Origin of the sequence: Lysobacter claricitrinus, assembly GCF_045866565.1 — a bacterium.
GTDB lineage: Bacteria > Pseudomonadota > Gammaproteobacteria > Xanthomonadales > Xanthomonadaceae > Cognatilysobacter > Cognatilysobacter claricitrinus.
The window spans coordinates 172,466-230,136 of record NZ_BAAFZV010000001.1; the positions used below are offsets into that span (position 1 = coordinate 172,466).

Annotated in this window: 47 protein-coding genes, 1 pseudogene and 1 riboswitch (2 of these 49 running past the window's edge); of the genes and pseudogenes, 19 read left to right on the forward strand and 29 right to left on the reverse strand. The window is 66.9% G+C overall.

The features are described from left to right. The 3 genes from aspS to ACKTTN_RS00730 form a co-directional block, all read right to left on the reverse strand. Positions 1-1,295 carry the 5' portion of an aspartate--tRNA ligase gene (gene aspS, locus ACKTTN_RS00720; protein WP_407907962.1) on the reverse strand. Its footprint begins 478 nt before the window's first position, so only the first 1,295 of its 1,773 coding nucleotides appear in the window; its start codon is at positions 1,293-1,295; its stop codon lies off the left edge, out of view. Between the two features lie 106 nt (positions 1,296-1,401). Next, positions 1,402-1,746, reverse strand: coding sequence for an FmdB family zinc ribbon protein (locus ACKTTN_RS00725; RefSeq protein ID WP_407907963.1), 345 nt, complete (start codon positions 1,744-1,746; stop codon positions 1,402-1,404). 74 nt (positions 1,747-1,820) lie between these two features. After that, a complete protein-coding gene (locus tag ACKTTN_RS00730) occupies positions 1,821-3,656 on the reverse strand; it encodes an ABC-F family ATP-binding cassette domain-containing protein (RefSeq protein WP_407907964.1) in 1,836 nt (611 codons plus the stop codon). Between the two features lie 112 nt (positions 3,657-3,768). Here ACKTTN_RS00730 and ybaL point away from each other — a divergent pair, with 112 nt between their 5' ends. Continuing rightward, on the forward strand, positions 3,769-5,433 hold the full coding sequence (ybaL, locus tag ACKTTN_RS00735) for a YbaL family putative K(+) efflux transporter (RefSeq protein WP_407907965.1): 1,665 nt from the start codon (positions 3,769-3,771) through the stop codon (positions 5,431-5,433). 19 nt (positions 5,434-5,452) lie between these two features. Beyond that, positions 5,453-6,178, forward strand: coding sequence for an SIR2 family NAD-dependent protein deacylase (locus ACKTTN_RS00740; protein ID WP_407907966.1), 726 nt, complete (start codon positions 5,453-5,455; stop codon positions 6,176-6,178). Between the two features lie 60 nt (positions 6,179-6,238). Here the strand turns inward: ACKTTN_RS00740 and clpB are convergent, their stop codons facing one another. Beyond that, positions 6,239-8,824 carry an ATP-dependent chaperone ClpB gene (gene clpB, locus ACKTTN_RS00745; RefSeq protein ID WP_407907967.1) on the reverse strand — a complete coding sequence of 862 codons (2,586 nt, stop codon included), beginning with the start codon at positions 8,822-8,824 and terminating at the stop codon, positions 6,239-6,241. A gap of 163 nt (positions 8,825-8,987) precedes the next feature. On the opposite strand from clpB, the gene otsB reads away from it, so the two are divergent. From otsB to ACKTTN_RS00765, 4 genes and pseudogenes are all read left to right on the forward strand, one after another. Further along, entirely contained in the window at positions 8,988-9,755 is a 768-nt protein-coding gene (gene otsB, locus ACKTTN_RS00750; protein ID WP_407907968.1) for a trehalose-phosphatase, read from the forward strand. Then, positions 9,752-11,524, forward strand: coding sequence for a glycoside hydrolase family 15 protein (locus ACKTTN_RS00755; protein WP_407907969.1), 1,773 nt, complete (start codon positions 9,752-9,754; stop codon positions 11,522-11,524). Before otsB ends, ACKTTN_RS00755 begins: the two co-directional genes overlap by 4 nt. A gap of 101 nt (positions 11,525-11,625) precedes the next feature. After that, positions 11,626-12,981: pseudogene (gene otsA, locus ACKTTN_RS00760) on the forward strand (alpha,alpha-trehalose-phosphate synthase (UDP-forming)); the annotation flags it as partial. Positions 12,982-13,104: 123 nt separating this feature from the next. Further along, on the forward strand, positions 13,105-14,226 hold the full coding sequence (locus tag ACKTTN_RS00765; protein ID WP_407907970.1) for a saccharopine dehydrogenase family protein: 1,122 nt from the start codon (positions 13,105-13,107) through the stop codon (positions 14,224-14,226). Here ACKTTN_RS00765 and ACKTTN_RS00770 read toward each other — a convergent pair. From ACKTTN_RS00770 to rluD, 4 genes are read right to left on the reverse strand one after another with little or no spacing between them, the layout of a single operon-like run. Next, entirely contained in the window at positions 14,216-14,623 is a 408-nt protein-coding gene (locus tag ACKTTN_RS00770) for a thiol-disulfide oxidoreductase DCC family protein (RefSeq protein ID WP_407907971.1), read from the reverse strand. The genes ACKTTN_RS00765 and ACKTTN_RS00770 overlap by 11 nt on opposite strands. Then, the gene (locus tag ACKTTN_RS00775; protein ID WP_407907972.1) at positions 14,613-15,152 is read right to left on the reverse strand and encodes a DUF4166 domain-containing protein; all 540 of its coding nucleotides are present in this window, start codon (positions 15,150-15,152) and stop codon (positions 14,613-14,615) included. The genes ACKTTN_RS00770 and ACKTTN_RS00775 overlap by 11 nt, the downstream gene beginning before the upstream one ends. After that, entirely contained in the window at positions 15,137-15,898 is a 762-nt protein-coding gene (gene pgeF, locus ACKTTN_RS00780) for a peptidoglycan editing factor PgeF (RefSeq protein WP_407907973.1), read from the reverse strand. Before pgeF ends, ACKTTN_RS00775 begins: the two co-directional genes overlap by 16 nt. Next, the gene (gene rluD, locus ACKTTN_RS00785) at positions 15,895-16,866 is read right to left on the reverse strand and encodes a 23S rRNA pseudouridine(1911/1915/1917) synthase RluD (protein WP_407907974.1); all 972 of its coding nucleotides are present in this window, start codon (positions 16,864-16,866) and stop codon (positions 15,895-15,897) included. Before rluD ends, pgeF begins: the two co-directional genes overlap by 4 nt. A gap of 99 nt (positions 16,867-16,965) precedes the next feature. Between rluD and ACKTTN_RS00790 the strand changes: the two genes are divergently transcribed. Then, positions 16,966-17,838 (forward strand): outer membrane protein assembly factor BamD, encoded by an 873-nt coding sequence (locus tag ACKTTN_RS00790; RefSeq protein ID WP_407907975.1) that lies wholly within the window; start codon positions 16,966-16,968, stop codon positions 17,836-17,838. Positions 17,839-17,920: 82 nt separating this feature from the next. Here ACKTTN_RS00790 and ACKTTN_RS00795 read toward each other — a convergent pair whose 3' ends face one another. From ACKTTN_RS00795 to sucC, 6 genes are all read right to left on the reverse strand, one after another. After that, entirely contained in the window at positions 17,921-19,543 is a 1,623-nt protein-coding gene (locus ACKTTN_RS00795; RefSeq protein ID WP_407907976.1) for an NAD+ synthase, read from the reverse strand. A 27-nt stretch (positions 19,544-19,570) separates the two neighbouring features. Next, positions 19,571-19,981, reverse strand: coding sequence for an acyl-CoA thioesterase (locus ACKTTN_RS00800; protein ID WP_407907977.1), 411 nt, complete (start codon positions 19,979-19,981; stop codon positions 19,571-19,573). Continuing rightward, positions 19,968-20,978: a ribonucleotide-diphosphate reductase subunit beta gene (locus ACKTTN_RS00805; protein WP_407907978.1), complete on the reverse strand. Its 1,011-nt coding sequence runs from the start codon at positions 20,976-20,978 to the stop codon at positions 19,968-19,970. Before ACKTTN_RS00805 ends, ACKTTN_RS00800 begins: the two co-directional genes overlap by 14 nt. 197 nt (positions 20,979-21,175) lie before the next feature. Then, positions 21,176-23,572: a ribonucleoside-diphosphate reductase subunit alpha gene (locus tag ACKTTN_RS00810; RefSeq protein ID WP_407907979.1), complete on the reverse strand. Its 2,397-nt coding sequence runs from the start codon at positions 23,570-23,572 to the stop codon at positions 21,176-21,178. Between the two features lie 170 nt (positions 23,573-23,742). Continuing rightward, a riboswitch (cobalamin riboswitch) is annotated at positions 23,743-23,949 on the reverse strand. 380 nt (positions 23,950-24,329) lie between these two features. Then, on the reverse strand, positions 24,330-25,205 hold the full coding sequence (sucD, locus tag ACKTTN_RS00815) for a succinate--CoA ligase subunit alpha (RefSeq protein WP_407907980.1): 876 nt from the start codon (positions 25,203-25,205) through the stop codon (positions 24,330-24,332). A 54-nt stretch (positions 25,206-25,259) separates the two neighbouring features. Then, positions 25,260-26,429, reverse strand: a complete 1,170-nt coding sequence (gene sucC / locus ACKTTN_RS00820) for an ADP-forming succinate--CoA ligase subunit beta (RefSeq protein WP_407907981.1) — start codon at positions 26,427-26,429, stop codon at positions 25,260-25,262. A 172-nt stretch (positions 26,430-26,601) separates the two neighbouring features. Here sucC and ACKTTN_RS00825 point away from each other — a divergent pair, with 172 nt between their 5' ends. The 8 genes from ACKTTN_RS00825 to ACKTTN_RS00860 all read left to right on the forward strand — a co-directional run bounded on the left by ACKTTN_RS00825 (position 26,602) and on the right by ACKTTN_RS00860 (position 36,227). After that, positions 26,602-28,197, forward strand: coding sequence for a sensor histidine kinase (locus tag ACKTTN_RS00825; RefSeq protein WP_407907982.1), 1,596 nt, complete (start codon positions 26,602-26,604; stop codon positions 28,195-28,197). A 57-nt stretch (positions 28,198-28,254) separates the two neighbouring features. Next, positions 28,255-29,706 carry a sigma-54-dependent transcriptional regulator gene (locus tag ACKTTN_RS00830; protein WP_407907983.1) on the forward strand — a complete coding sequence of 484 codons (1,452 nt, stop codon included), beginning with the start codon at positions 28,255-28,257 and terminating at the stop codon, positions 29,704-29,706. 241 nt (positions 29,707-29,947) lie between these two features. After that, positions 29,948-30,310: a prepilin-type N-terminal cleavage/methylation domain-containing protein gene (locus ACKTTN_RS00835; protein WP_407907984.1), complete on the forward strand. Its 363-nt coding sequence runs from the start codon at positions 29,948-29,950 to the stop codon at positions 30,308-30,310. Positions 30,311-30,424: 114 nt separating this feature from the next. Then, positions 30,425-32,266, forward strand: a complete 1,842-nt coding sequence (locus ACKTTN_RS00840; RefSeq protein WP_407907985.1) for a hypothetical protein — start codon at positions 30,425-30,427, stop codon at positions 32,264-32,266. Between the two features lie 66 nt (positions 32,267-32,332). Next, a complete protein-coding gene (locus tag ACKTTN_RS00845; protein ID WP_407907986.1) occupies positions 32,333-32,665 on the forward strand; it encodes a prepilin-type N-terminal cleavage/methylation domain-containing protein in 333 nt (110 codons plus the stop codon). 407 nt (positions 32,666-33,072) lie between these two features. Beyond that, positions 33,073-34,323 carry a lipopolysaccharide biosynthesis protein gene (locus tag ACKTTN_RS00850; RefSeq protein WP_407907987.1) on the forward strand — a complete coding sequence of 417 codons (1,251 nt, stop codon included), beginning with the start codon at positions 33,073-33,075 and terminating at the stop codon, positions 34,321-34,323. A 36-nt stretch (positions 34,324-34,359) separates the two neighbouring features. Continuing rightward, positions 34,360-35,241 (forward strand): FkbM family methyltransferase, encoded by an 882-nt coding sequence (locus tag ACKTTN_RS00855; protein ID WP_407907988.1) that lies wholly within the window; start codon positions 34,360-34,362, stop codon positions 35,239-35,241. Beyond that, on the forward strand, positions 35,241-36,227 hold the full coding sequence (locus ACKTTN_RS00860; protein WP_407907989.1) for a glycosyltransferase family 2 protein: 987 nt from the start codon (positions 35,241-35,243) through the stop codon (positions 36,225-36,227). The genes ACKTTN_RS00855 and ACKTTN_RS00860 overlap by 1 nt, the downstream gene beginning before the upstream one ends. On the opposite strand, the gene ACKTTN_RS00865 is transcribed toward ACKTTN_RS00860, so the two are convergent. The 5 genes from ACKTTN_RS00865 to ACKTTN_RS00885 are packed head-to-tail and all read right to left on the reverse strand — an operon-like array spanning position 36,217 to position 40,934. Next, positions 36,217-37,125 carry a glycosyltransferase family 2 protein gene (locus ACKTTN_RS00865; protein WP_407907990.1) on the reverse strand — a complete coding sequence of 303 codons (909 nt, stop codon included), beginning with the start codon at positions 37,123-37,125 and terminating at the stop codon, positions 36,217-36,219. The two genes, ACKTTN_RS00860 and ACKTTN_RS00865, sit on opposite strands and share 11 nt — an antisense overlap. Next, complete coding sequence (locus tag ACKTTN_RS00870; RefSeq protein WP_407907991.1) at positions 37,112-38,128, reverse strand: glycosyltransferase family 4 protein; 1,017 nt, start codon at positions 38,126-38,128, stop codon at positions 37,112-37,114. Before ACKTTN_RS00870 ends, ACKTTN_RS00865 begins: the two co-directional genes overlap by 14 nt. Beyond that, complete coding sequence (locus tag ACKTTN_RS00875; RefSeq protein ID WP_407907992.1) at positions 38,121-39,230, reverse strand: glycosyltransferase family 4 protein; 1,110 nt, start codon at positions 39,228-39,230, stop codon at positions 38,121-38,123. Before ACKTTN_RS00875 ends, ACKTTN_RS00870 begins: the two co-directional genes overlap by 8 nt. Before the next feature lie 52 nt (positions 39,231-39,282). Continuing rightward, positions 39,283-40,143, reverse strand: coding sequence for a glycosyltransferase family 2 protein (locus ACKTTN_RS00880; RefSeq protein WP_407908683.1), 861 nt, complete (start codon positions 40,141-40,143; stop codon positions 39,283-39,285). 47 nt (positions 40,144-40,190) lie between these two features. Continuing rightward, positions 40,191-40,934, reverse strand: coding sequence for a class I SAM-dependent methyltransferase (locus ACKTTN_RS00885; RefSeq protein ID WP_407907993.1), 744 nt, complete (start codon positions 40,932-40,934; stop codon positions 40,191-40,193). 120 nt (positions 40,935-41,054) lie between these two features. Here ACKTTN_RS00885 and pilB point away from each other — a divergent pair, with 120 nt between their 5' ends. Genes pilB through ACKTTN_RS00900 form a run of 3 tightly spaced genes read left to right on the forward strand, consistent with a single transcriptional unit; the run spans position 41,055 to position 44,909 of the window. Then, a complete protein-coding gene (pilB, locus tag ACKTTN_RS00890) occupies positions 41,055-42,782 on the forward strand; it encodes a type IV-A pilus assembly ATPase PilB (protein ID WP_456237280.1) in 1,728 nt (575 codons plus the stop codon). Positions 42,783-42,785: 3 nt separating this feature from the next. Beyond that, positions 42,786-44,042, forward strand: coding sequence for a type II secretion system F family protein (locus ACKTTN_RS00895; RefSeq protein WP_407907994.1), 1,257 nt, complete (start codon positions 42,786-42,788; stop codon positions 44,040-44,042). 3 nt (positions 44,043-44,045) lie between these two features. Then, positions 44,046-44,909, forward strand: a complete 864-nt coding sequence (locus ACKTTN_RS00900; protein WP_407907995.1) for a prepilin peptidase — start codon at positions 44,046-44,048, stop codon at positions 44,907-44,909. Positions 44,910-44,922: 13 nt separating this feature from the next. On the opposite strand, the gene coaE is transcribed toward ACKTTN_RS00900, so the two are convergent. From coaE to ACKTTN_RS00920, 4 genes are all read right to left on the reverse strand, one after another. After that, positions 44,923-45,537, reverse strand: a complete 615-nt coding sequence (gene coaE, locus ACKTTN_RS00905; RefSeq protein ID WP_407907996.1) for a dephospho-CoA kinase — start codon at positions 45,535-45,537, stop codon at positions 44,923-44,925. 19 nt (positions 45,538-45,556) lie between these two features. After that, positions 45,557-46,528, reverse strand: a complete 972-nt coding sequence (locus tag ACKTTN_RS00910; protein ID WP_407907997.1) for a Nudix family hydrolase — start codon at positions 46,526-46,528, stop codon at positions 45,557-45,559. A 69-nt stretch (positions 46,529-46,597) separates the two neighbouring features. Continuing rightward, positions 46,598-49,321 carry a preprotein translocase subunit SecA gene (gene secA / locus ACKTTN_RS00915; RefSeq protein WP_407907998.1) on the reverse strand — a complete coding sequence of 908 codons (2,724 nt, stop codon included), beginning with the start codon at positions 49,319-49,321 and terminating at the stop codon, positions 46,598-46,600. Between the two features lie 138 nt (positions 49,322-49,459). Further along, entirely contained in the window at positions 49,460-50,260 is an 801-nt protein-coding gene (locus tag ACKTTN_RS00920) for a M23 family metallopeptidase (protein WP_407908685.1), read from the reverse strand. Positions 50,261-50,366: 106 nt separating this feature from the next. Between ACKTTN_RS00920 and ACKTTN_RS00925 the strand changes: the two genes are divergently transcribed. Next, on the forward strand, positions 50,367-50,792 hold the full coding sequence (locus tag ACKTTN_RS00925; RefSeq protein ID WP_407907999.1) for a DciA family protein: 426 nt from the start codon (positions 50,367-50,369) through the stop codon (positions 50,790-50,792). Between the two features lie 259 nt (positions 50,793-51,051). On the opposite strand, the gene lpxC is transcribed toward ACKTTN_RS00925, so the two are convergent. From lpxC to murC, 6 genes are all read right to left on the reverse strand, one after another. After that, positions 51,052-51,975 carry a UDP-3-O-acyl-N-acetylglucosamine deacetylase gene (lpxC, locus tag ACKTTN_RS00930; RefSeq protein WP_407908000.1) on the reverse strand — a complete coding sequence of 308 codons (924 nt, stop codon included), beginning with the start codon at positions 51,973-51,975 and terminating at the stop codon, positions 51,052-51,054. 373 nt (positions 51,976-52,348) lie between these two features. Further along, positions 52,349-53,584: a cell division protein FtsZ gene (gene ftsZ / locus ACKTTN_RS00935; RefSeq protein WP_407908001.1), complete on the reverse strand. Its 1,236-nt coding sequence runs from the start codon at positions 53,582-53,584 to the stop codon at positions 52,349-52,351. 161 nt (positions 53,585-53,745) lie between these two features. Continuing rightward, positions 53,746-54,981, reverse strand: a complete 1,236-nt coding sequence (ftsA, locus tag ACKTTN_RS00940; RefSeq protein WP_407908002.1) for a cell division protein FtsA — start codon at positions 54,979-54,981, stop codon at positions 53,746-53,748. Next, positions 54,978-55,790, reverse strand: a complete 813-nt coding sequence (locus ACKTTN_RS00945; RefSeq protein ID WP_407908003.1) for a cell division protein FtsQ/DivIB — start codon at positions 55,788-55,790, stop codon at positions 54,978-54,980. Before ACKTTN_RS00945 ends, ftsA begins: the two co-directional genes overlap by 4 nt. Beyond that, positions 55,787-56,767, reverse strand: coding sequence for a D-alanine--D-alanine ligase (locus ACKTTN_RS00950; RefSeq protein ID WP_407908004.1), 981 nt, complete (start codon positions 56,765-56,767; stop codon positions 55,787-55,789). Before ACKTTN_RS00950 ends, ACKTTN_RS00945 begins: the two co-directional genes overlap by 4 nt. After that, positions 56,764-57,671, reverse strand: the 3' portion of a protein-coding gene (gene murC / locus ACKTTN_RS00955) for a UDP-N-acetylmuramate--L-alanine ligase (protein WP_407908005.1). Its footprint extends 529 nt past the window's final position; the window shows 908 of its 1,437 coding nt (coding positions 530-1,437); its start codon lies beyond the right edge, outside the window; its stop codon occupies positions 56,764-56,766. Before murC ends, ACKTTN_RS00950 begins: the two co-directional genes overlap by 4 nt.

Genomic DNA, 57,671 nt, shown 5'->3' on the forward strand with positions numbered 1-57,671 from the left:
GGGAAATCCGTGACCCACAGCGGCGCCCAGCCATCAGCGACGAGGCCGAGGTCCTTGCCCAGCTTGATGCGCAGTGCTCCCATGAAGTCGGACGCGGACTTGTACGTCGCCGCGCCGAAGAAGATGGCGTCCCCGGTGTTCGCCTGCGTGGCGCGCAGGATCGCGTCGAGCGTTGCGTCGTCGAGGAACTTCGCGATCGGCGAGTTGATGCCGTCGCGGCCCTTCGTCGCGTCGTCGATCTTCATCCACGCGACGCCCTTCGCGCCGTACTTCGCCGCATGCGCGCCGAGTTCGTCGATCTGCTTGCGCGAGAACTGCGCACCGCCCGGCGCGCGCAGCGCGATTACGCGACCGTCCGCGTGGTTCGCCCAATCGGTGAACACCTTGAACTCGCAGTTCTTGACGAGGTCCGCGATGTCGGTGAATTCCAGCGGGATGCGCAGGTCCGGCTTGTCGGAACCGAAGCGTCGCATCGCTTCGGCGTAGGTCATGCGCGGGAACTGCGCATCGAGTTCGACGCCGATGACGTCGCGGAACACGCTGCGGATCATGTCCTCGACCGTGTCCTGCACGTCGCGCTCGGACACCCACGCGAACTCCATGTCGAGCTGCGTGAATTCGAGCTGGCGGTCGGCGCGCAGCGCTTCGTCGCGGAAGCAGCGCGCGATCTGGTAGTAGCGGTCGAAGCCCGCCATCATCAGGATCTGCTTGAACAGCTGCGGCGACTGCGGCAGCGCGTAGAACTCGCCCGGATGCATGCGCGCCGGCACGAGGAAGTCGCGCGCGCCTTCGGGCGTGGCCTTGGTCAGGATCGGCGTCTCGATGTCCTGGAAGCCGCGCTCATCCAGGTACCGGCGCAGTGCCGCGACCAGCTTGATGCGCGTGCGCATCATCTTCTGCATCTCGGGGCGGCGCATGTCGAGGTAGCGGTACTTGAGGCGGATGTCCTCGCCCGCGTTCTCGTGCGCGTGGAACGGCAGAGGATCGGCCTTGTTCAACACCTCGATCGAGGTCGGCACGATCTCGACTCGACCGGTCGGGATCTTGTCGTTGGCGGCGTAGCGCGCGCGCACCGTGCCGGTCACGCGGACGGCGTCCTCGTTGCCGAGCTCGGCGGCCGCCTTGAACAGTTCGGGCTGGTCGCTTTCGACGAGCACCTGGACCACGCCTTCGTGGTCGCGAAGGTCGATGAAGGTCTGGTGGCTCTGGACGCGCGCGCTGTTGACCCAGCCGCAAAGGGTGACGGTCTGGCCGATCAGGCGCTCGTCGACGAGGCCGCAGAACTGGGTACGCATGGACACTCCGGCGGCGCCCCGGAAGCGGGCGCGGATAAGCCGGCTAGTTTAGCGTCCGCGACGGCCGTGGACCCGGCCCACGCGTGGCGGGCCGATGTCGACGTATTCAGGTCGCGCTGGACGAACCCGAGCTGCCCGAGCCGGACGACGATGAGCCGGACGACGGCGCGGGCGTGGACGGCGCCGCAGGTGCGGGAGCCGCAGCCGCCGGCTTCGCGTCACCGCCCGACGCGCCGCCGGACTCCGTGAGGTTGCGCTTCTTCTCGCCGTCCTTCTTGAAGTCGGTCTCGTACCAGCCGCCGCCGGAGAGGCGGAACTGCGGGGCGGTCAGCCGACGCCGCACCTGCGGCGCACCGCATTCGGGGCAGTCGGTCGGATCGGCGTCGCTCAGCTTCTGCAGGCGGTCGAAGCCGTGGCCGCAGGCGGCGCATTCGAAAGCGTAGATGGGCATGAGCGGGTTTCGATTCGTGGAACGCGGACCGGGACGATGGGGCTGCCCGGCGGGTTTTCAAGCAGACAGCGGCGTCAGGCGGCGTCGTACAGCGCCAGGAACGCGGCTTCCGCCTCGGCCAATGCCTTCGCGGCGGTGGCACGCTCGCTCGCCAGGCGTGCGGCGTCGGCGAACTTCGACGGATCCGCAAGCTGCGTGTCGATCGCCTGCAGCTTCGCTTCCAGTTCGGCAACCCGCGCCTCGGCCTGGGCCAGCTTGACCGGGTTCGCCTTCTTGCCCGACTTGGGCGCGGGCGGCGGCGGTGCGGCGACCGCAACCGGCGCCGCTGGCTTGGGATCGTTCTCGCGCGTGCGCAGCCACACCGCGTATTCGTCGAGGTCGCCGTCGAACGGCTGGGCGACGCCGCCCGCCACGCGCCAGAACGTTTCGCAGACCAGGCCGATGAGATGGCGGTCATGCGAGACCAGCACGATCGCGCCGTCAAAATCGCTCAGCGCTTCGGCCAGCGCCTCGCGCATGTCGAGGTCGAGGTGGTTGGTCGGCTCGTCGAGCAGCAGCACGTTCGGCTTGCGCCACGCAATCATGGCCAGTGCGAGACGCGCGCGTTCGCCACCGGAAAATCCGTCGACCGATTCGAACGCGCGATCGCCCGGGAACTGCCACTTGCCGAGGAAATCGCGCAGCTGCTGCGTGGCGACACCCGGCGCGAGCTTCTGCAGGTGTTCGATCGGCGTCTCGCCCTTGCGCAGCGATTCCACCGTGTGCTGCGCGAAGTAGCCGATGCGCAGGTCGGGGTGCGTGCCGCGTTCGCCGGCGAGCAGGTTGATCTCGCCGACCAGCGACTTCACCAGCGTCGACTTGCCGGCGCCGTTGGGCCCGAGCAGCGCGATCCGATCGCCCGCTTCGAGGCGGAAGATGATGTCGCGCAGGATGGTGATGTTGCCGTAGCCGCAATCGGCATGTGTGAGCCCGAGCAGCGAATGCGGCAGTTTGTCGGGCACCGGGAAATCGATGTGCAGCGAGCGCTCGGCGCGCACGGCTTCGGTGCCGGCAAGCTTGGCGAGGCGCTTCATGCGGCTCTGCGCCTGCTTGGCCTTGCTCGCCTTGGCCTTGAAGCGGTCGATGAACTTCTGCAGGTGCGCGCGCTCGACCTGTTCCTTCTCGTGCGCGATCTGCTGCTGGCGCAATTGCTCGGCGCGCTGGCGTTCGAAGTCCGTGTAGTTGCCCGAGTAGAGCTTGGCGGTGCCCGAATGCAGGTGCAGCACGTGGCTGCACAGGCCGTCGAGGAATTCGCGGTCGTGCGAGATGACGAACAGCGTGCCGGGATATTTCAGCAGCCACTGTTCGAGCCACAGCACGGCGTCGAGATCGAGGTGGTTGGTGGGCTCGTCGAGCAACAGCAGGTCGCTCGGCGTCATCAGTGCACGCGCGAGGTTGAGGCGCACGCGCCAGCCGCCGGAGAACGACTTCACCGGTCGATCGTGCGTCTCCGGCGAGAAACCCAGGCCGTGTAGCAGCTTGGCCGCGCGTGCCTCGCCGTCGTAGCCGCCGATTTCCTCGAGCACGTGGTGCGCTTCGGCAACGGCTTCCCAGTCCTCGCGCGCGGTCGCTTCGCGCTCGGCGAGCAACGCCGCGTGCACCTTCGCATCGCCTGAAAGCACGAAGTCGAGCGCGCTGTCGTCGAGCGCAGGCGTTTCCTGCGCGACGCTGGCGATGCGCGCGCGGCCGGGGATGTCGATGTCGCCCTTGTCGGGTTCGACCTCGCCCTGCAGCGCCGCGAACAGCGACGATTTGCCCGTGCCGTTGCGGCCGACCACGCCCACGCGCCATCCGGCGTGCAGCGAGAGGTCGACACCGGAGAGCAGCAGCCGTTCGCCACGGCGCAGCGCGAAATCACGAAAACCAATCATCCGGACATTGTACCGGCCGGCCGCATCGGGCCCGGCGCCCACGTGGCGGAGACGCGTCACGGTTAAGGTGATGAACGGCCTCGCGCCGCCGTTTTCGCCACCGACGGATCCGATGCCCCACACCTCGCTCATCGCCATGCTCGTCGCGGGCTTCGCGCTCGCCTTCGTTTTCGGCGGGCTCGCGCACCGCCTGCGCCTATCGCCGCTGGTGGGCTACCTGCTGGCCGGCGTGTTGATCGGCCCGTTCACGCCGGGCTTCATCGCCGACGTCTCGCTGGCGCCGCAGCTGGCCGAGATCGGCGTGATCCTGCTGATGTTCGGCGTTGGCCTGCATTTCTCGTTGCGCGACCTGCTCGAGGTCAAAGGCATCGCGCTGCCCGGCGCGCTGGCGCAGATCGTGGTCGTCACCACGCTCGGTTGGGGCCTGGCGCGGCTGATCGGCTGGCCGAACATCACCGGCGTCGTATTCGGGCTGGCGCTGTCGGTGGCGAGCACGGTCGTGGTGCTGCGCGGGCTCGAGGAACGACGCCTGCTCGACACCTCGCGCGGCCGCATCGCGGTCGGTTGGTTGATCGTCGAGGACCTCGCGATGGTCCTGGCACTGGTGCTGTTGCCGGCGCTGGGCGGACGCGAGGGCGGCAATATCGGCCTGGCGCTGCTGACGACGGTCGCGAAGGTCGGCGGCTTCGTCGTGTTCATGCTCGTGGTCGGTCGACGCGTGATCCCGTGGGTGCTCGAACGCGTCGCCGGCACCGGATCGCGCGAGCTGTTCACCCTGTGCGTGCTCGCGATCGCACTGGGCGTCGCGTTCGGTTCGGCGCAACTGTTCGGCGTGTCGTTCGCACTCGGCGCGTTCTTCGCCGGGCTGATCCTCAGCGAATCGGAATTCAGTCATCAGGCCGCGAACGAGACGCTGCCGCTGCGTGACGCGTTCGCGGTGTTGTTCTTCGTATCGGTCGGCATGCTGTTCGATCCGAAGATCATCATCGACGAGCCGGTCAACGTGCTCGCGACGTTCCTGGTCGTGGTGGTCGGCAACGCCGTCGTGGCGTGGGCGGTGGCGCGGCTGTTGGGCAAGTCGCCCGCCACGGCGCGACTGCTCGGCGTGAGCCTGTCGCAGATCGGCGAGTTCTCTTTCATTCTCGCGGGCCTCGGCGTGTCGCTCGGCATGCTGTCCAAGGACGGGCAGAGCCTGATCCTCGCGGCGGCGATCCTGTCGATCGTCGTCAATCCATTGCTGTTCGCGCTGCACGACCGCATCGAGGCGCGACGCGAGCGCGAACCACCCGCGCCGCTCGACATCATGTCGCCGCCGCTGCCGGACGGCGAACGGCCGCACGTGATCCTAATCGGCTATGGCCGCGTCGGCAGCGAACTGGGCCCGCTGCTGCGCGCCCAGGGGATTCCGCTGGTGGTGGTCGACGACGACGAACCGCAGGTGGAGCGCGCGCGCGCGGCGGGAATTCCCGCAGTGCGCGGCCACGCGGCCAATCCGGCCGTGCTGTCGGAAGCGCGGCCGGACCGCGCGCAGATGGCACTGGTCGCGATTCCGAATGCGTTCGAAGCCGGCGAGATCGTCGAACGGCTGCGCGAACTCAACCCGACCATCAGCGTGATCGCACGTGCGCACTCCGACGCGGGCGTTCGCTACCTGCTGGAGCGCGGCGCGGACGGCGCGGTGATGGCCGAGCGCGAACTCGCGCACAGCCTGGCGGAGATGGTCGGCGCGTTGCCGGCGTTCCGCGGCGATCGCTCGCTGCCGCCGGCATCCTCCTGATCGACGCGACGTGCATCGCATGAAGGTCGCCTTCCTCACAGGCGCAGGCATGTCCGCCGAAAGCGGCGTGCCGACGTTTCGCGACGCGCTGACCGGCCTGTGGGCGCGCTTCGATCCCGAACGCCTCGCGACACCGGAGGCGTTCCGTAGCGACCCCGACCTCGTCTGGGGCTGGTACCGCTGGCGCGCCGCGCAGGTGCAACGCGTGCAACCGCATGCCGGTCATTCCGCGATCGCCGCGCTGGAAAGCGACGGCTTCGACATCGCCGTGGTCACCCAGAACGTCGACGACCTGCACGAACGCGCCGGCAGCTCGCGCGTGCATCACCTGCACGGGCACCTGCTGCGTTCGCGGTGCATCGATTGCGGCGCGATGTCCGAACCGGACCCGATCGTCGCGCCCTACGAAGGCGACGCCGATGGACATCGCGAAGCGCCGCCACGTTGCGCGGCCTGTGGCGGCCGGCAGCGTCCCGGCGTCGTATGGTTCGGCGAAGCGTTGCCCGACGAGGCGTGGTCCGCCGGCGTCGATGCCATTCGCGGCGCCGACCGCGTCGTCGTGGTCGGCACGTCGGGCCTGGTGCAGCCGGCGGCGTCGCTGCCGGGCCTCGCGCGACGTCTGGGCATCCATGTTCTCGAAATCAATCCGCAGCCGAGCGCGTTGACGGCTGACGTCGACGAGTACTGGCCCATGACCGCCAGCGCCGGCCTCTTGCGCCTGGCAGGCGAGCTTCGCGGTACCTGAAACGAAAACGCCACCGGCAAGCCAATCGCCGGTGGCGCCGTGTGCCGTGCGCGCCTTCGATCAGTTGCGGTCGAACGCCAGGTGTCCGCCTTCGGTGCGAACGCGCACGGTATCGCCGTTCGCGAACTCGCCGGCGAGGATGCGCTGAGCGAGCGGATTTTCCAGCTGCTGCTGGATCGCACGCTTCAGCGGACGCGCGCCATACACCGGATCGAAACCGACGTTGCCCAGCAATGCGAGCGCTTCGTCGCTGAGTTCGAGTTTCAACCCGCGCTCGGCCAACCGCTTCTCCAGGCCGCGCAACTGGATCTTCGCGATCTCCCGGATCTGCGCCTTGTCGAGCGGATGGAAGACGACGATGTCGTCGAGCCGATTGATGAACTCCGGTCGGAAATGCGCCTGCACCACGGCCATCACCGCTGCCTTCATCTGCATGTAGGCCTGCGGCGAGTCGTCGCCCTGCAGTTCCTGGATCTGGTGCGAACCGAGGTTCGACGTCATCACGATCACGGTGTTGCGGAAGTCGACGGTGCGACCCTGACCATCGGTAAGACGGCCATCGTCCAGCACCTGCAGCAGGATGTTGAACACGTCCGGATGTGCCTTCTCGACCTCGTCGAGCAGGATCACGCTGTACGGCCGACGACGCACCGCTTCGGTGAGGTAGCCGCCTTCCTCGTAGCCGACATAACCCGGAGGCGCGCCGACCAGACGGCTCACCGCGTGCTTCTCCATGAACTCGCTCATGTCGATGCGCACCATCGCGTCCGTCGAGTCGAACAGGAATTCGGCGAGCGCCTTGCACAGCTCGGTCTTGCCGACGCCCGTGGGGCCAAGGAACAGGAATGAACCACTGGGACGGTTCGGGTCGCTCAAACCCGCGCGCGAGCGACGCACCGCATCGGACACGACCTTGATCGCTTCGTCCTGTCCCACCACGCGTGCGTGCAACTGCTCTTCCATCTTCAGCAGCTTCTCGCGCTCGCCCTCGAGCATCCTGTTGACGGGGATGCCGGTCCAGCGCGACACGACTTCGGCGATCTCCTCGGCGGTCACCTTGTCCTGCAGCAGCGTGAAGCCCTTGGTTTCGGCTTCCTGCGCGCTCGCGAGCTGCTTCTCCAGTTCCGGGATGCGGCCGTACTGGATCTCGCTCATCTTCGCGAAGTCCTGCTTGCGTTGCGCGGCCTCGAGTTCGAGCTTGGCCTGCTCGATCTGCTCCTTGATCTTCGTCGCGCCCTGCACGCTGGCCTTTTCGGCCTTCCACACTTCCTCGAGGTCATTGAACTCGCGCTCGAGCGTGGCGATGTCGGCTTCGAGGTCAGCCAACCGCTGCTTGGATGCCTCGTCCTTCTCCTTCTTCAGCGCCTCGCGCTGGATCTTGAGCTGGATCAGGCGGCGCTCCTTGCGATCGAGTTCCTCCGGCTTCGAATCGATCTCCATGCGGATGCGCGACGCCGCTTCGTCCATCAGGTCGATGGCCTTGTCCGGCAGCTGGCGGTCGGCGATGTAACGGTGGCTGAGCGTTGCCGCGGCGACGATCGCCGGGTCGGTGATCTCCACGCCGTGGTGCACGGCGTAGCGCTCCTTGAGGCCACGCAGGATCGCGATGGTGTCCTCTACGCTGGGCTCGCCGACGAAGACCTTCTGGAAGCGCCGCTCCAGCGCGGCGTCCTTCTCGACGTACTTGCGGTATTCGTCGAGCGTGGTCGCGCCGATGCAGTGCAGCTCGCCACGCGCGAGCGCGGGCTTGAGCATGTTGCCCGCATCCATCGCGCCATCGGCCTTGCCCGCACCGACCATCGTGTGCAGCTCGTCGATGAAGAGAATGATCTGGCCTTCATTCTTGGCGAGGTCGTTGAGCACGGCCTTCAGGCGCTCCTCGAACTCGCCGCGATACTTCGCACCCGCGATCAACGCGCCCATGTCGAGCGACAGCACGCGCTTGCCGCGCAGGCCTTCCGGCACCTCGCCGTTGACGATGCGTTGCGCCAGGCCTTCGACGATCGCGGTCTTGCCCACGCCCGGCTCGCCGATCAGCACCGGATTGTTCTTGGTGCGACGCTGCAGCACCTGGATCGTGCGACGGATTTCCTCATCGCGGCCGACCACCGGATCGAGCTTGCCGCCCTCGGCGCGCGCGGTGAGGTCGACCGTGTATTTCTCCAGCGCCTGACGCGCCTCCTCGGCGTTCTCGTCCTGCACCTTCTCGCCGCCGCGCAGCTTGTCGACGGCCGCTTCGAGCTTCTCCTTCGTCGCGCCGGTGGCTTTCAGCGCACGGCCGAGGTCGCCGCCATCCTCCAGCGCCGCCAGCACGAACAGCTCGCTCGCGATGAAGCTGTCGCCACGCTGCGTCGCCAGTTTGTCGGTGACGTTGAGCAGGCGCGAGAGGTCGTTGCCGATGGAAATGTTGCCGGCCTGTCCCGACACCTTCGGCAGTTTGTCGAGCGCTTCGCCGAGACGCTCGCGCAGCGCGGCGACGTTCACGCCGGCCTGCGCCAGCAACGGACGCGTGCTGCCGCCCTGCTGGTCGAGCAGCGCGGCCATCAGGTGCGCAGGCTCCAGCACGCTGTGGTCGCGCGCGACGGCAAGCGACTGGGCATCGCCCAGCGCCTGCTGAAAGCGGGATGTGAGCTTGTCCATCCGCATGGTGAGGTCCTCTGGAATCGGGGCGGCTGCGAACCGCGATGGCCGATAGATGCGGACTATGCCGGTCGATTCAAGCGCAGCGCGTGACCGTCCGGCAGCACGTCGAACGTGCAGGGGCGGCTGTCCACCCGGTGCTTACGTCGCTGCTACCAGACTCGGCCCGATGAGTGCTACCGCCCCCTTCACCCTGCCCGCCCCGCCGCCCGTGCAAGCGCACTGGGCGCTCTTCCTCGACGTCGACGGCTGCCTGCTCGACTTCGCCGACGATCCCGACGACGTGCACGTGCCCGATGGCCTCGGCGACGCGTTGTCACGGCTGTCGCGCGCGCTCGACGGCGCGCTCGCCCTGGTGAGCGGTCGCCGCATCGCGCAACTCGATGCCCTGTTCCCGGATCTGCGCATGCCCGCTGCAGGCCTGCATGGGCTGGAGCTGCGCGAACGCATCGACCATTCGCCGCCGATCGACGCGCCGCCGGAACTGCAGCGCGTTCGCGAGGCCGCCGAGCAGATCGCGGCCGCGCATCCGGGCGCACGCATTGAGGACAAGGGCATCGCGCTGGCCCTGCACTGGCGCGCCGCACCGAATGCGCGCTCGCCACTGCAGGCGATCGCCGCGTCCGCGCTGTCGCACCTGCCCGGGTATCGGTTGCAGCACGGCAACTGCGTGGTCGAACTACGGCCTGCGCATGCCGACAAGGGCGACGCGATGCGGCGATTGATGGCGGCCGCGCCCTTCGCCGGCCGCACGCCCGTGTTCGCAGGCGACGACCTCACCGACGAGGACGGCTTCGCCGCGGCAAACCGCATGGACGGGCTGTCCGTGCGAGTCGGTGACCGTCAACCCAGCCTCGCAACGCACACGCTCGCCGACACCGACGCATTGCGACGCTGGATCGCCGATGGCGCCGATCGGCTCGGAGCCGCGGCATGAGTTCGCTGGCGCTGGGCCTGGTCGGCAACTGCAGCATCGGCGCGCTCATCGACCCGCAGGCACGCATCGTCTGGGGCTGCGTGCCCGCATTCGACGGCGATCCGACCTTCTGCGCGCTGCTGTCGCCGCGCATCGACGGCGGTGATTTCGCCATCGAGCTCGACGGCGGCGTCTCCAGCGAGCAGCACTACATCGAGAACACCGCGGTGTTGCGCACGGTATTGCGCGACGACCGCGGCGGCGCCATCGAGATCATCGATTTCGCACCGCGATGGAAGCAGTACGACCGCTTCTATCGCCCGGTGATGCTGATCCGCACGGTGCGACCGCTCGCCGGCGAGCCGCGCATTCGCGTCCGTCTGCGACCGTTGGCGGACTACGGCTCGCGCGTGCCGGATCGCACCTGGGGCAGCAACCACATCCGCTTCGCGCTCGGCGATTTCACGCTGCGGCTCAACACCGACGCGCCGGTGCGGATGGTGCGCGAGGAGATTCCGTTCCTGCTCGATCGCGAACTGCATTTCATCCTCGGGCCCGACGAGACATTCACCCGCGCCATCGATGACTACGCGCACGAAGCGCTCGACAAGACCATCGACTACTGGCGCGAATGGGTGCGTGCGCTGTCGATCCCGCTGGAGTGGCAGGACGCGGTGATCCGCAGCGCGATCACGCTCAAGCTCTGCCAGTACGACGAGACCGGGGCGATCATCGCCGCGATGACGACGTCGATTCCGGAAGCGGCCGATACGCAGCGCAACTGGGACTACCGCTACTGCTGGCTGCGCGATGCGGCCTTCGTCGTGCGCGCGCTCAACCGCCTCGGCGCAACACGCACGATGGAGGAATACCTGCGCTACGTGTCGAACCTGATTCCCGAGGACGGGCATCTACAGCCGCTGTACGGAATCGGCCTGGACCGCGAGCTGCACGAAGAGGAGATGGACGCGCTCGCCGGTTATCGCGGCATGGGTCCGGTGCGACGCGGCAACCTCGCATGGGTGCAGCCGCAGCACGATGTCTACGGCAGCGTGGTGCTGGCGTCGACGCAGATGTTTTTCGACCGCCGCCTGAACCTGCCCAGCGGCAGCACGCACTTCCGTCGACTCGAACGCCTGGGCGAGCGGGCGTATGCCCTGTTCGACCAGCCCGACGCCGGCCTCTGGGAGTTCCGCGGCCGCGTCGAGGTGCACACGTATTCGGCGGTGATGTGCTGGGCCGCCTGCGACCGCCTTGCCCGAATCGCGGGCGCCCTGCAGATCGCCGACCGCGAGGCGTTCTGGCGCGAGCGCGCCGACCGCATGCATGCGCGCATCGACGAGCTGGCATTCGATCGCGGTCGCGGCGTGTTCGTCGAAGGCACGCACAGCGGGCGCATGGATGCGGTGTTGCTTCTGCTCGCCGACCTCGGCTTCGTCCGTGCGGGCGACACGCGCTTCGCTGCGACCGTCGATGCCGTCGGCCGGGAGTTGCGCCGTGGCGACGGCATGCTCCGCTACGTCGCGCCCGACGACTTCGGCGTGCCCGAGACGAGTTTCACCATCTGCACGTTCTGGTACATCGACGCGCTGGCGTCGGTCGGTCGCGCCGACGAAGCACGCGAGCTGTTCGAGCGCGTGCTGGCGCGACGCAACGCACTCGGCCTGCTGTCGGAGGACATGTCGCTGGAAGGCAACGAGTTGTGGGGCAACTTCCCGCAGACGTATTCGCACGTCGGCCTGATCAACGCGGCGATGCGGCTCAGCCGCCCATGGGAGCACGCCACGTAGCGCTGCCGGCGCGTCGTGAAGCCATCACGCCTCCGCGAACCGGCGCCCGGCATGCTGAATGCACCGGCGCACGCCGGCAGGAGCACCAACGCGGGTAGCGCATGAGTCGTCTCGTCGTCGTCAGCAATCGTGTCGCACTGCCGGAGGAATCACGTGCCGGCGGTCTCGCGATCGCACTGCTCGATGCGCTGCGCGAGGACGGCGGTGTCTGGTTCGGCTGGAGCGGCACGGTCGATCCGCACGCGTCCGGCCGGATCCATGAGCAGCAGGACGGCAACATCCGCTACGTCACCATGGACCTGTCGACGCAGGATCATGCGGACTACTACAACGGCTTCGCGAATCGCACGTTGTGGCCGCTGCTGCACTTCCGCATGGACCTGGTGGACTACGACCGCGGCACGTTTGCCGGCTACAAGCGGGTCAACGCGTTGTTCGCCGACAAGCTCGCACCGCTGCTGCGTGACGACGACCTCGTCTGGATCCATGACTACCACCTGATCCCGCTCGCGCGCCAGCTGCGCGAGCGCGGCGTCAGGTGCCGCATCGGCTTCTTCCTGCACGTGCCGATGCCGTCGTCCGACCTGCTCGCCGCGTTGCCGGGCCATCAGTTGCTGTTCGAAGGCCTGTCGTCCTGCGACCTCGTCGGCTTCCAGACCGAGCGCGATCTCGAACGCTTCCAGGATTACGTGCGCCTGTTCGGCGGCGGTCGCGTGCTCGAACGTGGCCTGCTGGAGGCACCGGATGGCCGGCGATTCCACGCCGGCGCATTCCCGATCAGCATCGATACCGCCCGCATCGCCGAGCTCGCACGCGAGGCGGCGGCGAAGTCGGGCGTGAAGCGACTGGTGGCGAGCATGTCGGGCCGGCAGCTCGCGATCGGCGTCGACCGCCTCGATTACTCGAAAGGCCTGCCGGAGCGTTTCAAGGGTTTCGCGAACTATCTCCGGCGCTATCCGCAGCAGCGCGGGCAACTCACGTTCCTGCAGATCGCGCCGGTGTCGCGCGGCGGCGTCGCCGAATACCGCAAGCTGCGCAGCGAACTCGAACAGCTGTCCGGCAACATCAACGGGCGTTTCGCCGAGCCGGACTGGACGCCGATCCGCTACGTCAATCGCAACTTCCCGCACGCGGCGCTCACCGGCTTCTATCGCCTCGCGAAGCTGGGACTGGTGACGCCGCTGCGCGATGGCATGAACCTGGTCGCGAAGGAATTCGTCGCGGCGCAGGACCCGGACGACCCCGGCGTACTGCTGCTCTCGCCGTTCGCGGGCGCGGCGCGTGAACTCGGTGGCGCGCTCGTCGCCAATCCGTACGATCTCGACGGCACCGGCGACGCGATCGCGCAGGCGATGACCATGCCGCGCGAGGAGCGTCGTGAACGTTGGCAGGGCATGTTCCAGCACCTGCTCACGCACGACATCACCTACTGGCGCCGTAGCTACCTGGCCGCGCTGCGCACGGCGCGCGACGTGATCGAGGATCGCGGCTACGTGGTCGAGCGCCGCGCGCAGCAGCGTCGCCGCGACGATGCATCACACGACGCGCGTCCGCACTGACCGGTTCGCTATGCTGCGCGCATGCCGCGCTTCCGCGTTCTCCTGATCGGCGCCTACGGGCAGTTCGGTTCCCGCGTCGCACGGGAACTGTCGCGCGATGACATCGACCTGGTACTGGCGGGTCGACATATCGACCGCGCACGGCATCTGGCATCGACGCTCGAAACGGGCGCGGCCGCACGCCTGGAAGTAAGAGCGCTCGATGTCGAATCGGCGTACATCGCGAGCACCATCGCCGCGCTGGCGCCGGATGTCGTGATCCATACCGCCGGCCCGTTCCAGGCGCGCGACTATCGCGTCGCCGAAGCGGCGATCGCCGTCGGCTCGCACTACATCGACCTCGCGGACGCGCGCGCGTTCGTCACCGGGATCGCATCGCTGGATTCGGCCGCGCGCGAACGTGGTGTCCGCGTGGTGGGCGGCGCGAGCAGCGTGCCGGGCCTGTCCGCGGCGGTCGTCGCCGCGCACCTGCCGCGATTCGCACGGCTCGACAGCGTGGACAGTGCGATCAGCCCGGGCAACCGGACGCCGCGCGGCCTGGCGACGACGCAGGCGATCCTCGGCTACGTCGGCCGCCCGTTTCCGGTGCGCGGCGGCGGACGATGGATTCGCACGCATGGCTGGCAGTCGTTGCGTCGCATCCGCCATGCCGCCCTCGGCACGCGGTGGGTCGCACGCTGCGACGTGCCGGATCTCGAAGTACTTCCCGCGCGCTATCCGCAACTGCAGCAGTGCGAGTTCCGCGCCGGGCTGGAGCTGCGTCGCATGCATTTCGGTTTGTGGCTTGCGGCGGTTGCGGTGCGCGTCGGGCTCGTGCGCGACCTGCCGCGCTGGGCCCCGACGTTGCTGCGCCTGAGCGATCGTTGGATCCACGCGGGCAGCGACACCGGCCTGATGACGATGGACCTAGCCGGCATCGGCCACAACGGCCGCCCGCTTCGCTTGCGATGGAGCATCGTCGCGCGCGATGGCAGCGGGCCGCAGATTCCGGCCACCGCCGCCGTGCTGCTGGCGCGGGCATGGCGCGCCGGGCGGCCGAGGCCCAGCGCGGGGCCCTGCCTCGATCTGTTCACGCTCGACGACTTCATGGCCGCGCTCGCGCATTATCCGATCGACGCGTCGACCGAAACCCTCAGCGGATGAATCGCGCGGCCTGATCGGGCGGCGGCAATGCGCACGCCGCATGGCGGCCGAAGATGCGGTAACGGTGGCGGCCGACGAATCGGTAGGCGCGGTCGCGCAGTGCGCGCGGCATCGACGTCAGCATCGTCGCCAGTACCGACCACGGTAGCCCGAGCGCTGCCAGCACGCGTGCGATCGCATCGGTGTCGGTCGATGCGCCAGCATCGTCCATCAGCAGGAACGATGCGGGATCGTCCGGATCGAGCCCGTGACGCTGCAGCAGCGCGCGGCCCGCGTCCGACTGCATCGCGGCGAAACGGAAGCGTGCGTCGCGGTCGTGGCGCAACAGGAAGCGCACCCACCCGTTGCACAGCACGCAGACGCCGTCGAACACGATGACCGCGCCGTCAGCCGACATCGAGTTCGCCGCAGTAATGCACGAGCAGGCCGGCGAGCGGCAATGCAGCGCGCACGTCGAACGTGTATCGGCCGTCGCGTTCGGACTCGCGCGCGACCACGCCCTTGAACGCGTCGCGCGGCAGCGGGATGCCGAAGGCGCGCACGCGCACGACCTGCCAGCGCAGGCCCGCGTCCTCGACGAGCAGCCGGAAGTCGAACGTCACCAGGCCGAGTCGCTCGCGAAGCAGGCCATCGTGCGCGCGCAGGCGCGAACGCATCGCGTGGCCGGCGACGTGGCGCGTCCACGTTTCGCCGTCCGCGTCGGCGTCGATGTCGACGTCGATCGGTCCCTGCCCCGCCGGAGGAAGGCGCGTCGCCCACGCGCACAGGCGGGACAGCAACGTGCTGCCGCGTTCGACGACGACATTGCCGCTGTAGCGACGCAAGCCGCTGCACGCATGCAACGAAGCGACGGTGGGCTGCAGGCGCGCATAGTCATCGCCCAGCAGGCGTCCGTACAACGTGTCCGGGATCACGTCGCGATCCACGCCAGCGACGCCATGCGTCCGCTCCGTCGATCGCGACGATGCGAGAAGAAGCGCGCGGGCTCGGCGATCGTGCTGAGGCCGCCGCCGTGGATGGCGTCGGGCGACATGCCGGCTGCGACGAGACGCCGCCGCGCGAGCGCGTACAGGTCGACGCGCCAGTGATGCGGACGCGTACTCGTGAACGCCGACCCGCTTGCCCAGTCGCGAGAGACGAATGCGTCGTAGACGTCGACGCCGATCTCGTAGTCGGCGGGACCGGCCGCCGGGCCAAGCCACGCGACAAGTCGATCCGGCGACGTGCGCATCGCGGCGACGGTCGCCTCGAGTACGCCGTCCGCCAGGCCGCGCCAGCCCGCGTGCGCACCGCCGATCTCCGAGCCGTCGCATGCGCCGAACAGCACCGGCAGGCAGTCGGCGGTGAGGATCGCAAGTACGACGCCCGGATCCGACGTCACCGATGCATCGGCCTGCGGCTCGTCGCCCCATGCGTCGCCGGCGCTGAAGCGCACGACGTCGACGCCATGCACCTGCCGCAGCCAGCGCGGGCGCGACGGCAGCGCCAGCATGTCGACGAGTTCATCGCGGTTCGCATCGACGGTCGCCGCGTCATCGCCGTCCGCCGCGGTGCGGTTGCCGAGGTTGAAGGTGTCGAACGGCGCGAGCGATCGACCGGCGCCATGGCGCAGCGTCGTGCCGCCATGCACGCCAGGCGGCGCGGGCCAGTCGGCGTGCAGGAACGCAGTCACCGTGCGCGTTCTTCGTGTTCGCGCAGGTCGGTGCGCAGTGCCTCGACCAGCGCGCGCAGGTCGGCCGGAACCGGCGCGCTGCAGCGCACGGGCTCGCCGGTGCTGGGATGCACGAATTCGAGGGTCTCCGCATGCAGTGCCTGGCGGCGGAAGCCACGCAGCGCCTCGATCGTTTCCGGCGACGAACCGCGTGGCAGCTTCAGCGGGCCGCCGTACAGCGGGTCGCCGACGATCGGATGCTTGAGGTGCGCCATGTGCACGCGGATCTGGTGCGTGCGCCCGGTTTCCAGGCGGCATTCCAGCAGCGTGTGCGCGCGGAAACGTTCGCGCAGGCGGAAGTGCGTGACCGCGTCCTTGCCGTCCTCGCGCACGGCCATGCGGATGCGATCGCGCGGGTGGCGGTCGATCGGCGCGTTCGCGGTGCCGCCGGACACCAGCGCGCCGACGACCACCGCGAGGTACTGGCGATGCACCTGTCGTGCGGAAAGCTGGTCGACCAGCGCGGTATGCGCCTGCAGCGTGCGTGCGATGACCATCACGCCCGAGGTGTCCTTGTCGAGGCGATGCACGATGCCCGCGCGCGGCAGCGCGGAGAGCGTGGGGTCCCGGTGCAGCAGCGCGTTGACCAGCGTTCCCGCGGGATTGCCCGCGCCGGGGTGGACGACCAGCCCGGCCGGCTTGTCGATCACGATCACCTCGGCGTCCTCGTAGAGAACGTCGAGGGCGATGTCCTCGGCCGGGGCGTCGGTCTGCATGCCGATCTCGGCTTCGACGGTGACGTGTTCGCCGCCGCGCACCGGATCGCGCGGCCGGGCCTCGCGGCCGTCCAGCCGGGCCTGCCCGGATTTGATCCAGCCGGCCAGCCGCGAGCGCGAGTGCTCGGGGAACAGGTCGGCCAGGACGGCATCGAAGCGGCGCCCGGCGCTGGTGTCGGGGACGCGGGCTTCGAGGGTGATGGTGTCGGGCATTGGGGGGCCTTTTCGCTGCGGCCCGCCAGCGCGGGTCGGTTAAGACGGTCCTGCTATTATCCGGCCTTCCTGTCTCCCGATCCGGCAGCCGTCGATCCCATGAGCTATCGCACCGCCTTCCGCCCGTCGCCCGTGTCCCTCTTCCGTGGCGTGGCGGTCGCCGTCCTCGCGGTTTCGCTTCTCGCCGGTGCGGGCTGCTCGCGCTTCCGCCACAAGGACGACTCGAACGAAGGCGTTCCGGTCGAGACGCTGTACCAGAAGGGCCACAAGTCCATGGTCAACGGCAACTGGTCGTCGGCCGAGGAAACCTACAAGCGCCTTCTCGCGCAGTACCCGTACGGTCCGTACACCGAGCAGTCGCTGATCGAGACCGCCTACGCGCAGTACAAGGCGGGCAAGCACGATGACGCGATCAGCACCATCGACCGCTTCATCCGCACCTACCCGACCAACCGCAACATCGCGTACCTGTACTACCTGCGCGGGCTGGTGAATTCCTCCCGCGACGCGGTGTTCCTGCAGCGCGTGTGGCACCTGGACCCGGCGCGCCGCGACCTCGCGACGCCGCAGCAGGCGTACAACGACTTCGGCATCGTGGTCGAGCGTTACGGCAACAGCCGTTACGCCGCCGACGCGCGCGAGCGCATGGCCAAGCTGCGCGACATGTTCGCCCGCTACGAGATGGAAACGGCGCTGTACTACCTTGAGCGCCACGCGGACGTCGCCGCGATCGACCGCGCCAAGTACGTGCTCGAGAACTACCCGCAGTCGAGCTACCAGAACGACGCGATCGCGACGCTGGCGTCGGCCTACACCTCGCTGGGCAACACCGCGCTCGCCACCGACGCGCGCGCCGAGCTGCAGAAAGCCGACCCGAACCACCCTTACCTCAAGGGCGAATGGCCGGATTACCCGAGCCACCTGCGCCGCCTGAATCCGTTCGGTGGCGACACCTCCAAGGTCGGCCACTGACCGGTCGCGCCACCGCTTCGACGAACGCCGCCTCCGGGCGGCGTTTTCGTTTCCGCTATCCGCCTTTCAGTGACGACGCGCTTCAGCGATAGCCGTTGCTGATCGGATACCGACGCTCGCGGCCGAACGCGCGCGGCGTCATCTTCGGACCGGGCGCAGCCTGGTGTCGCTTCCACTCGGAAATGCGAACCAGTCGAAGCACTTTGTCGACGATGGCGGGATCGAAGCCCGCGGCGACGATCTCGTCGCGCGACTGTTCGCCGTCGACGTGCCGCTGCAGGATCGCGTCGAGCACGTCGTACGGCGGCAGCGAATCCTGGTCTTTCTGGTTCTCGCGCAGCTCGGCCGATGGCGAGCGGTCGATGACCTCCTGCGGGATCACCGCGTCGACGGTATTGCGCCAGCGCGCGAGGGCGAACACGTCGGTCTTGTAGACGTCCTTGATCGGCGCGTAGCCGCCGCACATGTCGCCGTAGATGGTCGCGTAGCCGACCGCGTACTCGCTCTTGTTACCCGTGGTGAGCAGCAGGCCGCCGAACTTGTTCGACATCGCCATCAGCGTGGCGCCGCGGATGCGCGACTGCAGGTTCTCTTCGGTGACATCGACGTCGCGGCCTTCGAACACCGGCGCGAGCGCCGCGAGGTAGGCTTCGAACGGCTGCTCGATCGGCACTGTGAGCAGGCGCACGCCCTGACGCCGGCATTGCTCGGCGGCGAGATCGTTCGACATGTCGGCCGTGTAGCGCGACGGCAGGCGCACCGCGGTGACGTTCTCCGCGCCCAGTGCGTCAACCGCGATCGCCAGCACCAGCGCCGAATCGATGCCGCCTGACAGGCCCAGCCATACCTTGTCGAAACCGTTCTTGCGGCAGTAGTCGCGCGTGCCCAGCACGATCCCGCGCCACGCCAGGCCTTCGCGGCTCTCGTCGTCTTCCGGTGTCCAGTCGACCAGCGTGAACGTCCGCGAGGCGACGTCGAAATCGACGAGGAGCCAATCCTCGCGGAACGACGTCGCCGCCGGATGCACGTGGCCATCGCCGTCGGCGACGACCGACGCACCGTCGAACACCACGTGGTCCTGTCCGCCGACCACGTTGAGATATGCGATCGCCGCGCCGGATTCCGTCGCCCGCTCGGCGAGCAGCGCGTCGCGCGTCAGGTGCTTGTCGTGTTCGTACGGCGATGCATTCGGCACGACGACCACCTGCGCGCCGTCCTTCACTGCGGCGGCGAGCGGCTCGGGGAACCACAGGTCCTCGCAGATCACCACGCCGACCTGCACGCCGTCGACATCGACCACGCAGGTCTCGCCGTCGGGGTCGACGGAGAAATAGCGGCGTTCGTCGAACACCTGGTAATTCGGCAACTCGCGCTTGCGATAGGTGCGTTCGATGCCGCCGTCGCGCAGCACGCTGGCGGCGTTGTAGACGATCGCGCCTGCCGTTTCCGGCCAGCCGACGACGGCGGTGATGCCGCGCGTCGAGGCCGCGATGCGCGTGATCGCGTGCTCGCAGTCGGCGAGGAAGCTCGGACGCAGCAGCAGGTCTTCCGGCGAGTAACCGCTGACCGCGAGTTCCGGAAACACGACCAGCGCGGCGCCATGTTCGTCGCGCGCCTGCGCGATCATCGCTTCGATGCGCGCGGTGTTGCCGGCGATGTCGCCGACCGGGAAATCGAACTGTGCGAGTGCGATCCGCAGGGCCATGGCCGCTCCTGTCGAGAGCCGCCGATTCTACGCGCCGGGCGCGGCGGTTCCGTCGTCGAGAGGCACCACCGGCGCGGGCCGGCCGTCGGCGTCGAGCGCGATCATGCTGAAGCGGCCCCGCGTGCACAGCTCGCGCGTACCGGCGTGCGGGTCTTCGGCGTGCAGCTCGACGTCGACCTGCATCGAGCTTCGGCCGACGTCGGCAACGCGCGCAACGAGTTCGACCAGCTGTCCCTGCCGGACCGGCACATGGAAGTCGACCTGTTCCGAGCGCGCGGTCACCACCGTGCGGCGCGCGTAACGCGTGGCCGCGACGAACGCCGCCTTGTCCATCCACGCCAGCGCCTGGCCGCCGAACAACGTACCAAGGTGGTTGGCGTGGTCCGGGAACACGATCTCCCACAGGCGCGCCTCGCGCGGCGCGTCAGAACGCGGCATCGAACGCGACCTGCCCGCTCACGCCGACCTGGTAGGCCGACACGCGTCGCTCGAAGAAGTTGGTCAGCTCCTGCACGTCCTGCAGGTCCATGAAGGCGAACGGGTTGCGACTGCCGAACTCCGGCGCTAGACCGAGCGACTGCAGCCGCAGGTCGGCGACGTATTCGAGGTACTGGCGCATCTCGCGCGGCGACAGCCCGTTCACGCCGCCCGAGAGCACGTCGTGCGCGAATGCGGCTTCGACGTCGACCGCCTCGCGCAGCATCGCGCGCACGTCGCCTTCCATCGCCGCGTCGAACAGGTCCGGCTCCTCGTCGCGCGCCGTGCGGATCACTTCCAGTGCGAACGCCATGTGCCCGGACTCGTCGCGGAACACCCAGTTGGTGCCGGCCGCGAGACCCGGCAGCAGCCCGCGCGAGCGCAGGAACCAGACGTAGGCGAACGCCGCGAAGAAGAACAGACCCTCGATGCAGCAGGCGAAGCAGATGAGGTTCAGCAGGAACGTGCGGCGGTCACCGCGGGTTTCGAGACGGTTCAAGCCCTGGATGGAGTCGATCCATCGGAAGCAGAAGTCGGCCTTGGCACGGATCGACGGAATGTTCTCGATCGCGTCGAACGCCGCGGCGCGGCGCTCGACGTCGGGCACGTACGCATCCAGCAGCGTGAGGTAGAACTGCACATGCAGCGCTTCCTCGTAGAGCTGGCGCGACAGGTACATGCGCGCTTCCGGCGCGTTGATGTGCTGGTAGAGGTTGAGCACTAGGTTGTTGGAAACGATCGAATCGCCCGTTGCGAAGAACGCCACGAGGCGTTCGACGAGGTGGCGATCGGCCGGCGTCAGCTTGTCGCGCAGGTCGTTGACGTCGATGCCGAAGTCGATCTCCTCCACGGTCCATGTATTGCGCACGGCGTCGCGATACATGTCGTAGAAGCCGGGGTAACGCATCGGGCGAAGCGTGAGGGCGAAGCCGGGGTCGAGCAGGCGCGTGCTGGTCATGGCGGATCCGTGTGCGGTCTATCGCGTTGCATCGAAGGTGCAGGGGCGACGGGCGACATCCATGCGTCGCATCCGTTCGCGCGGTCCATTGCGCCGGCGTTCCCTCGACGGCTCCTGCCGTCACCCGATCGCCTCTGCATGGCGGTGGCGTCGTTCCGCGAATCGACGAGGCGTTCGCGGGAACGACGATTGATCGCTTACTGGCAGGCCTCGCAGGCGTCCGGGTTCTCGAGCGAACAGGCGATCGCTGCCTGCGGCGACGCGGCGCTCACCGTGGCCTTGGCGATTCGCGTTGCCGGGCGGGAACGCAGGTAGTACGTCGTCTTGAGCCCCGACTTCCACGCATACATGTACATCGACGACAGCCGCCCGATGTTCGGGCTCTCCATGAAGAGATTCAGCGACTGCGACTGGTCGATATACGCACCGCGCGCGGCGGCGAGGTCGACCAGCGCCTTCTGTGGCAACTCCCACGCGGTGCGGTAGACATCGCGCAGCATCGCGGGGATCGCGTCGATCGACTGGATCGAACCCTCGCCAAGCTTGATCGCGTCGCGCACCGTCTGCGTCCACAGGCCCAGCTTCTTCAGCTCGTCGACGAGGTAGCGGTTGACCTGCACGAAGTCGCCCGACAGCGTCTCGCGCTTGAACAGGTTGGACACCTGCGGTTCGATGCATTCGTAGCATCCGGCGATGGACGCAATCGTCGCGGTCGGGGCGATCGCGATGAGCAACGAGTTGCGCAGGCCGTGCTCGGCGATGCGCGACCTGAGCGCGTCCCACGCATGGGTGTGTGTCGCCGCGACGCCCCACAGGTCGAACTGCAGGTCACCGTTCGCCGCGCGCGTTTCCGCAAACGACGGATGGGCGCCATGGCGTTCGGCCAGTTCACACGAGGCTTCCAGCGCGTGCAGGTAGATGCGCTCGGCGATGCGTGTCGACAGCGCCAGCGCCTCCGCCGAATCGAACGGCAGCCGGAGCTTGAAGAAGACGTCCTGCAGTCCCATCACACCGAGACCGACCGGACGCCAGCGCAGGTTCGATCGCCGCGCCGATTCGATCGGATAGAAGTTGAGGTCGATGACGCGGTCGAGCTGACGCACCGCGACATGCACCGTCTCCGCGAGCTTGTCGAAGTCGAAACCGTCGTCGCCGACATGCTGTGCGAGGTTGATCGAACCGAGATTGCACACCGCGGTTTCGTCACCGCTCGTCACCTCGAGGATCTCGGTGCACAGGTTCGACAGGTGCACGGTGCGACCGGGGCCGACCTGGTTGCAGGTGCGGTTCGATGCGTCCTTGAACGTGATCCAGCCGTTTCCGGTTTCGCCCAGCGTCTTCATCATGCGTGCGTACAGCTCGCGCGCCTTGAGCGTGCGCGTTGCGAGGCCGCGTTGCTCGGCCTGCACGTAGGCACGGTCGAACGCCTCACCCCAGAGGTCGGGTAGTTCGGGCACGGCCTTGGGATCGAACAGCGACCAGTCGCCATCCTGCTCGACACGCTGCATGAACAGGTCGGGGATCCAGTTGGCGAGGTTGAGATTGTGCGTGCGACGCGCCTCGTCGCCGGTGTTGTCGCGCAGTTCGAGGAACTCCTCGATGTCGGCGTGCCAGGTCTCCAGGTAGATGCACGCCGCGCCCTTGCGCTTGCCGCCCTGGTTCACGGCGGCGACGGACGCATCGAGCGTCTTCAGCCACGGCACGATGCCGTTGCTGCGCCCGTTGGTGGACCGGATCAGCGAGCCGCGCGAACGGACACGGTGGTACGCCTGCCCGATGCCACCGGAAAACTTCGACAGCTGCGCCACATCGCCGTAGCGCGCGTAGATGTCGGTGAGCGAATCCTGCGGTGAATCCAGCAGGAAGCATGACGACAGCTGCTCGTGCCGCGTGCCCGAATTGAACAGCGTGGGCGAGCTCGGAATGTAGTCGAGTGACGCCATCAGTCGATACAGCTGCAGCGCCCCGGACGGCGTGTCGGTCAACGCGACCGCGATGCGCATGAAGAAGTGCTGCGGCGTCTCGATCACTTGGCGCTTGTGCGGATGGCGCAGCAGGTAGCGGTCGTAGAGCGTGCGCAGGCCGAAGTACTCGAAGCGCTGCGTCTTCGCTGCGTCGATCGCATCGTTGAATTTGCGCGCGTTGGCTTCGACGGTTTCGCGCACGCGATCGTTTATCAGGCCGAGGTCGTGGCCCAGCACAATCGACTGCGAGAACGAATAGACGCCGAGCCCCGCGACTTCCTTGTCGATGTACGCGGCGAGCAGGCGCGCGGCGAGTCGCGAGTACTGCGGTTCCTCCGTCGTGAACGCGGCGGCGGTGTGAATCGACAGTTCGTCGAGCTCGCGCGTGGTCGCGCCGTCGTAGATGCCGCCGATGGTCTTGAGCGCGACGCGCATCGGGTCGATGTCGTCGAGCGACTGCGCGCATCGCTGCACGGCGCGCACGATCTTGGCGACGTCGACCGGTTCGCGGCGGCCGTCGCGCTTGGTCACGGTCATGGTCGCCGGCGCGTGTGGTGGGGTCAGTGCGAAGTCGGACTGCGCGTCGTCGACGTCGGGCGTCGATGTGGTGACGAGTGTTTCGGTGGTCATGTTTCCTCTCCGGTGGTGATGGAGAGAAAGCGAAAGCGGCGCACGCGTCGTCCTGCGCCGGCCCCCGCCCCCTCGGGCGAGCCGGCATCGACATGACGGAGACGGAAGGCGGCGGACGGCGTCCGCGGACCGACCCGTCCCTCCCACGAGGACGCCTGGCCAACGGCGGCGCATGGCCACCGATCGAGGCAGGTCTTCGGACTCGTGGACACCGGCGATCGCTCGCCGACCTACTGCGCGTCGCTTCCCAGCCTTGAGGCCAGTGCCAATGACGCGGGTCGTTTCCACCTACCGCTGCGGGGCAGTTCCGGCTTCAAACCGGATTCCCTTTTAAGCCGGCCCTGGCGGGCACGGCACCTTCGACGGGCACAACATATGCGGCAGACCGAAGATCGTCAACACAATATTTTGCGGTTGCTCTCCGCGATGCTATCGCTTCAGACACTCGACAGCCGTGGAAATCGTGAGACCCGAAGGGCGGCGCACAGGATGTGCGCCGTCGCCACCCGAGCCATGGATGGCGAGTGTGGCGATCGCGACAGACCCGCCGGTTGCGGGCTGTAGATCTGATCGGGGAAGGCCCTTTCTTTTGGTCATCTTTTCTTTGGGCCAGCAAAGAAAAGTGACTCGGGCGCGCCAGCGCACGAAACGCCTTTGACGTTGTCGAAGATGTCGATGTTGCCAGCCCGCTACGTTCCGCAAGTCCACAAACAAAAAGGCCGCCCTGAGGCGGCCTTTTCTTGAGCGTGCAATCGAATCAGCCCGCCAGCTTTTTCGCAATCGCCGCACCCAGATCGCCCGGTGACTTCACCGTGGTGACGCCCGCCTTCTCCAGCGCCGCGAACTTGCCTTCCGCCGTGCCCGAGCCACCCGACGCGATGGCGCCCGCGTGGCCCATGCGCTTGCCCTTCGGCGCCGACGCACCCGCGATGAAGCCCACGACCGGCTTGGTCACGTGCTTGGCGATGAACTCGGCCGCTTCTTCCTCGGCCGAACCGCCGATCTCGCCGACCATGATGATGCCTTCGGTCTGCGGATCGTCCTGGAACCACTTCAGCGCATCGATGAAGTTGGTGCCATTGATCGGGTCGCCGCCGATACCGATGCAGGTCGACTGACCGAGGCCGACGTCGGTCGTCTGCTTCACCGCTTCATACGTCAGCGTGCCCGAACGCGACACGATGCCGATCTTGCCCGGCTTGTGGATGTGGCCCGGCATGATGCCGATCTTGCACTCGCCCGGCGTGATCACGCCCGGGCAGTTCGGACCGACGAGCACGGTTTCGGGATGCTGGTTGAGCACGTTCTTCGCGCGCAGCATGTCGAGCACCGGAATGCCTTCGGTGATGCACACGATGACGCGGATGCCGGCGGCCGCGGCTTCCATGATCGCGTCAGCCGCGAACGGCGGCGGCACGTAGATGACAGACGCATCGGCGCCGGTCTTCGACACGGCTTCGGCGACGGTGTTGAACACGGGCAGGCCGAGGTGCTCGGTGCCGCCCTTGCCCGGGGTGACGCCGCCGACAACCTTGGTGCCGTAGTCGAGCATCTGCTGCGCGTGGAAGGTGCCCTGCGAGCCGGTGAAGCCCTGCACGATCACCTTGGTGTCCTTGTTGATCAGAACGGACATTGGATTTCTATTCCTGTGTCGGTCGCGCGGTCAGTGCCGCGCAACGTGGAAGTCTCAGGCGGCTTGCTTGACGGCCGCGACGGCCTTCTTCGCACCGTCGTTGATGTCGTCGGCCGCGGTGATGGCGAGGCCGGAGTTGCGCAGCAGCTCCTTGCCCGCTTCGACGTTCGTGCCCTCGAGGCGCACGATCACCGGCACCTTGACGTCGACTTCCTTGACCGCCGCGATGATGCCCTCGGCGATCATGTCGCAGCGGACGATGCCGCCGAAGATGTTCACGAAGATCGCCTTCACCTTGTCGCTCGACAGGATCAGCTTGAACGCCTCGGTGACGCGCTCCTTGGTCGCGCCGCCGCCCACGTCGAGGAAGTTCGCCGGCGAACCGCCGTTGAGCGAGATCACGTCCATCGTCGCCATCGCCAGGCCCGCGCCGTTGACCATGCAACCGATGTCGCCGTCCATCGTGACGTAGTTGAGGTCGTACTTCGACGCGAGCACTTCGGTCTCGTCTTCCTGGCGCGTGTCGCGCATGGCGACCAGCTCCGGATGACGGAACGACGCGTTGTCGTCGGAATCGACCTTGCCATCGAGCACGGCGAGATCGCCGTTGGTGAGGATGGCGAGCGGGTTGAGCTCGACCAGCGCGAGGTCCTTCTCCATGAACAGCTTGAACAGGCCGGTCATGATCTTGGTCAGCTGGCCGACCTGCTTGGCGTTGAGGCCCATCGCGAAGCCGAGGTCGCGGCACTGGTACGGCTGCAGGCCTTCGACATAGTTCACGTGCAGCGTCTGGATCGCCTCGGGCTTCTCGTGCGCGACCTGCTCGATGTCCATGCCGCCTTCGGCCGAGGCGATGAACGTCACCGTCTTCGTCGAACGGTCAACGAGCACCGACAGGTACAGCTCTTTCGCGATGTCCGTGCCTTCGGAGATCAACACGCTGTCGATCGGCAGTTCGACGCCCGCCGTCTGGTACGTGGCCATCTTCGTGCCGAGCATCGCCTTGGCGTACTCACGCACCGCGTCGTAGTTCTTGGCGAGCTTCACGCCGCCGGCCTTGCCGCGACCGCCCGCATGGATTTGCGCCTTGACGACCCACAGGTCGCCCGGAATCTGCTTGGCCGCCGCGACCGCCTCGTCGGGCGAGCGGGCAACGATGCCCTTGGGAACGGCGATGCCGTAATCGGCAAAGAGCTGCTTTGCCTGGTACTCGTGGAAATTCATGCGTCACCGAAGGATGGACGTGGGGCCTCGCGCGCCTGACGGCGCGGCCGGGGTGGGCGCGAGGGGGCCGTATTGTCGCCGATCGGGCCGGGCGGGGCCAACCCGCGTTCCCGGGCCGAACCTCTCCGAATCAGCCACCTATACTCGGCCGACCTGCCGCTGGACGCGCGCCGTGCCCCTGAGAACCGTCGTCACCCCGCTCGACGCCGACCACGTCCTTTACCGCGAACTGCGGCTTTTCAACCTCTACCGGGCGCTCGAGGCGGCGCTGCTGGTCTTCATCGTGTTCGGGCCGTTCGCCTCCACGCTGGAGCCGCCGCGCTTCGAACTGCTGTCGCGCTCGGTGGTGATCGCCTACCTGTTCGTGTCGCTGGTGATGCTCGGGCTGGGCCGACGCCTGGACGTGCGCGTGTCCGCCGGCGTCGGCATCGCCGCCGACCTGTTCTTCGGCATCCTTGCGATGCACGCGTTGCCGTCGGCGGGAACCGGCATCGCCCTGATGCTGATGTTCAACGTGGGTGCGGCGTCGCTGCTGCTGCCACCGCGCATTGCATTCGCGTTTTCCGCTGCGGCGGTTTCGCTGTTGATCGGCGAATACGTCTGGAGCCTGTTCGACGGCGCGCCGCGACGCGGGTCGTCGGAACCGCTGATGTTCGCGATCGGCTATTTCGCGCTCGCCACGCTGATGAACGTGCTCGGCCGCCAGATGCGCGACAGCTACGAGATCGCCGCGCTGCGCACGACCGAGAACGAACACCTCGCGCAGGTCAACGAGCTCATCATCCGACGGCTGCGCACGGGCGTGGTCCTGATCGACGGCAACGGGCGGATGCGGCTCGCGAACGAAGCGGCGACCGCACTGCTTGGTGATGTCGGTGACGACGTGCACGGCTTTCGCGAGCTTGCCGTTGCGGTGCCGGAACTCGGGCGTCGCCTGGAGAAATGGCGCGAAGCCGGCACGGCCGACGACACGCCGGTTCGCATCGCCGCCGACCAGAACGACGTCATTCCGCGCTTCGCTCGCCTGCAGGCCAACAGCGACCAGACGCTGATATTCCTCGACGACACATCACTGCTGTCGCAACGCGCCGAGTCGATCACGCTGGCCACGCTCGGCCGCTTTTCCGCGAGCCTCGCGCACGAGATCCGCAACCCGCTCGCCGCGATGAGTTATGCCGTGCAGCTGCTCGAAGAGTCGGACGACATCCGCCCCGCCGATCGTCGCCTGCTCGAGATCATCCACCAGCACGTGGTGCGCATGAACGGCATCGTCGAGAACGTGCTCGGTCTTGCGCGACGCGAACCGGCGAAGCCTGTTGTCGTCGAACTCGTGCATTTCGCGAAGCAGTTCGTCGACGACTACCGTGTGAGTCACCCGATCGAAAGCGACACGCTGATCAGCGCGTCGACGCAGCCCGAACTCAATGCGCTGTTCGATCCGCGACAGTTGCACCAGGCGGTGACGGTGCTGGTCGCCAACGCGCTCAATTACGGGCGCATGCCGGGCGAACCGGCGCGGGTCACGTTGCGCACGGCGATCGAGAACGGTCAGCCCGTGCTCGACGTACTCGATCGCGGCCCGGGCATCCCCGAACCGATCCGCGCCCGCCTGTTCAAGCCGTTCTTCACGACATCGAGCCACGGCACGGGCCTCGGCCTCTACATCGCCCGCGAACTCTGCCGCGCCAACCAGGCCAGCCTGGACTACGTGCCGACCCCGGGCGTCGGCGGCTGCTTCCGCATTCGCATGAGTGCGCTGGGCCGCTGATGTGACGCGGCGCTGACGAAAAGGGCCCGAAGTGGCCGTAGACGGTCACTTCAGCTAATGTGCGCGGCGGAGGACCCGATGGCCGAACCCCGTAGCGCACCCGCCCGCACCGCACTTGTCGTCGACGATGAACGCGACATCCGCGAATTGCTGGTCATGACCCTCGGCCGTATGGGCCTGCGCTGCGATACCGCGGCGAATGTCACCGACGCCCGCGCCCTGCTCTCCCGCAACAAATACGACCTCTGCCTGACCGACATGCGCCTGCCGGACGGCACGGGGCTGGAGATCGTGTCCGAGATCAACCAGAAGCACCCGACGACGCCGGTCGCGATGATCACCGCCTTCGGCAACGTCGAGGCTGCGGTCGAAGCGCTGAAGGCCGGCGCGTTCGACTTCGTCAGCAAGCCGGTCGATCTGGGCGTGCTTCGCGATCTGGTTCGCCAGGCGCTGGAGCTGCATGAGCGTCGCCGGGCGGCCAATGAAGCCGGCATCTCCTCGCGCCTGTTCGGCGAGTCGCCGGCCATGGCCTCGCTGCGCGCCACGCTGACCAAGGTCGCCCGCAGCCAGGCGCCGGTCTACATCTCCGGCGAGTCCGGCGTCGGCAAGGAGCTGGTCGCCCGCACCATCCACGCCGAGGGCGGGCGCGCCTCCGGGCCTTTCGTCCCCGTGAACTGCGGCGCGATCCCGGCCGAGCTGATGGAAAGCGAGTTTTTCGGGCATAAGAAGGGCTCGTTCACCGGCGCACACGCCGACAAGCCCGGCCTGTTCCAGGCCGCCGACGGCGGCACCCTGTTCCTCGACGAGGTCGCCGAGCTGCCGCTGCCCATGCAGGTCAAGCTGCTGCGCGCGATCCAGGAGAAGTCGGTGCGTCCGGTCGGCTCGAATGCCGAGGCCAAGGTCGACGTCCGCATCCTGTCGGCGACCCACAAGGACCTCGCCGCACTGGTCGAGGAAGGCCGCTTCCGCCACGACCTCTACTACCGCATCAACGTCATCGAGCTGCGCGTCCCGCCGCTGCGCGAGCGTCCCGAGGACCTGCCGGGGCTGGCGGACGTCATCCTTCGCCGGCTGTCCGCCGCGCAGGATCGCAGCGCGCCGCACCTGTCGCCCGACGCCGTCGAGGCGCTGCACGCGTATTCGTTCCCGGGCAACGTGCGCGAGCTGGAGAACATCCTCGAGCGATCGCTCGCGCTGGCCGACGGCGACGTGATCCGCGCCGACGACCTGAGCCTGCCGAAGGTGGCGTCGAAAGTCGGCCAGCCCGTCGCCGCGCCTGCGCCCGTACCGGCGCAGCCTGCAGCGACGCCCGCCGCTGCCGATCCGCGCGCCCTGGACCCGCGCGACACGGCGACCAGCGCGCTACCGTCCTATATCGAAGAAATCGAACGCGCCGCCATCCAGCACGCGCTGCAGGAAAACCGCTACAACAAGACCCGCACCGCGGCGGCACTGGGGATCACGTTCCGCGCGCTGCGCTACAAGCTGAAGAAGCTGGGGATCGAATAGACATCTGACGCTGGGCGTCACACGCCAGCCCAAGCTGACAAATCGGGGCACTACGTTCGTCAGCTGAACCAATCCAAACGTGACCGGCGCCCCGAAAGCGTCCAGTCCCGATTGGCACGCCCCCTTGGCACGGGTTATGCGTATGTCCGGATGCACGGACACCACGCACGGCAAACCAAGGACCCGGCGAGTCGTCCGTCGTACTCCGTGAAATTCCGAATCCACTCCTAGGGGATACACCATGAAGAAGCAGCAGGGCTTTACCCTCATCGAACTGATGATCGTCGTCGCGATCATCGCCATCCTGGCCGCCATCGCGCTGCCGCAGTACCGCAACTACACGCAGCGTTCGGCGAACGGCGCGTGCATGGCCGAAGCGAAGGCGTGGATGAATACCGCGGTGGCCGACGCCGCTGACAGCCGTACGGGCTCGGCCTTCGTGGCCGCCGCGTGCAGCTCCAGCGAAAACGGCAACACCGTGACCCCGACCGACTACCAGACCAACACGTCGGTCGTGTTCACCCCGAAGACGAAGGGCACCGCTTCGCTCGTGAAGGACACCACCTGCAAGTCCGGCAGCGGCACCTGCACGCTCGCCCCGTAATCTGCTTCGTTCGTTTGAAAAAACCTCCGGCGAAAGCCGGGGGTTTTTTTTGTCCGGCCGTAGTCATCGCGATCCACGCGAGCCATCCTTGCGCTTCATCAGACGACCCCATCAATGCGCCTCGACGTGTCCACCCGATTTGCCCAGGTCGCCTTGCTGGCTGCAGCAATCGTGGTCCTGCCGTTCCTGCCGGGTGTTGGCGGCGACTTCATTTTTGATGATCGGCAGACCATCCAATACAACGATGCCCTGCGCATCGCGTCATTCGATCTCCAGTCGTTCCTGTACGCGGCGTACAGCTACCACGCAGGGCACGGCTCTCGCGCGCTGACGATGCTCACGTTCGCGCTGGACTTCTGGCGGGGCGGCGCGGATCCGGCCGTATTCAAATCGACCAACATTGCCATCCACGCGGTCACAACCGTCGTCCTGGCCGTATTTCTGCGGTTGCTGCTCTCGCTGGCGGGCTGGCAGCCGCGACGCGCAGCCATAGGCGCGCTCGTCATGGCGGCCCTGTGGGCCGTGCATCCGCTCCAGGTGTCCGCGGTGCTCTATGTCGTCCAGCGCATGCAGACCCTGGGCACGCTCTTTCTGATTTTGGCGCTATGGGCCTACGCGAAGATGCGGCAGGCGCAGATAAGCGACGCGCGCAGCCGGCAGTTTGGCGTATTGACCGTGCTTTTCTGGGGCTTGGCCTTCGCCAGCAAGGAAGACTCGGCGCTGCTGCCTGTCTACACCCTGCTGCTGGAGCTAACCGTGCTGCGGTTCGATGCGGCGCGTCCGGTTATCCGGCGCCGCCTAAGCAGGGCCTACATGGCGCTGACCGTGCTGGGCGGGTTGGCCTACTTTTTCGTAATCGTGCCCCATTACTGGCACTGGGACGCCTACCCGGGTCGCACGTTTTCCAGCTATGAAAGGCTACTGACGGAAGCGCGCGTGCTAGTCATGTATGTCGGTCAGGTGCTGCTGCCAGTCCCACAGCACATGCCGTTCTATTACGACGATCTCGCGGTATCACGCAGCCTTCTGTCTCCACCAGGCACGGCGCCGGCGATCGTCGCACTACTCGCGCTGGTCATCCTGGCCTGGCGCCTGCGCACCCGCAGGCCGCTGTTCGCCTTCGGCGTTCTGCTGTTCTTTGCCGCGCACTTCATGACCAGCACGGTCCTGAATCTCGAACTCGCGTTCGAGCACCGCAATCACTTGCCGCTCGTTGGCGCAGTGATCGCTCTGGGCGATCTGCTGCTCGTCGTCTGCGAGCGCTTTCGTATTCGTCCTGTGCACATGGCCACATGCATTGCATGCGCGCTTCTGGCCCTCGCGTCCGCGACGGCCACGCGCGCCTACACGTGGGGCGATCCCACTCGCTTCGCCCAATCGAGCGTAGAACTGGCCCCCAATTCCGAGCGCGCCTGGACGGATCTGTGCACCCACTATTTCGACCTCAATGCAGGCGTCAAAGGTAGCCCCTACATCGACAAGGCGATCTCGACATGCCAAGAGGGCGCGGCGCGCACGCAATCGCCGCTGCTGCTCTTCGACGCAATCATTTACAAGACCTTCAAGGGAAGCTCGACGCGCGCCGACTGGCCCGTGTTCATTCGGCGCCTGAGGGACGCGCCGACAAGCGCCGAAATACTGGGACTCTACGATTCGATCCTGAGGAACGTAAGCCGCGGCTTCCCGATGGACGTCGATGGCACGTTGCAAGCCCTCGAAATCATCGCCGACCGCGCCCCGCTGTCGGCCGAACAATACGCAACGATCGCCGCTTACGTTTACAACAACAGCCCGCAGCCGGATGCAGCCCTGCCGTATCTGGAGAAGGCCGTGCAGTCTTCGCCTCCGAACTCGCGTCTCGTCGACAAAATCTTCAGCGACCTTTCGGCCGCCGGCCACGACGACTGGGTGACGAGCCTTCGCGCCCTGCCGAGGGCGCACAGCGATTCTCGGTGACCCGTATCCGCCGCAGCCTTGGCACGCTTCGTGCTTGCAAATGGGAGAACCTGGAGCAGATACATCATGCGTCGCGACCACAGCGGATTCACCCTGATCGAACTCATGATCGTTGTGGCGATCATTGCCATCCTCGCGGCCGTTGCCCTTCCGCTGCTCATTCGCCAGCAGGCGCGCGCCGCGGAGAGTGCATGCCTCGCGGAGACCAAGAATTACGTCAATACGTCGACCGCCACGCTGGCGACCGGTGACACGCTGCAGAACGCGCCTTTGAGCGCCTGCAGCGCAAGCGATAACTTCGCTGCAAGTAGCCTTTCGATCACGGGCACGCCCAAATTTCCCGGCACGCGCCACGCCGTATGCACCATGTCGAACGCGACTTGCGTGCTAGGGCCGTAACGCCCGCTGCACGCTAACGAATGCGAGGCGCGGGACGTTGGGTTCTGTTGCGTCAGCTGACGCCCGCATGTCGGCTGTTGCACCCGTCCGGGAAGCCTACCTGTGCGTCGCCGCAGTCGCACAGCGACGTCGTGCGTTATCTATCGGTCGTGTGATCTCGTGGTCGAGTGCAGCGAGTCCATGTGGCCATTGGTCAGCCTGCGCGCGCCTGCGAGGCGCAGTCGCAAACCTCCAGCCCGCGCTCGGCATGCAGGACAGTGCCGAACTTCTCAAGACGCGCTACCTTGTCGCCGCCCGATCGATTCGTCCCACGATCGGCTGCCCCCGAGGCCCCCAATGCTGCTCCGCCCTATCGCCAAGGGAGCCTTGAGCTCTCGATGCCAGTTCTCCGGGCCCTCGTCAACACGATGAAGTTCGTGCGCTCCCTTCCCTGGCGCCCCGGCCGCTATCTGCGCAACACGGGCGTTGTATTGACGTGGCTGCTCGTACGCGCGGTTGCGCAGGCAGCGCTCGTTGTCGCGCTCTCAAGGCTGTTGGGCGCCGCGGGCTATGGGCGCTTCGTCGCCGTTATCGCAGTGGCCTCGCTCTTTACGGCGCTGGCCGGCCTGGGTCTGTCGGGCGTGGTCCTGCGCGACGGAGCGCGCGCACCGCAATCTCTCGACACGCTGATGCTCGACGCGCTGCGCACCTGGGGCTGGACCAGCGTGACCTTCGGTCTCGCGGCAATCGGCACGTCATGGTTGCTGCTGCCGCATGATCTGCCTTGGGCCGGCGTATGCCTGATCGTGTTCACCGAGGTGGGCAGCGCATCGGTCACCGAGCTTTTCGCGCGGGGCCAGCAAGCCGCACATCGCATGTCGCGATACGGCGCGATCACTGCCGGCCTTCCGCTTTCGCGGCTCGCTGTGCTTGTCCCGTACGCGATACTGGCTCATCCCACCCTCCAGGGGTGGTTCCTTCTGTATGCGGCAGCCAGCGCGACCTACTGCGCGCTGGTCGGCGCATGGCTATGGCCCCGCGAGGCGCATAAGGCGCGTCGTCGCACCCTGTCGCTCGACGGCCTGCCGTTCGCGATCAACGCACTATCGATGCGCCTGCAGGCCGAATTCAACAAACCGGTCCTCGCACGCATCGGCTTCGACCACACCGGCACGTTCAGCGCCGCACAACGTACGATCGACGTCGCAAGCCTGCCCCTTGCGGCGCTGCAGGAAGCGTTGTGGCCGCGCCTCTACTCGCAGAATGATCCCAGTCGCGGCCTGCGCACGCTCGGCGCGCTCCAAATGTGCGTCGCATTGTCGATTGCCTGCGCATTGTGGATGCTCGGTCCGCTGCTTCCGCGGGTGCTCGGGTCGGATTTCGACACGGCTACCGATGCGCTCAGGATGCTCGCCGCCTTGCCCGTCCTGCAGGCGTTCCGCGGGCTCGTCAATTTCCACGTGATCCATCGTCACCGCACCGCGGCGATAGCATGGGCAGCCTCGATAGGCGCCGTCGTCAACGTCTGCGTGGTTTCATGGTCGATCCCGCGGTGGGGTGCCACCGGGGCCGCTTTGTCCTGCTACGTGACCGAGCTCGCCATGCTCATCGTGCTCGTGGCCGGTTCGCGCGTTCTCCCCGCTCGAATGGTTTACGTTGCCACCGGTGGCGATCAATGATCGCGAGCTCCGCGGAACCTTTGTCTAAGACACAGCATGTCCGCCGGCATGATCGATGCAGCGAAGCCCATCATGAGCATGCTTGACAGACTCCGGAATAACGCCGTCCTCAGACGCCCGCTGATGGCGGCAGTTGGACGCTTGTTGCGCCCGCTCCGCGGCGGTACCGGCATCGTCCAACGCGCGTTCTACGACGCCCTTCCGGTGCCGTACGTGATCGCCGGTACGAACGAGCACTATGTGGTGTCCACGAAGGACAAGGTGATCGGCCGCGAGCTCTTCCTGCGCGGCGAGTTCGACTTCGACAAGCTTCGAGTCGCGCTCGCTCTGCTCGAACGGGAATCACGCGCTCGTCCAACCCACCTTGTCGACGTGGGCGCGAACGTCGGCAGCATCGTCATTCCTGCAGTCGTACGCGGTGCGTTCCAGACGGCCACCGCGATCGAGCCGCACCCTCAGAACCTGCGTCTTCTGCGCGCGAACCTTGCGCTAAACGCAGTCGATGACCGCGTGCGTGCTCTGGGCGTCGCCGTCGGAGATGTCGCTGCCTCGACTCTGACCCTCGAGGAATCGGCGTTCAATAGTGGTCGGCACTCGGTCGCCACCCGCGGCATTGCTGTCGAGGCAGTACGCCTCGACGACCTCGACCTGCCCACGCACCGATCACTTTTGTGGATGGATATCGAAGGCTACGAGGGCCACGCACTCCGGGGCGCCCCTCGCCTCCTGCAGGCAGGCACGCCCGTCGTCGCCGAATTCAATCCCGCGTTTCTCGGTGACCAAGGCGGCCGCGAAGCATTCGACGCCGCACTCGCCGGGCGTACCGTGTTCGATCTCGCGTCACCCGACGCCCCGTCATCCATCGAACGTCTAGCGACAGAGTACGCCACCGGATATACAGACATTCTCGCAATCTAATGGCGACCGCTCCCCTCCTGTCAGTTGTCATACCGACCTTCAAGCGGCCAGTGACGCTTCGTCGCGCGATCGATAGCGCATTTGAAGCTGTAGCCGACGGAGAGCTGGAGGTTGTGGTTGTTCCCAACGGTCACGACGATTCCTGGAAGCGAACGGCGGCTGGCTACGCGAGCGACAGTCGCGTCAAGTGGCACTACCTCGCCACCGGCGGTGCGAGCGGCGCACGCAACCACGGCTTGGCTGCGGCAACGGGAAAATACGTGCGATTCCTCGACGACGACGACGTGTTGTATCCGTCGGCAGCGCAGCAGTTGCAGGCGCTCGACGACGAGCGCGGGGACATCTCGACCGGCCCCCTCAATAACGTCTATCCGGGCAACAGTGTCGACAGCGTCACCGGCGTGCCCGATTCAGCGGACTTCGTAACAGCCGCGCTGCGTATCACTACTGTCGGGATGTGCCAAGGCAGCGTATTCCGCACGGACCTGGTTCGCGCCTGCGCCTGGCCCACGAACGCGGTCCTCTACGACGACTACATATGGATGCTCGAAGTCGCCAAGCATCGCGAGTGGAATTGGAAACGATGGACGACGCCGGTCGCAGCCTACATGCACCACTTCGACGAGCGACTTTCGTATGCGCGGCGATCAGGATCGAACTCCGAACAGGTCATTACCGCAATACTCGCTCTGTACGAAAGCCTGCAGCGCCAGTCGCGCGATTCAGCGCAGCGTCGGCGCGCGGTTGCCGGCGCGTTGCTCACCCACGCACACTCAGCGTTTCCCGCAGCGCCACTTCGGCTGACGCGGGCGATACGCACTGCTCGTGAGATCGATGCGGGCGCAGCTCCGCTCCAGGCCATCTTCGAGCGCCACCCTAAGATCGCTCGACACGTGGCGTTGGCGGAGTGGGCGGCGTTGCTGCCGCGTTATTTGACGCGCGGGTGGCGGCGACTCGGCTGGCGTGCGCGGCGGTTCATCCACTAGCGCCCGTCGGCTTGATGCCGCTGGATTGGCGCCCGCCCATCGCATCCCGGGTTGCCAGCAGGAAGCCCCGAAGCGGGTTCACGCTGCGCAATCGCACGCATCGATAAAGCGCTCGCAACGTCAAAGTAAAACTGCGGCCCAGCAGCGCGAGTGCGTAGCGGGATCGGTCCACCGTCAACTTCCGTGCCAGGAGCCAGTGGCCGCGGTTGATGTGGTACTCGTAGAACATCGAACCTCTGCGCGAACTGCCTGCTCCTTCGTGCGTCGCGCGGGCGTTCGACACGACGACGCATGCTTTGTCCAGGCGCTGCAGCTTCGCACCCAAGGCGATGTCTTCGCCGTAGAAGAAGAAGTCCTCGTCGAAGAGGTCGGGCGCCACCAGCTCGTCAGAGAGCAGCAGGCAGGCGGCAGCGATGTAGGGCACGGATCCCCAGACTCTTCGTACCGTAAGCGTCGCGAAGAAACGCTGGTAGTACAACCGCGGCGATGAAGGTACGCCGCCAATTTCGATGCATGGGGATACAACCGGCGCGTCGCCGAGCGCCTCGACGAGAGCAACGAGGGATCCACGCGTCAAACGCGCGTCCGAGTTCATCAGCAGTACGGGCGTGGCGCCGCGCGCCTCGATGAGCCGGAGCGCGAGATTGACGCCCGCCGCGAAGCCCAGGTTGCAGTGAGGATCGAGCGTGGCCAGGTCGATTCCGCGGGCGATAAGGCCGTCCAGACCAATTCGCATGGCGTCGAGCGATGCGCCCCCATCGCCAGAGTTTTCGACCAGAACAATTTTCTCTATGCCTTCCGCGACGAGTGACGCGAGGCAAGCTAGCGTCTTTTCCGGAGTGCGGTAGTTGAGGACGACGGCGGTGACGCCAGCGGGATGGACGTCACGTGCGCGCACTGATCGCCGCCTGGTAGCACTCGATGTATGCATCGACCATGCGCTCGATACCGAAGAGGTCTTCAGCTCGCTGCCGCGCGCGCTGCCCCATCAATCTGCGCGCGTCCTCATCCGCGGCGAGCTGTCGGATCGTTGCCGCAATTGCCTCAACGCTCTCCTCCGAAACAAGCATGCCCGTGACCCCATCCTCGACGACTTCCGGAAGGGACGACGTTGCGCGCGCGACAACCGGCAGGCCGCATGCCATCGCTTCGACGACCACGAGCGGCAGACCTTCGCTGCGGGACGGGAAAAGCAACGCGTCCGCCTCCCGCATCGCGGTGATGACGTCGTCGCCTGCCAATCTGCCTACGTTGTGCATGTTGGCGGGTTCGTCCAAGTGGTCGATCACACGCCCGCCGCCGGTATGGCGAAGCTCATAGCCGTCACCGAGCTGCCTCATCACCGGCGCGAGCAGATCAACACCTTTGCGTGCCATCCACGTACCCACGTACAGAAGCCGGAACACATCCCGAGCCTCGCGCGCATGGACTGGGGCGAAACGACGCGTGTCGACACCGTTGTGAATGACGCGCATCGGCACGTCGAGCAGGACGGAACGCGCGCACTCAGCGACAAAACGACTGACGGCGACGACAACATCGGCGCGCAGGAGCACGCGGCGCTCGATGGTGGCCATCCAGAACCGATGATAGAGATCACGCGCCGTGCCTTTATAGGGACGCAGCGCCGGGTCGTGCACCGAATGATGAAGCGTCGCTACCATCGGCATGTCCGCGGGTACGAACCGCGGATGCAGCCACGTATTGACGTGCGCGACAGTGGCCCACGGCGGTCGTGGCGGCCGACGCACGGTCCACGGCGCGTACTCTGCGGAAAGGGATAGCCACGTCACTTCGGCGCGTACGCCACGTGCGCGGAGTGCGGTGACAAGTCGCTCGGTGAAAACATCGGTGCCCGTTCCCGTCCTGACCGCTGGAAACCACACTGCAATGTCAGCCATCGGAATCGCCATCCGCCTGGCGCGGTGCGAGGCGGAGCTCACGCGCCAATTGTTCGCCGAACGAAGTCCAGGCGAACTTGCGGGCGAAGCTCTTGCAGGAGTTCCGATCCGGCCGGCCCGTCGTCAACACGCGTACCACCGCGTCGGCGAATGCTTCGTACTCCCCGGAGGGGACCAGATAGCCCGACGCCTCATGCCCGACGGCGTCGCGAACGCCGCCACTTGTGAACGCTACCGTGGGTAACCCAGTGGCTGCCGCCTCGACAGCCACCATCCCGAAACCTTCGGGATCACCGGGGAGCTCGCGCACCGGGAATACATGGACGCTCGCCGCGCCATAGATGATCGCAAGCTCGCTGTCGGTGACGACGCCTGTAAACAGCACGTGATCCGACACCCCGGCCTGCAGCGCAGCAGTCTCGATGCTCTCGCGGGATTGGCCCTTGGCGTGCAGCGCATGCGAAGGCGCGTCACCGACGACGACGAGGGTCGCATCGGGCACGGTGGCGACGATGCGCGGCAACGCATGCGTCACGAATTCGCGCAGCCCCTTGCGATCCGTAAGACGACCGACCGAGAGCAGAAGTCGCCGGCCGGCCAGACCATGCTGCGAGCGAAAACGATCGACCAGCGACTCGTCCGGCGGCGCATCCGGCAGCGCCACGCCGGGATGGACGATACCAATCCGACGAACGTCGACACCGATGTCCCCGCACAGGGACGCCGTGGCTCCGCTGTTCGCAATCAGGCGATCCACGCGCCGAAGGATCGGCCACCACAACGTGCGGTAGACCACGTTCGGTACGACGACGTCGAGTCCGTGGACGTATGCCGCGCTCCTGGCAGCACCTGCTCGTGCCGCCGCATAGGCAATGGGAGCCGTCAGTCCGCTGCCCGCGACGACAACGTCCGGTTTCCAAGCACGAGCCTCGCGGCAAGCCTTGAACAGTGCCTGCACCAGGAACCGCGGTAGCGGTGTCAGCGGCACCTCGTGGACTGCAACGCCGGGCGGTGCCAGCACCGCTGCACCGGCCGGACCAACGACACGCACGTCCGCCACCCGGGCGAGTTCGGCGGCAGCATGCCAATTCAATCGCTCCATGCCCCCGAGCAACGGTGGAAGATTGCGTGACACCAGCAGAACACGTGGCCGCTCACGCGTTGTCATGCGAACGAACGTAGGTGAGGTTCGTGATCTGCTCCGACACCAGTCCAATGAGGAACACGATGACGGAGGCGCTCAACAGGAGCGCGCTCATGTTGGTGAAGCGGCCGACCGTCGCGTATGTGTATCCGTAGTAGCCGCACCCGAGCAGGCCGAAGCCAACCGCCACCGGCAGGAAGAGTTTCAGTGGCGAATAGAGCGTCGCGATCTTGAAAATGATGAGCAGGAAGCGCAGGCCGTCGCGAAGTGGTCGAATGTGGCTCCTTCCGATGCGTTGAGCGACTGGAATCGGCACATATGCGACCGGATATCCGCTACGAAAGAACGCCATCGTCGAAGTCGTCGGATAGGAGAAGCCGTTGGGAAGAAGGTGCAGAAACTCGCGAAATCGCGACGCGCGTACCACGCGAAAACCGGATGTCAGGTCTGCGACGACATGGCCGGTCATCCAGCTGGCGAGACGGTTGTAGAACGCATTGGCCGCGCCACGGCTGCGATTGGCCTGACCACTTGCATCGCGCGCGCCGACGACCATGTCGTAGCCTTCGTCGAGCTTGGCCAGTAGTCGATTGATATGGGCCGGATCGTGTTGACCGTCCGCGTCCATGAAAACGATCAGATCGCCCGTCGCCGCGCGGGCGCCGCGCTTGATCGCCGCGCCGTTTCCCATGGAATACGGCGTCGAAACGACGCGCGCGCCGTGCTCGACCGCGATCGAGGCAGTTGCATCAGCCGATCCGTCATCGGAAACGATGACCTCGGCATCGGGGAACGCACTGCGCAGCGCCGGCAATGTGCGCGCCAGGCCGGCTTCCTCGTTCTTGGCCGGTAGTACGATCGTGAGAGACATCTGAGTCCTGGTGATGATCGCCGCGAGCGGGCGGCCGGAACGGGTCGTCATGCCGGTCTGAGGCTGCGGATCAGTGTCGGCATCATGGGTTGAACCGCGCGCCGCACAGCCACCGGACACCAGCTTACGCATGCAGCGATCCAGCGCGGCAGCTCATCGAGGTCGAGCATCGCCTGCAGCGCTGCCGCCTCCATCGGATGGGACGCCAGCCCCGCTTGACGCAGCAGTGCGTCGAGTTCAAGGGGGCCAAGCGGATTGCAGTCGTAGTGCGTGCCTTTCACCAATCGGAGGTATGGCGTGCGCATCGATCGTGGCAACCAGCTGAGCAGGGGCACGCGGAAATGTGGCTCGATCAGGGCCCACCGGTTGGGAACTGCGAGATAACCAGTCCCGTCCGGGCGGAGGACCCGCGCAAGTTCGCGCAGATGGGCGAGCTGTCGGTGGCCGTCGCCAACGTGTTCGACGACGTGATTGCTGATGACGACGTCGAAGCTGGCCGCCGGAAACGGCAGATCCACGTCGTCGAGCAAGCGGAACTCGTAGCCGCCGCGGATCTGGCGCTGATCGAGCACGTCAACGGCTACGACGTCGTACCCGGACTGGCGGGAAAAGTAGTCCGCGATGCCGCCGCTGCCGCAGCCGATCTCCAGCAGACGCACCCGCCCCCCGTGCCCTTCTAGCCCCAGCAGCCGCTCGATCTTGCGCGCCTTCGTGCCACGTGACGCCAAGTCGAGCACCGCATGCGGACGGCGCTCGGCCTCGCCACTGTGGCGCGCTGCATCGCTATCCAAGTTCCCCGCCTGCCGGTGGATGAAGTTGCCGCGACGATAGTCGAAAAAGGCGCGCCCATCCGCAATGCGTGGCCCGGATTTTGCGTTAGAGTCCCGATAGGGGCTGGAAAAAGGGTCAACATGAATACCGTCGCTGCCGCCAATCTGGTGGGGATCACGGGCATTGCCCGTCGTCTGGTGCTGGACGGAGCGCTGGACGAGAGCGTGGCCCGCGAGGCCATGGCCGCCGCCACTGCCGAAAAGAAGCCGTTGGCCGTCTATCTGTCCGATCGCCGGCTGGTGTCGGCCGCGAGCATGGCGGCCGCCAATTCGGTCGAGTTCGGCGTGCCGCTGCTGGACGCCAACGCGTTCGATCCCAGCCAGTCGGCGATCAAGCTGGTCAACGACGAACTCCTGCGCAAGCACGGGGTGCTGCCGCTGTTCAAGCGCGGCAACCGGCTTTTCGTCGGCGTTACCGACCCGACGAACTCGCACGCGCTGGACGAGATCAAGTTCCAGACCAACCTGGCCGTCGAGGCGATTCTGGTCGACGCCGACACCATCGCGCGCTGCCTCGACCGCTGGGCGGAAAACAACGACACGCTCGGCGATGGCGGCGGCGACGACGGCGAGGGGCTCGAAAACCTCGAGGTCGGCAAGGACGACGACCTCACCGGGGGGGACTCGGGCGTCGACGCCAAGGGCGACGACACGCCGGTGGTGCGCTTCGTCAACAAGGTGCTGGTCGATGCGATCCGTCGCGGCGCGTCGGACATCCACTTCGAGCCGTACGAGACCGATTACCGGGTGCGCCTGCGCATCGACGGCATCCTCAAGCAGGTGGCCAAGGCGCCGCAGAAGCTGAGCACCCGCATCGCGGCGCGCCTGAAGGTCATGGCACAGCTGGACATCGCCGAAAAGCGGGTGCCGCAAGACGGCCGCATCAAGCTCAACCTGTCCAAGACCAAACAGATCGACTTCCGTGCCAGCACGCTGCCGACGCTGTTCGGCGAGAAGGTGGTGCTACGTATCCTCGATGGCAGCGCGGCCAAGCTCGGCATCGACAAGCTCGGTTACGAGGACGACCAGAAGGAACTGTTCCTCGGCGCCATCTCCAAGCCCTACGGCATGGTGCTGGTCACCGGCCCGACGGGCTCGGGCAAGACGGTGTCGCTGTACACCGCGCTCAACATCCTCAACGACGACACCCGCAACATCTCGACGGTCGAGGATCCGGTCGAAATCCGCGTCCCCGGCATCAACCAGGTCCAGCAGAACCAGAAGCGCGGCATGACGTTCGCCGCGGCGCTGCGCAGCTTCCTGCGACAGGACCCGGACGTGATCATGGTCGGCGAAATTCGCGACCTCGAGACCGCCGAGATCGCCGTCAAGGCGGCCCAGACCGGTCACATGGTGCTGTCGACCCTGCACACCAACGACGCCCCGCAGACCGTGTCGCGCCTGATGAACATGGGCATCGCGCCCTACAACATCATTTCGTCGGTGTCGTTGGTCATCGCCCAGCGCCTCGCCCGCCGCCTGCACGACTGCAAGCGGCCCGTCCAGCTGCCCGAGCACGCCCTCATCGCCGAGGGGTTCACGGCCGAGGAAATCGCGACGGGCTTCACGGTGTACGAAGCTGTCGGTTGCCCGGATTGCACCGAAGGGTACAAGGGGCGCACGGGTATCTATCAGGTCATGCCGATGACCGAGGAGATCCAGGCGATCATCCTCGAAGGCGGCAACGCCATGCAGATCGCCGAGGCCGCACAGCGTTCGGGCATCCGTGACCTGCGCCAGTCGGCCCTGATGAAGCTTCGCAACGGCGTGACCAGCCTCGCCGAAATCAACCGCGTCACCAAGGACTAAACGATGTCCGCGAGCCGATCGACAGTCAAAACCACCGCCCGCGCCAGTGATGGCCTGCAGACCTTCACCTGGGTCGGCAAGGACAAGCGCGGCGTCGTCATGAAGGGCGAGCAGTCCGCCAAGAACATCAACCTGGTGAAGGCGGAACTTCGCCGTCAGGGCATCACGCCGCAGACGGTCAAGCCGAAAGCCAAGCCTCTGTTCGGTGGCGCGGGCAAGCCGATCAAGCCGGGCGACATCGCGGTCTTCAGCCGACAAATCGCAACGATGATGAAGTCCGGCGTTCCGATCGTCGGCGCGCTGGAGATCATCGCGAACGGCAACAAGAACGTCCGCATGCAGAACCTGGTCAATGCGATCCGCACCGACATCCAGGGTGGCATGTCGTTTTCGGAGGCGCTCGCCAGGGACCCGGTCCAGTTTGACGAGCTTTACCGCAACCTGGTCCGCGCGGGCGAGTCCGCCGGCGTCCTCGAAACGGTTCTGGATACCGTTGCCACCTACAAGGAAAATCTTGAGGCGCTCAAGGGCAAGATCAAGAAGGCGATGTTCTATCCGATCATGGTCGTCGCAGTCGCGTTGATCGTCAGCGGCATTCTCCTGGTCTTCGTGGTCCCACAGTTCGAGGACGTGTTCCGGGGTTTCGGCGCCGATCTGCCGGCATTCACGCAGATGGTCGTCAACCTCAGCCGCTTCATGGTGTCGTGGTGGTGGTTGATCCTGCTCGGCATCGTCGGTTCGATCACGGCCTTCATCGCCGCCAAGAAGCGCTCACTCGCGTTCCAGCATTTCCTCGACAGGCTCGTGCTGAAGTTCCCGGTGATCGGCCAGATCATGCACAACTCGTCGATCGCGCGTTTCGCGCGAACGCTGGCGGTCACGTTTCGTGCGGGTGTTCCGCTCGTGGAAGCTCTGGACACCGTTGCGGGCGCCACCGGCAACAACGTCTACGAGACGGCCGTACTGCGCATGCGGGACGACGTCGCCGTTGGCTATCCGGTCAATGTTGCGATGAAGCAGACCAACCTCTTCCCGCACATGGTCATCCAGATGACCGCGATCGGCGAAGAGGCGGGCGCGCTCGACACCATGCTGTTCAAGGTCGCCGAGTTCTACGAGCAGGAGGTCAACAACGCGGTCGACGCGCTGTCCAGCCTGCTCGAGCCGCTGATCATGGTGTTCCTCGGCGTGGTCGTCGGCGGCATGGTCGTGGCCATGTACCTTCCGATCTTCAAGCTGGCCTCGGTGGTCGGCGGCTGACCGGTGGCGTTTCTCGACCAGAATCCTCAACTCGGTTATCCGCTCGCAGCAGGCTTCGGCCTGCTGGTGGGCAGCTTCCTCAACGTGGTGATCCTCCGGCTGCCCGCGCGGCTGGAGTGGATCTGGAAGCGCGACTCGCGCGAAGTGCTCGGGCTCGACGAGGTCTATGACCCGTCGCCGCCCGGGATCGTGGTCGAGCGCTCGCACTGCCCGCACTGCAAGCACGTGCTCAGCTGGTACGAGAACATCCCGCTCTTCAGCTGGCTGGCGCTCCGCGGCCGTTGCCGGCACTGCAAGGCGCCGATCTCCGCGCAATACCCTGCGGTCGAATTGCTGACGATGCTGCTGTTCCTGGCATGCGTCGCGCGCTTCGGCTTCGGCTGGCAGGGCTTCGGGGCGATGCTGTTTACCGCGTTCCTCATTTCCATGTCCGGCATCGACCTGCGCACGCAGCTGCTGCCGGACTCGCTTACGTTGCCGTTGATGTGGCTGGGGCTGATCGCCGCGTCGGACCATCTCTACATGGCCGCCAAGCCCGCGCTGCTCGGCGCGGCCGTCGGCTACGCGAGCCTGTGGTCGGTGTGGTGGCTGTTCAAGCAGCTCACCGGCAAGGAAGGCATGGGCCACGGCGACTTCAAGCTGCTCGCAGCGATCGGCGCCTGGACCGGGCTGCGCGGCATCCTGCCGACGATCCTCATCGCTTCGCTGGCCGGCGCGGTGATCGGATCGATCTGGCTCGCGGCGAAAGGCCGCGACCGCGCGACGCCCATTCCCTTCGGCCCCTACCTCGCGGTCGGCGGCTGGATCGTGTTCTTCTGGGGCGGAGCGCTGGTCGACAGCTATCTGCGGTTCGCGCACCTCAACTGACGCCCGACCGCGCTTACGGCAAGGCCGCCAGGCTTCCGTACCGGCGATCCAAAGCATCGATCAACGGCGACAGCGCTTCGCGCCCGCCGGCATTGACGATCACATCGTCCGCGATCGCAAGACGCCGTTGGCGCGTTGCCTGCACGGTGATCATTCGATCGGCGAGATGCGCGTCGATTCCATCGCGCGCGATCAAGCGACTGCGCTGGACGTCGACCGGCACATCCACCACGAGGATCCGCGCGAGATAGGGGTAGGCGTCGCGTCCGCCGCCTTCGGCGAGCAGCGGAACGGCCGCGATCACGTAGGGCGACGTCGCCGCGCGGCAGCGTTGCTCGATCGCACGGCGGACCAGCGGATGGACGATCGCTTCGAGCGCGCCACGAGCGTCGGGCGTGTCGAACACGTGGCGACGGAGCGCGGCGCGGTCGAGCTGACCGTCGCTCTGCAGCATCTCGGTGCCGAACCGCGCGACGACCGCCGCGAGTCCGGGCGTGCCCGCAGCGACGACTTCGCGCGCGATCACATCGGCATCCACCACCGCGATGCCGCGGGCCTCGAACTGCTTCGCGACTTCCGACTTGCCCGAGGCGATGCCGCCGGTCAGGCCGATGACGTAGGGCTGCATGGGCACCTCCGCGTCCAGCCTAGCCCACCGCGGTGTCGGCGTCGGCGAAGAAGCCGCGGATGCCGGCGACGCCCTGCGCGCCGTGCGAACGTGCTTCTTCGACGTGCGACGCATCGAGCCCGCCGATCGCGTAGATCGGCAGCGACACCGACTCGCGCATCGTGGCGAACCCGGTCCAGCCGATGGGCGCGTGAGCCGGATGCGACGGTGTCGGTACGACATGGCCGAGCACGGCAAAGTCGCAGCCCAACTGCTGTGCCGCGATAAGGTCATCCGGCGTATGACATGACGCGGCTACCGGAGCATCGTCCGGCAAAGGTCGCGCGGTCAGCGTCGTCAGCTGCGCGGCACGCAGGTGCACACCGATGCCGAGTTCGCGCGCGATGGCGATGTCGCCGTTGACCAGCACCTCCGCATCCGCCGCCCGACAGCGCTCCACGGCGCGCTTGGTCACGTGGCCCCAGGTGACGGGCGACGTCCCGGGCGAGCGCAGCTGCACGCGGCGGATGCCGGCGTCGAGCGCACGTTCCAGCAGGTCGAGCCACGACGCGATGTCATCGCCCTGGATCGCGGGTGTCACCGCGTAAACCGGCGGCTGCAGGAGCGCGGCCACGACCGGGCGATCGGCCGGCGGCATGTCGTACCGAGCGAGCTTGTCAGGCGGCACCCAGACCAGCGCCTGCCCTTCGAGGCCGCGCGCGGCGCCGGTCCAGCCGTCGACGAGCCGGACGTCGAGCACCAGGGACTTGTCGGGGTACTGCTGCGGAACGCGGATCAGCGGCACGCCGACGCGGACGTCGATGCCGAGTTCTTCATGCAGCTCGCGCGCCAGCGCCTGCTCGGGCGTTTCGCCCGGCTCGCACTTGCCGCCCGGAAATTCCCAGAGGCCTGCCAGGTCACGGCCTTCGGTGCGGCGCGCCAGCAGCACACGGCCGCGGACGTCGCGGATGACGCCGGCGACGACGTGGATCGATCGCTTCGCGTCAGCCATGGGCTGCAAGCGAAACCGGCGCGACCGTGAGGCCGCGCCGGTGTGTTAGCTGCTGCGGGCGATGCCCGGTCAGGCGAGCTGTCCGTGGCAGTGCTTGTACTTCTTGCCGCTGCCGCAGGGGCAGGGGTCGTTGCGACCGACCGTCGCGGCAGCCGCGCCCGCACCCGCGGCCAGCAGCTGCGCGGCTTCGTCCTCGGTGCCGTAGCTGCCGACATCCGCATGCTGGAACTGCATCTGGCGGGCCTGCGCTTCGAGCTGCGCGCGTGCCGCGGCTTCTTCCTGCGCGATCTCTTCCTCGGTGCGGATGCGCACGCGGGCGAGCAGCGTCACCACTTCGCGCTTCACCTTCTCCAGCATCTCGGAGAACAGCTCGAACGCTTCGCGCTTGTATTCCTGCTTCGGCTGCTTCTGTGCGTAACCGCGCAGATGGATGCCCTGGCGCAGGTAGTCCATGCGCGCGAGGTGCTCCTTCCAGCTCTGGTCGAGCACGTTGAGCATGATGTGCTTTTCGAGCATGCGGGCCGTCTCCGTCCCCAGCATCTGCTCGCGATCGGCGAAGTACTTCGTCACCGCATCGTCGACATGGCGCAGGATGCCTTCGGCGTCGAGTTCGGGTTCCGACTTCACCAGGCCGTCGAGGTCGAGCGCGACACCGAAATCCTCGCCGATCGTCGCTTCGAGGCCCTTGAGGTCCCACTGCTCGTCGATCGAATTCGGCGGCACGAAGCGCTCGACCGTCTCGGCGACCACGTCGGCGCGGATCGCCGCGATGCTCTCGCCGACATCCTCGGCTTCGAGCAGTTCGTCGCGCTGGCCGTAGATGACCTTGCGCTGGTCGTTGTTGACGTCGTCGAACTCGAGCAGATTCTTGCGGATGTCGAAGTTGTGCGCCTCGACTTTGCGCTGCGCGTTCGCGATCTGCTTGGTGACCAGCGGCGACTCGATGATGTCGTCTTCCTTCAGGCCCATGCGCGCCATGACGCGCTGCACCCAGTCGGCCGCGAAGATGCGCATCAGGTTGTCTTCGAGCGACAGGTAGAAGCGCGACGAACCCGGATCGCCCTGGCGGCCGGAACGACCGCGCAGCTGGTTGTCGATACGACGCGATTCGTGGCGTTCGGTGCCGACGATGTGCAGGCCGCCAGCAGCCTTGACCGCCTCGTGGCGCGCGAGCCATTCGGATTTCAGGCGCTGCTTGGTGACTTCGTCGACTTCCTGGCCGTTCGCCTCGAGCTGCGCGAGCTCGGATTCGAGCGAACCGCCGAGCACGATGTCGGTACCGCGGCCGGCCATGTTCGTTGCGATCGTGATCGCACCCGGACGACCGGCCTGCGCGACGATCTGCGCTTCGCGCTCGTGCTGCTTGGCGTTGAGCACTTCGTGCGGGATCCCCGCTTCGCGCAGCTGGTCGCTGAGCATTTCCGAGACTTCGATCGACGTCGTGCCGACGAGCACCGGCTGCTTCTTCTCGTACGCCGCCTTGATCTCGTTGACCACCGCCCGGTACTTGCCGGCGCGGTTGAGGAACACGGCATCCGGATGGTCCTTGCGGATCATCGAACGGTTGGTCGGGATCACCACGACCTCGAGGCCGTAGATGCTCTGGAATTCGTAGGCCTCGGTATCGGCCGTACCGGTCATGCCAGCGAGCTTGCTGTACATGCGGAACAGGTTCTGGAACGTGATCGACGCGAGCGTCTGGTTCTCGCGCTGCACCGGCACGCCTTCCTTCGCCTCGACCGCCTGGTGCAGGCCGTCCGACCAGCGACGACCCGGCAGCGTGCGGCCGGTGAACTCGTCGACAATGACCACTTCGCCATCGCGCACGATGTAGTCGACGTCGCGCTGGTAGATCGCATGCGCGCGCATCGCGGCGTTGAGGTGGTGCACGACGCTGAGGTGACGCGGGTCGTACAGCTCTTCGTCCTCGCCGAGGATGCCGGCGCCGCGCAGCAGCTGCTCGGCGTGTTCCTGGCCGGCTTCCGACAGGTGCACCTGCTTGCCCTTCTCGTCGACCCAGAAGTCGCCTTCGGCTTCTTCGGTGGCCTGGCGCACGAGCTGCGGAACGAGGCGGTTGACCTTGATGTAGAGCTCCGGCGATTCGTCGGCCGGGCCGGAAATGATCAGCGGCGTGCGCGCTTCGTCGATCAGGATCGAGTCGACCTCGTCGACGATCGCGAAGTTCAGGCCACGCTGCACGCGATCGTCCTTCGACAGCGCCATGTTGTCGCGCAGGTAGTCGAAGCCGATCTCGTTGTTGGTCGCGTAGGTGATGTCGGCGGCGTACGCGGCGTGCTTGTCCGAATGCGGCATGCCCGGATACACGACGCTGGTGGTCAGGCCGAGCCAGCCGTACAGCTTGCCCATCTGCGCGGCGTCGCGGCGGGCCAGGTAGTCGTTGACCGTCACCACGTGCACGCCCTTGCCTTCGAGCGCGTTGAGGTAGACGGCCAGCGTCGCGGTCAGCGTCTTGCCTTCGCCGGTGCGCATTTCGGCGATCTTGCCGAGGTGCAACACCATGCCGCCGATCAGCTGCACGTCGAAGTGGCGCATGCCCATGACGCGCACGGACGCCTCGCGGCAGACGGCGAACGCCTCGGGCAGCAGCTTCTCGATCGACTCGCCGTTGGCGATGCGCTGCTGGAACTCCGGCGTCTTCGCCTTCAGCTCCTCGTCGCTGAGCTTCTGCATCTGCGGTTCGAGGGCGTTGATCTTGTCGACGGAGCGCTGCAACTGGCGCAGGAGACGTTCGTTGCGGCTGCCGAAGACACGGGTGAGCAGGCTGTTGAGCATGACGGACCGGTTGGAAAAGGGGCTGCGGCGACGTTCGAGCGTCGTCGCCAATAAAAAAGGGCGCTGGGCGCCCTTTTACGGCATCGCGGATTGTAGCTGGAGGCGGTCGGCGGCGTTTACAAGCCGGCCGGTTGCCAGTCAGCCGCGGCCGATGTCCTGCTGCAGGAACGGGCGCGGATTCACCACGCGGCCGTCGCGCCAGACTTCCAGGTGGACGTGCGCGCCGGTCGAGCGACCGGTCGAGCCGGCCTTGGCGATCTCATCGCCCGCACGGACGAGTTCGCCGATGCGGCGTTCGAGCTGCGAGTTATGGGCATAGCGCGTGACGTAGCCGTTGCCGTGGTCGATCTCCACCACGTTGCCGTAGCCGGAGCGCTGGCCGACGAAGCTGACCACGCCGTCCGCCACCGCCAGCACCGCGTCGCCCGTGTTGGCCGAGAAGTCGATGCCCTTGTGGAACTCGCCGCCGCCGACGATCGGGTCGGCACGTTCGCCGAAACCCGAGGTGACGTAGCTGTCGCGGATCGGCGCGTGCGAGGGCACCGCGGCCAGCGTGAGCTTGCGGTCCGTCAGCAGGGTGTCGAGCACCGTCAGCTGCTCGCCCGAGCTGCGCAGCTGGCGCGACAGCAGGTCGAGGCTCTCGCCCAGCTCCGCACGCGGCATGTCGCGCACCGGGCCCGCGCCGCCGACGCCGACCGGCTGGTCGAAGTCGAATTCGCCGTCCTTCAGCCCGCCCATCCGGGTCAGGCGGTCGCCGAGCGCGTTGAGGCGATTGGCCTGCGCCTGCAGCTCGCCGACACGCGCGGCCAGCGCATTGAGTTCGCGCTGCGCCTGCCCGGGCGTCAGATGCGCCTGCGAAGCCTGCTGCTGGCGGATCGAAATCGCCGAGCCGGCGACGCCGCCGGCGACCAGCAGCGCGAGGCCGCCGGCCATGAACATCGACAGCGCCAATGCGGGGCGGCGCGCGGCGCGCTCGCCAAGGAACGCGATTGCGTCGCTGATGAGATCGCGGGGATTTAGGATGGTCGAAACGCTCATAGGTCCGATGTCAGACTCCAAGCCCAGATCCCGGAAGACCGCCACCGGCCCCGCCCGCGCACCGCTCGATGCGGTGCTGGACGGTCCGGGCGGCGACCCCGTGCGTCGAGCCCTGTGGCTCGACGACCTGGACGGTCGATTACGCCCATGCCTGCCCCAGGGGCTGGCCGCGCATGCGCGGCTCGCGAATTTCGATCGCGGCAGGCTCGTGTTTGTCGTCGACGCTCCGGTCTGGCAGGCCAAGCTGCGGCTGGCCATCCCGGAACTCCTTCATGCGGCCCGGTCCATCGGGCTTGCGGCGAGCGATGTCGTGATCAGGACATCGCCGGGGACGTCCACCGACCGCCAGACGGTCAGGGCACCTCGTCCCATGTCGCCCGCGACGCAGCAGGCGCTGCAGGCGGCGCTGGCATCGCTGAGGGACGTCGATTAGGTCCCGTACGCGTGATGCCCCTGCCGTACGGCGCGGTATGCCGACGGCGAGGTGGCGGGATGCTACCCGCGCCTTTTCAGCCGGGTGTTAACACCCCGGTAAGCGAAGCGACGAACTCGTTAAGACCGGGTTATTCGTCACCGGAAATTCACCCGTGTGACGACGAACGGTCGTGCAGCGGGCACGGAACGGCCGCGCGGCACGGCCGAAATGCCGCACTGCACGATGCAAGTAATTGATTCGAAACGGCCGAGGCCGCTCAGGCGGCGCCGAGCGCCGGCAGGCCGGGAGCGCCGAACACGACAGGCGTAGGCGCCGAACCGGTGAAGGTGACTTCTTCCCAGGCGCCCTGCTCCGCCAGCAGCGCCCGCACCAGCTTGTTGTTCAGCGCGTGGCCCGACTTGTAGCCCTCGTACGCGCCGATGATGGCGTGGCCGGCGAGGTACAGGTCACCCACCGCGTCGAGGATCTTGTGACGCACGAATTCGTCGGCGTAGCGCAGGCCGTCGTCGTTCAACACGCGGAACTCGTCGAGGACGATCGCGTTATCCATCGAACCGCCGAGCCCGAGGTTGCGCTCGCGCATGTACTCGAGGTCGCGCATGAAGCCGAACGTACGTGCGCGGCTGACTTCGCGGATGTAGGCCTCGGTCGAGAAGTCGACCACCGCGCGCGACTGCGCCGCCGGAATGGCCGGATGGTCGAACTGCACGGTGAAACCGATGCGGAAGCCATCGTGCGGCGAGAAACGCGCGACCTTGTCGCCGTCGCGCACTTCGACATCGCGCAGCACGCGGATGAAACGCTTCGGCGCCTCCTGCTCGGCGATTCCCGCCGACTGCAGCAGGAATACGAACGGGCCCGCCGAGCCGTCCATGATCGGCACTTCGGCCGCGGACAGTTCGATGTAGCAGTTGTCGATGCCGAGGCCGGCGAGCGCGGACAGCAGGTGCTCGACCGTCTGGATCTTGCCTTCGCCACAGCTCAGGCCGGTGCACAGGATCGTCTCGGTGACGAGATCGGCGCGCCCGGGGATTTCGACGATGGGATCGAGATCGGTGCGACGGAACACGATGCCGGTCTCGACGGGCGCGGGCCGCAGCGTCATGAACACCTTTTCGCCGCTATGCAGACCGACGCCGGTCGCGCGGATGGTGTTCTTGAGGGTTCGCTGACGAAGCATGTTTGCGCGGTCGGGCCTGGTACGTGCCGGTCGGAAAAGTTAACACGGGGGTGGCTGAACCTGAACGGAAAAGCCATGACGACATGTTGCACCGACGGGACATAGCGGCACCGCGCGTTAAGGCGGAGTCACGTCGGCGCGGATCGGCGCCATTCGCCGACGGCCGGTGGCCTGCGACGTAAAACGGTGGGATGCCACGCGGGCATCCCACCTCAATCAACGACCGACGGACGGCGGTCGAAGCTATGCGACGCCGCGAGCGCGCGACGTGGACTGCGGCCGGTTGCGGAACACCGGCGGTGACGCGTCCGCACCGGCGCGAACGCCAGTGGCGGTGTTCATCGCGCGGCGTTGGATCGCCGCGCGCGATGCGTCAGTCGGCCTGGCGACGCAGGAAGGCCGGGATGTCGAGATAGCTGTCGCCACCGAAATCGGCAACCGCCGGCTGCGACGCCGGTGCAGCCGGCGCGGCGTCTACGCGGGTGCGCAGGCTGCTGGTGAAGCTCGGCATGTTCGGCACGTTCGGCGAATACGCGTTGGTGATGTCCTCGATCGGCATGCCCGTGGTGCCGTCACGCTTGGTGGCGACCACCTGCATCTGCGGACGACGCTGGCTCTCGAAGCCGCGATCGGTGCCGCGCGCGACGTTGCGATTGAGGCCGGTCGCGACGACGGTGACGCGCACTTCGTCCTGCATGTCCGGATCGAGCACGGTGCCGATCACGACGGTCGCGTCTTCCGACGCGAACTGCTCGACCGTGCGACCGACTTCGTCGAACTCGGCCATCGTGAAGTCCGGGCCGGCGGTGATGTTGACGAGGATGCCATTCGCGCCCGACAGGTTGACGTCGTCGAGCAGCGGGTTCTGGATCGCGGCTTCGGCCGCGGCCTGCGCGCGATCGTCGCCGCGTGCGGCGCCGGTGCCCATCATCGCGAGACCCATCTCGCTCATGACGGTGCGCACGTCGGCGAAGTCGACGTTGATCAGGCCCGGGCGGACGATCAGGTCGGCGATGCCCTGCACGGCGCCGAGCAGCACGTCGTTGGCGGCACGGAACGCCTGGATCATCGTCGCATTGCGACCGAGCACGGTGATCAGCTTCTCGTTCGGGATCGTGATCAGCGAGTCGCAGTGGTGCGACAGCTCCTCGATGCCCTTGAGCGCGACCTGCATGCGGCGGCGGCCTTCGAACGGGAACGGCTTGGTGACGACGGCGACGGTCAGGATGCCCATCTCCTTCGCGAGCTGCGCGACGACCGGCGCGGCGCCCGTGCCGGTGCCGCCACCCATGCCGGCGGTGATGAACACCATGTCCGCGCCCTGCAGCGCATCCATGATGCGATCGCGATCCTCGAGCGCGGCCTGGCGGCCGACTTCGGGATTCGCGCCGGCGCCGAGGCCCTTGGTGACGTTGCCACCGAGCTGCAGCTGCATCTTCGCGCCGCAGTTCTTGATGGCCTGCGAATCGGTGTTGGCGGTGATGAACTCCACGCCGTCCACGCTGCTGTTGACCATGTGCGCGACGGCGTTACCACCGCCGCCACCCACGCCTACGACTTTGATGACGGCGTTGGGAGCCATCTTCTCGACCAGTTCGAAATGAGCCATGTCCGTTGTCCTCGTTGGTGCGGGCATTCGTTGCGTCCCCGATGCCCGCTTTATTTGATGTGTATTGTTGCTGATGTCTGAAACGATGTGTGTTGTTGCTACGAAATTTCCTGCAACTTTTTCGCTTCTTCGCCCGCTTCGAATGACGACGCGTCCTGCCCTCAGAACTCGCCGCGATACCAGTTCTTCAATCGACTCAACATGCCGCCCGCGCGACCGGTCGGCAGCATCGGCCGACGCGGGTTTTCGATCTGGCTGCCCATCAGCAGAAGGCCGACGCCGGTGGCGTGCACCGGGTTGCCCACCACCTCGCCCAGGCCGGTGACGTGCTGCGGAATGCCCACGCGCACCGGCATCTGCAGCATCTCTTCAGCGAGTTCGACGACGCCTTCCATCTTCGACGCGCCACCCGTCAGCACCATGCCGGCGCGGACGTGCTGCTCGAAGCCCGAGCGGCGCAGTTCGGCCTGCACCATCTCGAAGATTTCCTCGTAGCGCGCCTGCACGGCCTGCGCGAGCGAGGCGCGCGGCATGCGACGCGGTGGGCGATCGCCGACGCTGGGTACCTGGATGGATTCTTCGGCCGTCGCCATCTGCGCCAGCGCGCAGGCGTAGCGGACCTTGATCTGCTCGGCTTCCGGCGTGGGCGTGCGCAGCATGTGCGCGATGTCCTCGGTCACCTTGTCGCCCGCGATCGGCAGCGACGCCGAATGCGCGATCGCGCCCTGCACGAACACCGCGATGTCGGTCGTGCCGGCGCCGAGGTCGACCAGCACGACGCCCAGCTCGCGCTCGTCCGGCGTCAGCACCGCCTGCGCCGACGCAAGCACCGCAAGCACGAGGTTGTCGACCTGCAGGCCGCACTTCTGCACGCACTTGGAGATGTTGGCCGCGGCCGACTGTGCGCAGATCACCAGGTGCGCATGCACCTCGAGGCGCACGCCGTTCATGCCGACCGGGTTGCGGATGCCTTCCTGCGAATCGTCGAGCACGTAGTCGCGCGGGATCGCGTGCAGGATCTTCTGGTCGGCCGGGATCGCCACCGCCTTCGCGGCTTCGAGTACGCGATCGAGATCGGCGTAGGTGACCTCGCCGTCGCGGATCGGCGCGATGCCCTGCGAATTGCGGCACTGGATGTGGCTGCCGGAGATCGATGCATAGACCGAGCGGATCTCGCAGCCGGCCATCAGCTCGGCTTCTTCGATCGCGCGCTGGATCGACTGCACGGTGGAGTCGATATCGACCACCACGCCGCGACGCATGCCGCGCGATTCGTGCGAGCCGAGGCCGATCACTTCGATCGGCTGGCCCGGCAGGTACTCGCCGACCAGCGCGGTCACCTTGGAGGTGCCGATGTCGAGGCCGACGATCAGCGATTTGTCGCCCTTGCGATTCATGTGAGAGATGGAGTCGGGAGTCGGGGAATGGCGAACGCGGCGCGCGGTGCAGGCGCAGCCGGCGTCGTGGTCGGCTTCGCGGGGGCCGCGCCCTGCGGCGCGCTCCAGGTCAACGCGAAACCGTTGGTGTAGCGAAGGTCGGCACGCTCGATGTGGCGGTCCGGATTGACGAGCAGTTGCGGCATCAGGCGCACGAAGCGGCCGATGCGCGCACGCGCTTCATTGCGGCCGACCATCACCTGCGTCGGAATGCCACCGTGCGCGCGGTCGAGCAGAACGATCGACCAGCTGCCGCGCGGATCGAGCACGACGGTGTCGACCTGCATGCCGATCGGCGTGAACAGCGTGCGTGCCTGCTGGTACAGCTCGACGACCTCGCGCGAGCGCGCGTCGGGCCCGTCGAAATGGGGCAGGCCGGCCGGCACGACGGCACCGCGCGCTGCGAACAGCGCACCGCGGTCGGAGAGCAGGCGGTCACTGCCCCAGCGTGCGAACGGGCGATGTTCGGTGATGGACACCTCGAGCACATCGGGCCAACGCTTGCGCACCTGCGCGCGATCGACCCACGGCAGCTGAGCGACGGCGGCCTGTGCCTGCTGCAGGTCGACGGCGAAATAGCCGCGCTTCGCGTACGGCAGCAACGCGCGCTGCACGAGCTGCGGGTCGACGTGTTCGAACGGGCCTGTCGCACGCAGATGCGTGAGCGGCCAGCGGTCGGCCCCGATCCATCCGCGCAGCACGGCGACCACAGGCAGCGCGACGAGCGCTACGGCGATCAGCCAGCCTGCGAGACGGAGCATGGGGTTCACGCCGCGGCACCTCCGCGCGCAAGGCTCGACTCGAGCACGCGCCAGCACAGGTCGGCGAATTCGATGCCGACCTGGCGCGCGGCCTTCGGCACCAGCGAATGGCTGGTCATGCCGGGCGCGGTGTTCACTTCGAGCAGGTAGAACTTGCCGGTCGTGCGATCGCGCATGACGTCGACGCGACCCCAGCCTTCACAACCCGCCGCCTTGAACGCAGCGACGGCGATGCGGCGGATCTCCGCTTCGGCCTCGCCCTCGAGCCCCGGACACAGGTACTGCGTGTCCTCGGCGATGTACTTGGCGTTGTAGTCGTACCACTCGCCCTTGGGCACGATGCGGATCGACGGCAGCGCGACGAAGTCGTCGCCGTTGGCGATCACCGCGACGGTGAGTTCGTCGCCGACGACGAGCTGCTCCATCAGCATCTCGCCGGGGTAATGCGCGGCGAGTGCGACCGCGTCGTCGAGGCCCGCATCGTCGTGCACGCGCGACACGCCGACGCTGGAGCCTTCGCACGACGGCTTCACGATGACCGGCAGACCGAGGCCGCGACCGGCAGCGTGCACATCGTCGCCCTTGGCGAGGCGCACGTAACGCGGTGTCGGCAGGCCGACGCTCAGCCACACCTGCTTGGTACGGATCTTGTCCATCGACAGCGCGGAGCCGAGCACGCCCGAACCGGTGTACGGAATGCGCAGCGCCTCGAGCAGCCCCTGCAGCACGCCATCTTCGCCGCCGCCCTTGTTGCCGTGGAGGATGTTGAACACGCGATCGACGCGTCCGTCGCGGATCGCGTCGACCAGCGCATCGATGCCGTCGACACCGAACGCATCGACGCCCTTGGACTGCAGCGCCTCGAGTACGTTGCGGCCGGAATCGAGCGACACCTCGCGCTCGGAACTGGTGCCACCCATGAGCACGGCGACGCGGCCGAACGCAGCGGCGTCGGTCGTGCGCGACGGGACGATGGTGATGCTCAAGACTCGGCTCCTTCGAAACCGTGCGCCGCGATGTGCTGCGCGGCATGGCCGATGTCGCCCGCGCCCATCATCAGCAGCAGGTCGTCGGCACGGAGGACGTCGGGCAGCACCCGCGCGAGATCGGCAGCGCGCGAGACCACGACGGGTTCGGTGCGGCCGCGCGCGCGGATCGCGCGGGCCAGCGATTTGGCGTCGGCGCCCGCGATCGGCGCTTCGCCGGCGGCGTAGACATCCGTCAGCACCAGCACGTCGACCTCCGACAGTACCTGCGCGAAGTCGTCGAACAGATCACGCGTGCGGCTGTAGCGATGCGGCTGGAACGCGACGACCAGGCGCTTGTCCGGCCAGCCGCCGCGCGCCGCCTTGAACACCGCGTCGAGTTCCTTGGGGTGATGGCCGTAGTCATCGACCAGCGTGACCGTGCCGCCCGCGACCGGCACCTGCGCAAGCAGGTTGAAGCGACGACCGATGCCGGCGAAGTTCTCGAGCGCGCGACAGATCGCCGGCTGCTCGACACCGAGCTGCCAGCCGACCGCAGCGGCGGCAAGCGCGTTCTGCACGTTATGGCGGCCGGGCAGCGCGAGCGTCGTCTCGCAACGCGTGCCGTCCGGCATGCACAGGGTGAAACGCATGCGTGCGCCCTGCTGCACGACGTTCTCGGCGCGCACGTCGGCGTCGGCCGCGAAGCCGTAGGTCAGCACGTGGCGCGTGGCGTTCTTCGCCAGCGCCGCCACCTCCGGATCGTCGATGCACAGCACGGCAAGGCCATAGAACGGCAGGCGATGCAGGAATTCGTCGAATGCGGCCTGCACCTTGGCGAAGTCGCCGCCGTAGTTCTCGAGGTGATCCGCATCGATATTGGTGACGACGGCGATCTGCGGATTCAGGCGCAGGAAACTGCCGT

Excerpts from the sequence above, each read along its gene's own strand:
- ACKTTN_RS00725 (WP_407907963.1), bottom strand. The coding sequence starts at position 1,746 with ATGCCCATCTACGCTTTCGAATGCGCCGCCTGCGGCCACGGCTTCGAC.
- ACKTTN_RS00730 (WP_407907964.1), bottom strand. The coding sequence starts at position 3,656 with ATGATTGGTTTTCGTGATTTCGCGCTGCGCCGTGGCGAACGGCTGCTG.
- ybaL (WP_407907965.1), top strand. The coding sequence starts at position 3,769 with ATGCCCCACACCTCGCTCATCGCCATGCTCGTCGCGGGCTTCGCGCTC.
- ACKTTN_RS00740 (WP_407907966.1), top strand. The coding sequence starts at position 5,453 with ATGAAGGTCGCCTTCCTCACAGGCGCAGGCATGTCCGCCGAAAGCGGC.
- clpB (WP_407907967.1), bottom strand. The coding sequence starts at position 8,824 with ATGCGGATGGACAAGCTCACATCCCGCTTTCAGCAGGCGCTGGGCGAT.
- otsB (WP_407907968.1), top strand. The coding sequence starts at position 8,988 with ATGAGTGCTACCGCCCCCTTCACCCTGCCCGCCCCGCCGCCCGTGCAA.
- ACKTTN_RS00755 (WP_407907969.1), top strand. The coding sequence starts at position 9,752 with ATGAGTTCGCTGGCGCTGGGCCTGGTCGGCAACTGCAGCATCGGCGCG.
- ACKTTN_RS00765 (WP_407907970.1), top strand. The coding sequence starts at position 13,105 with ATGCCGCGCTTCCGCGTTCTCCTGATCGGCGCCTACGGGCAGTTCGGT.
- ACKTTN_RS00770 (WP_407907971.1), bottom strand. The coding sequence starts at position 14,623 with ATGTCGGCTGACGGCGCGGTCATCGTGTTCGACGGCGTCTGCGTGCTG.
- rluD (WP_407907974.1), bottom strand. The coding sequence starts at position 16,866 with ATGCCCGACACCATCACCCTCGAAGCCCGCGTCCCCGACACCAGCGCC.
- ACKTTN_RS00790 (WP_407907975.1), top strand. The coding sequence starts at position 16,966 with ATGAGCTATCGCACCGCCTTCCGCCCGTCGCCCGTGTCCCTCTTCCGT.
- ACKTTN_RS00795 (WP_407907976.1), bottom strand. The coding sequence starts at position 19,543 with ATGGCCCTGCGGATCGCACTCGCACAGTTCGATTTCCCGGTCGGCGAC.
- ACKTTN_RS00800 (WP_407907977.1), bottom strand. The coding sequence starts at position 19,981 with ATGCCGCGTTCTGACGCGCCGCGCGAGGCGCGCCTGTGGGAGATCGTG.
- ACKTTN_RS00805 (WP_407907978.1), bottom strand. The coding sequence starts at position 20,978 with ATGACCAGCACGCGCCTGCTCGACCCCGGCTTCGCCCTCACGCTTCGC.
- ACKTTN_RS00810 (WP_407907979.1), bottom strand. The coding sequence starts at position 23,572 with ATGACCACCGAAACACTCGTCACCACATCGACGCCCGACGTCGACGAC.
- sucD (WP_407907980.1), bottom strand. The coding sequence starts at position 25,205 with ATGTCCGTTCTGATCAACAAGGACACCAAGGTGATCGTGCAGGGCTTC.
- sucC (WP_407907981.1), bottom strand. The coding sequence starts at position 26,429 with ATGAATTTCCACGAGTACCAGGCAAAGCAGCTCTTTGCCGATTACGGC.
- ACKTTN_RS00830 (WP_407907983.1), top strand. The coding sequence starts at position 28,255 with ATGTGCGCGGCGGAGGACCCGATGGCCGAACCCCGTAGCGCACCCGCC.
- ACKTTN_RS00835 (WP_407907984.1), top strand. The coding sequence starts at position 29,948 with ATGAAGAAGCAGCAGGGCTTTACCCTCATCGAACTGATGATCGTCGTC.
- ACKTTN_RS00840 (WP_407907985.1), top strand. The coding sequence starts at position 30,425 with ATGCGCCTCGACGTGTCCACCCGATTTGCCCAGGTCGCCTTGCTGGCT.
- ACKTTN_RS00845 (WP_407907986.1), top strand. The coding sequence starts at position 32,333 with ATGCGTCGCGACCACAGCGGATTCACCCTGATCGAACTCATGATCGTT.
- ACKTTN_RS00850 (WP_407907987.1), top strand. The coding sequence starts at position 33,073 with ATGAAGTTCGTGCGCTCCCTTCCCTGGCGCCCCGGCCGCTATCTGCGC.
- ACKTTN_RS00855 (WP_407907988.1), top strand. The coding sequence starts at position 34,360 with ATGTCCGCCGGCATGATCGATGCAGCGAAGCCCATCATGAGCATGCTT.
- ACKTTN_RS00860 (WP_407907989.1), top strand. The coding sequence starts at position 35,241 with ATGGCGACCGCTCCCCTCCTGTCAGTTGTCATACCGACCTTCAAGCGG.
- ACKTTN_RS00870 (WP_407907991.1), bottom strand. The coding sequence starts at position 38,128 with ATGGCTGACATTGCAGTGTGGTTTCCAGCGGTCAGGACGGGAACGGGC.
- ACKTTN_RS00875 (WP_407907992.1), bottom strand. The coding sequence starts at position 39,230 with ATGGAGCGATTGAATTGGCATGCTGCCGCCGAACTCGCCCGGGTGGCG.
- ACKTTN_RS00880 (WP_407908683.1), bottom strand. The coding sequence starts at position 40,143 with ATGTCTCTCACGATCGTACTACCGGCCAAGAACGAGGAAGCCGGCCTG.
- pilB (WP_456237280.1), top strand. The coding sequence starts at position 41,055 with ATGAATACCGTCGCTGCCGCCAATCTGGTGGGGATCACGGGCATTGCC.
- ACKTTN_RS00895 (WP_407907994.1), top strand. The coding sequence starts at position 42,786 with ATGTCCGCGAGCCGATCGACAGTCAAAACCACCGCCCGCGCCAGTGAT.
- coaE (WP_407907996.1), bottom strand. The coding sequence starts at position 45,537 with ATGCAGCCCTACGTCATCGGCCTGACCGGCGGCATCGCCTCGGGCAAG.
- ACKTTN_RS00910 (WP_407907997.1), bottom strand. The coding sequence starts at position 46,528 with ATGGCTGACGCGAAGCGATCGATCCACGTCGTCGCCGGCGTCATCCGC.
- secA (WP_407907998.1), bottom strand. The coding sequence starts at position 49,321 with ATGCTCAACAGCCTGCTCACCCGTGTCTTCGGCAGCCGCAACGAACGT.
- ACKTTN_RS00920 (WP_407908685.1), bottom strand. The coding sequence starts at position 50,260 with ATGTTCATGGCCGGCGGCCTCGCGCTGCTGGTCGCCGGCGGCGTCGCC.
- ACKTTN_RS00925 (WP_407907999.1), top strand. The coding sequence starts at position 50,367 with ATGTCAGACTCCAAGCCCAGATCCCGGAAGACCGCCACCGGCCCCGCC.
- lpxC (WP_407908000.1), bottom strand. The coding sequence starts at position 51,975 with ATGCTTCGTCAGCGAACCCTCAAGAACACCATCCGCGCGACCGGCGTC.
- ftsZ (WP_407908001.1), bottom strand. The coding sequence starts at position 53,584 with ATGGCTCATTTCGAACTGGTCGAGAAGATGGCTCCCAACGCCGTCATC.
- ftsA (WP_407908002.1), bottom strand. The coding sequence starts at position 54,981 with ATGAATCGCAAGGGCGACAAATCGCTGATCGTCGGCCTCGACATCGGC.